This is a genomic window from Micromonospora sp. NPDC048842, from assembly GCF_040649935.1.
Classification (GTDB): Bacteria; Actinomycetota; Actinomycetes; order Mycobacteriales; family Micromonosporaceae; genus Micromonospora; species Micromonospora hortensis.
On sequence record NZ_JBEZGK010000010.1, the window covers coordinates 56,581 to 113,695 of the forward strand.

The following is a 57,115-nucleotide window of genomic DNA, read 5'->3' on the forward strand; positions in this document are numbered from 1 at the left end:
ACCGGGGCGGTGAGCCTGTTGCCCTTCCCGGGGGCGAGCGCCATCGCCGGCAGCGGTGACGTGCTGGTCGCCGACGGTGCGCCGCTGGTCGTGGCCCCGGACGGCACCTCCCACCGACTGCCGGGCCGACCCGAGGTCCGGGCGACCGAGGCGGGCAGGTACACGGCTGAGGGGATCAGCGACGACGGTCTGACGGTGGTCGGGGCCGTCTACGAGAACCAGGCGTATCGGCCGCTGGTGTGGCGGTGCACCCGCTGAGGGTTGAGTGGCTCAGTTCGAAGTCCGTCGTGGGGGCGTGCCGTCCGGACCGTTTCAACCGACCGGGTCCGTGGGTACGCTCCCACCGGCTGATCACCCGATCGACGGAGACTCCCCGTGATTATGGCTCTGCTGCTCGACCTCGCCAACATCGTCGGTGGCTTCCTGCTCGCCGTGGCGGTGCTGCGGCTGCTGCCACGAGTCGGCGACGACCTGGGCCGCCTCGCCGGTCGGGCCACCCCGATCGCGTGGGTGGTCGGCCTCGTGGCGTTGGTAACCGGGGGCTACTACCTGATCGTCCACCTGGTGTCCGGGCCCCGGGTGTTCCACTTCGAGGTGGTGGGGATCGGTGTGGGGCTCGCCCTGCTGTGGGGACGGCTGACCGGGCGGTCGACGCCGCGCGACGAGCAGTCGGACGGCGCCACTGGTGTCCGGCTGTTGCTCGCGATCTTCGGCCTCATCGCGATCGTCGTCGGCGTGCAGGGGCTGTTCACTCCGGACGGCTGACAGCGGGTCACCGGGTCACGTGGTGGACGGTCGCGGCGCCCAGGTGCCCGCGGCGCTGGCGATCAGGAGTGTCACCGCTGGTAGGAACGCGACACCGACGCCCAGCCCGAGCAGCAGACCCCACCCGGTGAGTACGAGCGCGGCCACCAGGTCGGCGACGATGGTCAGCCGCCCGGCCCGTTGCGCGAGGACGGGCAGCAACGCCGCGACAACGGGAACGCCGAGCAGGTAGCCGGCCGCCGCGCCGGAGTCGTCCACGGTGAAGGGAACCAGCACGGCGGCCACCAGCACAGTGACCGCCAGGGCCGACCATCTGAGCACCGAGCGGGCGTCGGCCGGCTTACGGACCAGGACCACGAGACCGACGAGCAGGACACCCACGAGTGCGCCGACGGTCGCCAGACCAGTCATAAATGCCCTCCTCGACAGCAGCGGGTGTCGTTTAATCGAAGACGGCGGATCGTCGCCCCGCGTCTCACGATACGGCTGGTCGCCCAGCCGCACGAGATCCAGCGTCGAGCAAGGAGGTCCTGGCATGCCTCTCCTGCGAATCCACCTCGGCACCGACCGGGGCACCGCCCGCCGGGTGTTGCAACTGCATCAGCAGGGCAGGGCCCATCATGAGTCGCGGGAGGCGGCCCGGGAACAGGTGTGGCGTCAGGGCCGCACCCCGTGCGGTGACCCGGTCTTCGTCGGCGTCACCAACGGCCGCCGCGATGTGCAGCTGCTCTACGACGTCGAGGTCTACTCCGAGGCGACCGGTTGAGCGGACGTCAGCCGGCGTCCAGCACCTCCCGCAGCCGCGCGGCGAACGCCTCGGGCTTGCCCGCGTAGCCGAACTCGCCGCCGAGGAAGCCGCCGTGGTGGCTCGGGAACACCACGGCCTCCTGGCCGAGCAGCGCCGCGAGGCCCAGGGCGGTGCGGGCGGTGTACGTTCCGGCCGACTCCTCGCCGACAGCGACCACGATCCGGGTGGGCGCGGCGGTCAGCACGCTCGCGTCGGGACGGTAGTCGGTGATCGCCCACGAGTTCTGCGACAGCAGCGGATCGTCGCGGCGGCCATCGTCGTCGGCGGCCATGCCGAACATCGCCGGGTCGGGAGCGGGTTGGGCGAAGTAGGCATCGGTGAACTCGCCCTGCCAGGACGTCATGGCGATGAACGCGGCCATCCCCGCACCCGAGCCCTTCGCCTGGTACGCCTCGTAGAAGCCGGCTCGGGCGCGCTCGGCGGCCGTGGCGTCGGGGAGCACGGCGTTGATCGGCGGTTCGTGCGCCACCAGGGTGGCGACGTCGTCGGGGTGGGAGGCCACCAGTTCGAGTGCTGTTACCGCGCCGCCACTGCTGGCGAACACGTCGACCGGACCAACGTCGAGCGCCTGAACGAGGGCGTGCAGGTCGGCGGCCTGCTGCTGCGGCGTGTGGTCGGACCGACCGTCCTTGCGGACGCTGCGGCCCAGACCACGCGGGTCGTAGGTGAGGACGGTGCGGTCCGTGAGGTGCGGGGCGAGCGCGGTGAAGCCTTCCGCCGCCATCGGCTGGCCGATCATGAGCAGCGCACGGTGGGCGCCAGTGGGAGGTAGCGGGCCGCGGACGTCGTAGACCAGGTCGACGCCGGGAATGACCAGTGTGTGCGTCTGGATGTCCTGCATTCGATGAGACTACGGACGGCTGACCTGTCTCGGGGTGCCTTGCGGGCGGCGAGCCGTCGGGTTCTTCGGGACGGCGCTCGCGCGTCGGGTGCTACCGATCGGTGGTACGGCGAATGGCCGCGGCCATCTGCGACGAGTCGTGGCCCGGCTCGACGCCGTCGACGAGAATCACCTCGCCGGTGAGGTGCCTCGTCCGCAGGGGCTTGATCTCCTGGTAGGCGCTGGACTGGTACCAGGAGCGGGCCCGGTTCAGGTCGGGAAACTCGATGACGACCACGTCGCCGGGCCAGTCGCCCTCCAGGACGTCGACGGCGCCGCCGTGGACGATGAACCGGCCCGCGAAGGGCGCGAGGGTGGCGTCGATTCGCTCCAGGTACGTCAGCACCTCGGCGTGGACGGGTGCCTTACGGAGATGTGCGAGCGCGTACGCGGTCATGGTTGTCGGTCCTTCGCGTTGTGTCGTCTCAGGTGGGGGTTGATTTTTCCGGTGTCGTGGTGGGCTGTCGATTACCTCGCAGGTAATGGCTCGGCCGTCGGTGCGGAATTAGGGTTGGTGAGTGAGGATCTCGACCCGGCACGGGCGACCAGTGGGGGAGCTGCTGCGCGACTGGCGCCAGACTCGCGGAATGAGCCAGCTCGACCTGTCGATCGAGGCGGGAGTGTCGGCCCGGCACCTGAGCTTCGTCGAGACCGGGCGGTCCCGCCCGAGCCCCGACCTCATCCTGCGGCTGGCCGAACACCTGGAGATGCCGCTGGCCGAGCGCAACACGATGCTGCTGGCCGGCGGTTACGCGCCCGCCTTCCCGCGCCACGAACTGGGCGACCCCGAGCTGACACCGGTCCGGGCCGCCGTGCGGCGGATCCTCGATGGTCACAGCCCGTACCCCGCGCTGCTCGTCGACCAGCACTGGCACCTCGTCGACGCCAACCCTGCCGTCGCCCTGTTCACCATGGACGCGCAGCCCCACCTGCTCACTCCACCGATCAACGTGCTGCGCCTCAGCCTGCACCCCGACGGTCTGGCACCGCGCATCGTCAACCTGCCCGAGTGGCGCGCCCACCTGCTGAAGCGGCTGCACGAGCAGGCGGCGACAACAAACGACCCGATCCTGTACGACCTGCACGAGGAGCTTCGCGGCTATCCCGGTGGCGACGTCGAGACGACACCGCCAGACGATGCCCTCTCACGTGTTCTCGTCCCGCTGCGCTACCGGCACGGTGACCAGGAGTTGTCCTTCGTCAGCACCACGACCCTCTTCGGTACGCCGCGGGATGTCACAGTCGCCGGGTTGGCCGTCGAGGCGTTCTTTCCCGCTGACTCGGCGACCACGCAGACCCTCCGGGCCCGTGCCGATCATGACTCGGCTGCCCGTCACCCTGCGGGAGCGGGCGGCGGCTGACGGAGCGTGTCGTCGATGATGCCGGGCATCCGCCGGGCCACTCCGGCGAGGAGATCCGCTACCTGTACGCGCGGATCGTCGCGGGAGTCGACCATCACCAGCCCTGCCAGGGGAGACACCCCGTTCGGCAACGCCCCGGCCCGGCCGGCGCCGGCCGCCAACGCGTAGCCGTCGGCCAACACCCGCTGGAGGCGGGTCAGGCGGTCGGCCGTCAGGGCGCTCTGCTCGTCGTGGGTCACCAGCACCTGCCGCTGGCCGCCGCTCCAGGACAGGACCGTCTCCGCCAGCGCCGGCAACAGCGGTTCCAGCGGGGGAGGGACAGTGCGATCGTCGACATCGAGCCTTGCCACCACGGCCCGCACGTGACTCGGGCTGAGCCCGTCCAGGACGGCGTCGGCCACAGTGCCGAGGCCGTGTCGCCGCAGCGCGTCCCGGGCCTGGAAGAACCGCCGCACGGTCTGGTCGACCGGAAGTCGCCGCTTCATCCGGACCAGATCGACGAACGCCGACAGGAAGGCGCCCCAGTCGCCTCCGGTCGCGCGTCCGGCCTCGTGCAGGGCGAGAGCCGCCGGATGGTGCTCGCGAGCCAGGCGGGTGCCCGTCGCATACGACGGCTCGGCCAGCAGGAAGTCCACGATCCGGGTGACGAGGAAGAACTCCTTGTCGATGAGGTGGACGTGCGCGCGACCGGCCAGCGCCGCCAGGAACCACTCCAGTGCCTCCTGCGCACCCGAACCGCGCAGGAACCGGCCGGACTTGAGTTCGTGCGGCGCGAACCGGAACCCGGACCGCAGGGCGGTGATGAGCGCTACCGCCTCGTCGACGGCCAGGTCGACGCTCGCGTGCGTGATCACCGGGGCGGTCGAGTGCAGCAGGTTCGTACCCGAGAATCCCGACTCGTCGCAGGCGATCTCCACGACGGCCCCGACCACCACCGCGCCGCCGGGCGGTAGTCCACCTTGAAGAGGCGATCTCAATCCCGGACTCCCGCCATGCCGCCCATGGTCATCCGTGCGCCGGCAGAGAACAACCCGATTACGTACGGGAGTCGCAGTCCCCAATCCGCGCGCTAGGGGGTTGCCGGTCATCGCGGACGCCCTGTGCGGTCAGGTTCATCGTTCCTCCGAGTGACGCATCGACCGGGATTTCCCACTACACGTCCTTGGGCCCAGCGGGGTTGCGCTGCCGTTTGGCGGCTGGGCGTCGGAGCTGGTGTCCTCCGGGTTCGGCCGCCCGTCTCCGTACATCTGATGTATGTCTGTCGGGGTGGGTGGTCATGGGTGTCCATCTGGCGAATCACCGCGCCGTGCCGCCGCGTTCCGCCGCTGATCACCCGCCCGCTCGTTCTGCTGACCGGCCAGAGGGGCGAGTGTCCACCAATCAATCGACCGTTGCCTATTCTGTGGGCCCGGAGTAACCTTCCCGAAACACATCAGATGTCTGGCTCGCCAAGGCCCGGCGTCGGCCTGCTCAGGCAGGGTCCCGGTTGGCGCCACCAAGCGGATCCCCATGTCGAGTCCCATAGTTGTCACGCTTCGGGGTGGCCGGACTGGTCACCGTTTGGAGGATCGATGTCAGACCTGACCCGACGGCAGGCCCTCAAGGTCGGCGCGGCCGGCGCGGGCGGTGCTCTCCTGCCGGTGCCCTGGACCGCCGTGGCACGAGCGGATTCGGCGGCGCCGCCGCAGGTGTTGGCCGCCGGGGACCTCGCCCTCTGGTACGACGAAGGCGCCGGCACCGACTGGCTGCGGGCGCTGCCGATCGGCAACGGTCGTCTCGGTGCGATGGTCTTCGGCAACGTCGACACCGAGCGACTTCAGCTCAATGAGGACACCGTCTGGGCCGGTGGGCCGCACGATCCCAGCAACCCCAGAGGCGCGGGAGCACTCGCGGAGATCCGGCGGCTGGTGAACGCGAACCAGTGGACCCAGGCCCAGGATCTGATCAACCAGACCATGATGGGCAACCCCGGTGGCCAGCTTGCCTACCAGACCGTCGGCAACCTCCGGCTCGCCTTCGGTTCCGCCAGCGGAGCGTCACAGTACGACCGGACGCTCGACCTCACCACCGCCACCGTCACGACCTCGTACGTGCTGAACGGCGTTCGTCACCAGCGGGAGGTGTTCGCCAGCGCTCCCGACCAGGTCATTGCGATGCGGCTGACCGCCGACCGGACCGGCTCGATCAGCTTCACCGCCACCTTCGACAGCCCGCAGCGCACGACGGTGTCCAGCCCGGACGGCACCACGATCGGCCTCGACGGCGTCTCCGGGAACATGGAGGGCGTCACCGGCGCGGTCCGCTTCCTCGCCTTGGCCAACGCGACAGTCAGCGGTGGCAGCGTGTCCAGCTCCGGCGGCACCCTGCGGGTGACAAACGCCAACAGCGTGGTCCTGCTGATCTCCATCGGCTCCAGCTACGTCAACTACCGCAACGTCGGCGGCGACTATCAGGGCATCGCCCGGCAGCGCCTCACCGCCGCGCGGGCCAGCAGCTACGACCAGTTGCGCAGCCGGCACGTGGCCGACTACCAGGCGTTGTTCGGCCGGGTCACTCTCGATCTGGGCCGCACGTCCGCGGCCGACCAGACGACGGACGTCCGGATCGCCCAGCACAACAGCGTCAACGACCCGCAGTTCTCCACGCTGCTGTTCCAGTACGGCCGCTACCTGCTGATCTCGTCGTCGCGGCCCGGCACCCAGCCGGCCAACCTCCAAGGCATCTGGAACGATTCGCTGGCCCCGGCATGGGACTCGAAATACACGATCAACGCCAACCTGCCGATGAACTACTGGCCGGCCAACACCACAAACCTGGCCGAGTGTCACAACCCGGTCTTCGACATGGTCAGAGACCTCGCCGTCGCCGGAGCGCGGACCGCCCAGGTGCAGTACGGCGCCGCCAGTGGCTGGGTCACCCACCACAACACCGACGCGTGGCGGGCCACCGCGGTGGTGGACGGCGCGTTCTGGGGCATGTGGCAGACCGGCGGCGCCTGGCTGTCCACGTTGATCTGGGACCACTACCTGTTCAACGGCGACATCGAGTTCCTGCGGACGAACTACCCGGCCATGAAGGGCGCGGCGCAGTTCTTCCTCAACACCCTGGTGACCGAGCCGACCCTCGGCTACCTGGTGACCAATCCGTCGAACTCGCCGGAGCTGAGCCACCACTCGAACGCCAGCGTGTGCGCCGGCCCCACGATGGACAACCAGATCCTGCGGGACCTGTTCGACGGCGTCGCCCGGGCCAGCGAGATCCTCAACGTGGACAGCACCTTCCGGGCGCAGGTTCGCGCCACCCGGGACCGGCTGCCGCCCATGAAGGTCGGCTCGCGCGGCAACATCATGGAGTGGCTCTACGACTGGGTGGAGACCGAACCCAACCACCGGCACATCTCGCACCTGTACGGTCTGGCCCCCAGCAACCAGATCACCAAGCGCGGCACCCCGCAGCTGTTCGAGGCGGCCCGGCGGACCCTGGCGCTGCGCGGCGACGACGGCACGGGCTGGTCGTTGGCCTGGAAAATCAACTTCTGGGCTCGGATGGAGGAGGGCAAGCGGGCCCATGACCTGATCCGCTACCTCGCCACCACCGCGCGGCTCGCGCCCAACATGTTCGACCTGCACCCGCCGTTCCAGATCGACGGTAACTTCGGCGCCACCGCCGGCATCGCCGAGATGTTGTTGCAGAGCCACACCGGTGAGCTGCACGTCCTACCCGCGCTGCCGCCGGCCTGGCCGAGCGGGCGGGTGACCGGCCTGCGCGGTCGGGGTGGGCACACGGTCGGCATCACCTGGGCTAGCGGTCTGGCCACCGAGATCCTTCTCCGACCGGACCGGGCCGGCACCGTCCGCCTGCGCTCCCGGATCCTGACCGGCACCGTCACCGTGGTCGACACCGCCGACGGCACGGCGGCCCGGACCACCCGCATCGAGTCCGACCTGATCGAGGTCACAGTGCAGGCCGGACGCACCTACCGGGTCACCAGTTCCGGTGCCACCACGCCGACGCTGGAGCAGAGCTTCAGCAACGTCGGCATCACCAGCGACAGCAACACCAACGTCGGGAACTTCGACGGCGGCGGGGCCTCGCTCTCCGCGCAGGCGCTGGCGCAGGCCGGTGCCAGCCCGGGCGGCACGGTGAGCCGAAACGGGGTCAACTTCCGCTGGCCCAACGTCAGCTCCGGGGCCGCCGACAACGCCATCGCCTCGGGCCAGACCATCGGCGTGACCGGCACCGGCAGCACGCTCGGCTTCCTGCTGACCGGCACCTACGGTGCGGTGTCGGGGACCGGCACCGTGGTCTACGCCGACGGTACCCGCCAGTCGTTCACGTTGAGCACGCCCGACTGGTACGGCGGGCCGCACTCCGGGGGCACCGCGGCCATCGTGTCCGCGTACCAGAACCGGCCCAACAACGGCCGCCAGGCCACCGCCGCCTGCGTCTACTACGTGGGTATCGCGTTGCAAAGCAAGGCGGTGGCCTCGGTCGTGTTGCCCAACATCAGCGCCCGGCCCGCCACGAACGTGCCGACAATGCACATCTTCGCCATCGCGATCGGGGGCTGACGGCAACGATTCCTGCTCGGGGGAGCACGACCGGGCCCGTCCCAACCGGGGACGGGCCCGGTCGCGGCTTCCGGGCCGGTCGCCCTGGTACGGAAGTCGCGGCGTCAGGGCACTATCGCGTAGAGCCGGTCGCTCGGGTCGACGACGACGTTGAGTCGTGTCCCGACCGTCAGGGCGGGGTGGTCCCTGCATCGCGAGGTGGAACCGAACCCCACGCAGGAGACGGTGACCGCGACAGGCCAGAGCCGTCGAGCCGCACGTTGGCCGGGTCCGGCGTGTCACCGGCCCCGGCCAACGGGCGGGCTAGCGGATACGCTCGCCGCGGCTCTCGATCCGGAAGTAGTCGAAGGCGACGTCGAGGTCGGTGGAGGTGCCGGCCCGGTTGAAGGCCAGCAGCCCGGCCTTCGTCGGCTCGACGTTGAGCGTCGTGGAGCCGATGTAGCGGTAGACGCTTCCGTCGGTGGAGTAGTAGGCGCGGTAGCTGTCCCCGATCTTGGTCAGTCGCAGCCAGATGGCGCCGTCGGCCCCGACGATCCGCTGGGCGTCGGCGCCGGTGATCTCCAGGGTGGACGCCGTGCCGTTCTGCTCGCGAAGGAAGACGATCCGGGTCTTGTTGACGGCGGCGGTCGCGTTGCCCATCTCCCAGGCGAGCTTCACGTAGTTGCTGTCGTCCGCGTACGCGAGCACACCGCCCTGCTCGTTGTTCGTGGCGAGTGGGCGGGAGAAGACGACCCGGGAATCGAGCGTCCAGTCGCCGTCGACGTCCTGGAGGGCCAGGTTCCGCGCGGTGTTGGTGTTGCCCTGGAGGTCGCCCTGCTGCGCGCTGACGATCAGGGACCCGTCGGCCAGACGTCGGTTGCTCTCGTCCGGCCGGACCCACTGCCACTGCGAGCCGAGTTGGGTCGAACTGAACTCGTCGCTGCCGGCAAGGGTGGTGTTCAGGTCCACTGTGTAGACCGACGAGGAGCCGCCGTTGGTGACGGTGACCCGAGCCTGACCGGTGGGGCTGGTCGCCTGCTCGACAGCGACAGTGGCGGCGGGGTCGGCGGCGCTGGCGGTGACCGTCGGCACGGTAGTCGTGCCGGCCGGCGCGAGGGCGTTGTAGCGCAGCACCGTCGGCGCGAAGGACGCCAGACGCTTGCCGTTGACGCGCACTGCCGTCAGCGTCGTGTCGGGCACCAGGTTGAAGACGTAGTTCTTCACCAGCGGGCCGAAGAAGCTCTCCGTCGTGACCTTGACGACCGCCTGACCGGGTACGCCGGCCGCCTGGGAGATGATCTCGTAGCGGGCCTTCCGGTCGGCCGTCCGCACCTTCGTGATGGTCGGCGACGCCCCGGCCGGCACCGGAATGGTGTACGAGGTGTCCGACAGGTTGAAGCCGCCGAACCTCTTCCCGTTCACCACGATCGTCGCCGACAGCGGCGCGTCGTCGACCGGGATGTCCCGCCCGCTGAACTCCTTCCAGTAGTTCACCGACGTGTCCCGCCAGTCGGCGGCGTCCGCCTCGTGCACCGCCAGCTTCGCGCGTACCTCGGCGAACCGGCGTGCGTCGATGTCGGGTTGGAGCGCGTCCCAGGTCTCCCGCATCCAGGTCACGTACTGCACGCCCATCTGGTAGCGGTAGACCAACTCGTCCCAGAACGTCCGGCCGCTGTCCATCCGATGGCCCCACGGCACGTGGTGGAACCACATCAGCAGGTTCTCCGGGACCGATTTGATGTTCCCGTAGCGCTGCTGCAACCGGGGGAAGTACTGGGCGGCCAGGTTGCTGCCGGTGGGGGAGCGGTCGAAGCCCAGACCGACGCTGTCGGCCTTGTTGTAGTAGATCGGGCTCCAGTCGTCGCGGCCCGCCCAGTCGGCGGGGTCGGGGCGGTAGTGGACGCCCTCGGCGAACTGGTGGCCGATGCCCAGCGGCGTCTGGTAGCTGACCAGCGACTCCCACGAGCCCATCATCATTTTGTGGATGGTGTCGACGACGCGCCTGTCGTTGCTCCAGGTCATCCGCGTCCAGTCGGTCGCGATGTCCGTCGAGTCGAGCGTCCAGTCCCACGCCTGACGTCCGAAGGCGAACAGGTTCGCCTGGGCGAAGTGGTGCCCGGTCAGGTTGTCCGCGTTACCGAGGTTCGCGACACCCACGATGGCGGTGTCCGGGTGGTGCTGGGCGGTCCCGTCGACGATGTTGCCGACCAGGCGCTTCTTGAGCAGCTTTCCGTTCGCGTCGGTCGCGTACGTGTCGGTCTTGAGGATCTCCTCGTACATCGGGCCGAGGTAGGCGAGCATCCAGTTCTGGCCGGTGTACTCCTGCGTGATCTGGAGTTCCAGGGCCTGGTTGGTGTTCTCCATCCGGCCGAACATCGGGTGGATGGGCTCCCGGGCCTGGAAGTCCAGTGGCCCGTTCTTGGTCTGGAGGAACACGTTGTCGGCGAAGCGTCCCCGGCTGCCGTCCGGCTGGACCTCGTCGTCGATCGGCCCGAACTCCAGGTAGGCCCGCTTGAGCCGGTCGTTGTCGACCTCGGCGTTGTAGACGAACGTCCGCCAGTGCACAGTCATCCCGAGCGGTGCCACAGCGGCGGCGATGGCGTTGGCGCCGTCACCGTGGTCGTACCCGAAGTCCTGTGGCCCCGGCTGGCCCTCGGAGTTGGCCTTGACGGTGAGGCCCATGAAGTCCGGGATCGCGGCCTGGATCTGCTGGGCGCGGCGGTGCCACCAGCCCCGGAAATCCGCGCCGTACGGATCGAGCTGGCTGTTGGTCAGCGTGTCCGGCGCGAACCGACCGTCGGTGGGCGCTGTGTAGCGGATCGACAGGCCCAGCCTGATGCCGTACGGACGCAGCGCGTCGGCCAGGGCGGCCTCCTGTGCGATGCGGGCGCTCGTCAGGTACGCGTTGTCGGCGTTGACGTTGTTGATGGTGATGCCGTTGATGCCCAGCGACGCCAACGCGCGGGCCATGACGAGGTAGCGGTCGAGAATGACGGGCAGGTTCCGGCCGGCGCTGGCACCGGTGGCGGCGAAGTTGAAGATCGCCCCGCTCTCCCCGTTCAGCCCGCCGATTCCGGAGGCGTTGTTGCCCGCGTAGAGACGCTCGGTCTCCCAGTTGTTCAGCAACCGATGCTTGATCTTCGGTGACTCCGCGACGCGGAGGTGGTCGATGGGTTTCTGAGTCTGGAGCAGCCGGAGGAAGGCGAAGGTGCCGTACAGCGCGCCGAGGTCGGTGTTGCCGGCGATGACTGTGAAGCGTGCCCCGCCCCTCGACACCGACCGGACGAGGTAGCCCTCGTCGCCCACTTTGGCCAGGTCGCGGGTCGCGATGGTGCGGCCCACCAGCGGCGAACTCGTCGGCGTGCCCACCACTACCGCGCCGTCGGGGACCGTGCCGCCGTCGACAGTCGCCACTGGTGTCGGTTGGTCGAGCAGCCCGCCCAGACCGCGGACCAGTTCGTCCCGGGCGGCGCCCAGCGTGGTCTCGACGAGCTTCTCGCTGGAATCGGGGGCCATGGCGAGGTCCGTCGTGTGCCGGTGGACGGTCGTGGCGTCGGCGTTCTCGACCACGATCGCCGTGGCCGCGCTGCGGTAGTCACGCAGCAGCTTCGCGTCGTCCACCGGTACGTACCGCAGCCACAGGTCGGAGCCGTTGTAGTCGTCCGGCGACGGGGCCGCGGCGACCGGCGTGGTGGTGGCGACGGTGAGGGTGGCCGCGACGGTGGCCAATGCCGTGCCCAGCACGATGAGGGTTCGCCGTAGCCGGGGCACCGAAGCTCGGTTCATCGCCATCTCCTCGTTCGCTGGGGACGCCGTTTGGCCCGTCCCGCGAGCGCAACGACGTTGCTGGATGGATCCGCGTCGATCCTTCCCGGCGTGGCTCCGCCCCGGCAACGAGTTGTCGTTTCTTGTCGCGGGGCCGCGCGGCCCTCACGGCAGGTGGGCCGCCGGGCCGGGAACGGGCCGCTGCCGTACCCACGCGGGTCGCGCCCGACCGGGGCTCGGGTTGCGGGCGGCCGTCGAGTCGCGGACCACGAGGCGTACCGGCAGGACCATCGGCCGGCCGGTGTGCCCGGGCGCGCCGTCGATCATCGTGAGCAGGTGCCGGGTGGCGGCCGAGCCCTCCGCGTAGAGCGGTGCCGCGACGGTGGTGAGCCCGGGGGTGACGATGTCGGCGGCGAGGATGTTGTCGAAGCCCACGACGCTGACGTCGCCCGGAACGTTGACGCCCATCCGGCTGAGACCGCGGATGATCCCGATGGCCATCTGGTCGTTGAAGGCCAGGACCGCCGTCGCGGGACGCGCGCACAGCTCCTGCGCGGCCCGCTCACCGCCCGCCAGGGTGGGGCTGAACGGCCCGATCTGGCGCACCTTGATCTCCAACTCCATGCCGGCTTCGAGCAGCGAGCGCCAGCGCACACCGTTGGGCCAGGATGCCTGCGGCCCCGCGACGTAGGTGATGTGGTCGTGTCCCAACTCGCCGAGGTGCTCGGCGGCCCGCCGCACGCCGCGCGGGTCGTCAGTGACGACGCACGGCACGTCGGCGAGGGCGCGGTTGAGGACCACCACCGGCCGCTGCTTGGCGACCATCCGGATGGCCGAGTCGGACATTCGGCTGCTGGCCAGCACGATGCCGTCGACTGTCGGCATGGTGCGTTCGACGGCCGCCCGTTCCAGCCGGTCGGACTCCTGGGCGTCGATCAGCACCGTGGTGTATTCGCCGTCGGCGGCCACCTCCTGCGCGCCGCGCACGATCTCGGCGTACACCGGGTTGGTGATGTCGGCGATGACCAGCGCGATCATCTGCGTACGCGACGTGGTGAGGGCGCGAGCGAGGGGGTTGGTCCGGTAGCCCAATCGCTCGGCGACCTGCCGGATCCGTTCGGCGGTCTCGGAGTTGACGCGACTCGGTCGGGAGAAGGCGCGGGACACGGTGGACGGTGAGACGTCCGCCTCGAGGGCGACGTCGTAGATCGTGACTCGCTGTCCCGGCGGCCTGGTGTGGTCGGGCATCTGCATGCTCCTCCCGGCTACGCGCCGTGATCATGGTATGGCGGCCGTGAATACTCGGCAATGCCCCCGCAACAATCCAGCGGTCCGATCACATTCGCGCGAGGCAATACATGGCAACCCGTTGCCGCCGCGGCGCGCCGGCTGCCTCAATCAGCACTGATGACACCTGGCGGAGGGAACGGCTCATGGGTATCTCGCGGCGCGGCGCTCTCCTGGTCACGGCATCGTCGCTCCTGGTGGGCACTGTCGGGTGCGGGGCACCCGAGGCCCCCGGCGACAACACTGGCGACAGCACCGGTGAGGTGCCACAGCGGCCCGGTAAGGCCGTCACGCTCAACGTCCTCGACGTGGCGGGCAACCTCCAGCTGACCCAGGGGATGATTGACGAGTTCGTCTCGAAGAACCCCGACGTGATCTCCCGGGTGACCTATTCGAAGGCGCCGGCGCCCGAGCTGGCCGGGAAGATCAAGGCCCAGCAGGGGGCGGACCGGGTGGACATCGGTCTCGTGCTGACCGGCGTCGACGGCCTGGCCGCCGGGATCGAGCAGGGGCTCTGGATCGACGTGTTGCCGACCTTCCAGGACCGCCTCGGCGGCATGAGCAACTACCTGGAGCCGGCCGCCGCGATGCAGAAGCTCGCCGGCAACGCGGGCGTCACAGTCACCTACTACCCGTCGGGTCCGCTGCTCGAATACCTGCCGTCCCGCCTGGCGACGCCACCCACCAGCGCGGACGCACTGCTCGCCTGGGCCAGGGCCAACCCCCGCAAATTCCAGTACGCCCGGCCGGCCAACTCCGGCCCGGGGCGCACGTTCCTGATGGGTCTGCCCTACATCCTCGGCGACTCGAACCCCAAGGACCCCACAGCGGGCTGGGACAAGACGTGGGCCTTCCTCAAGGAGCTGGGCCAGTACGTCGACTACTACCCGTCCGGCACCACCGAGACGATGAAGAACCTCGCCAATGGCACCGCGCACCTGATCGTCAGCACGACCGGTTGGGACATCAACCCGCGGGTGCTCGGCACGGTGCCCAAGGAGGCCAGGATCACCCCGATCGACGGCTTCCACTGGGTCACCGACGCGCACTACGCGGTCCTGCCCAAGGGCGTGTCGACCGACACCCAGGCCGCCGTGCTGGCCCTGCTGGCGTTCATGCTCACCCCCGAACAGCAGGCGAAGGCGTACGACGAGGGGTACTTCTACCCCGGCCCGGCGATCAAGGAGGTCCAGCTCTCGTCGGCGCCGCAGAAGAGCCAGGACGCGATCCGGGAGTTCGGCCGCCCCGAGTACGACGCGCTGATCGCCGGAAACCCGACCGAGGTTCCGCTCGACGCGAAGAGCCTGGTGGCGGCGTTCAGCCGCTGGGACCGCGAGGTCGGCGGCGGCAAGGTCAAGCAGGGATGAGCGCCTTCACCCAGCTGCGGCTGGACGGGGTGTCCCGCCGGTTCGGCGGCCAGGCCGCCCTCACCGGGCTGGACCTGACGATCGAGGCGGGGGAGTTCATCGCCCTGCTCGGCCCGTCCGGCTGCGGCAAGTCGACGGCGTTGAACTGCCTGGCCGGGCTGCTGCCATTGACGGCGGGGAGCATCTGGCAGGACGAACGCCGCATCGACACGTTGCCACCGGAGCGGCGCGGCTTCGGCATGGTGTTCCAGAGCTACGCCCTCTTCCCGCACCTGACGGTCCGGGCGAACATCGCCTTCGGGCTGCGCATGCGGCGGCTGCCCAAGGAGGAGACGCGCCGGCGTACGGAGGAGGCGGTGCGGCTGGTGCGACTGGAGGACCACGTCGACAAGCTGCCCGGTCAGCTCTCGGGTGGCCAGCAGCAACGCGTCGCCATCGCTCGCGCCGTCGTGTTCGAGCCGTCGCTGGTGTTGATGGACGAGCCGTTGAGCAATCTCGACGCCAAGCTGCGCCTGGAGATGCGGACCGAGATCCGCCGGCTGCACCAGTCGTTGGGGCTCACCACCGTCTACGTGACCCACGACCAGGAGGAGGCGCTGTCCCTGGCCGACCGGCTGGTGGTGCTGCGGGAGGGGCGGGTGCAGCAGATCGGCTCACCGCGTGAGCTGCACACCCGGCCCGCGAACTGGCACGTCGCCGACTTCATGGGCTACCGCAACCTGTGGCGGGGGCGGGTGGAGCAGCTCGACGGGCCCCGCGCCACCGTCGAGTCGTCCGGCCATCGCCTGACCGGCGAGGTGGTGGGGGACCTCCATACCGGGGCGGACGCCGTGGTCGCCGTACGCCCCGAGGACATCCGCGTGGACGGGCCCGGCGAGACCCGCAACGCCATGTCGGCGACCGTCGAGGTGGTGGAGTACCAGGGCCGCGAGTTGGCCGCCGAAGCCCGCACCGACAGCGGGCTGCTGCTGCACCTGCGGACCGAGCAGCGGATCGCGCCGGGCGACCAGGTCAAGCTCGCCGTCGATCCGCAGCGGCTGCTGGTCTATCCCGCCGAGGCGTCGACGCAGCCCGAACGCCTCGCGGACGCTTCGGCGGCGACGCGGTGAGCGGCGCCGGGAGGCCGCTGACGCACTGGCGGCACCGTCTCGCCGAACGGGGCGTCGACCGTCAGCTCTGGTTGCTGGTACCGGCCCTGGTCTTCGTCATCGCCCTGTTCCTCTACCCGTTCTTCTACGGGCTGACGCTCTCGTTCCAGCCGACCAGTGGCGGGCCGTTCAGCGACTACGCCCGGTTCTTCTCCGACTCCTACGAGCGCGGCACGATCTGGATCACGCTGCGGATCGCGTTGCCCGCCGCGCTCCTGAACGTCCTCGCCGCGGTGCCGATCGCCTACCGGATGCGCGGCCGGTTCCGGGGCAAGCGACTGGTCACCACGCTGCTGGTAGTGCCGATCACGCTCGGCACTGTCCTCACCGCACAGGGGTTGCTGAACTTCCTCGGCCCGACCGGTTGGTTCAACCGGATCCTGCTGGCCAGCAACCTCGTCGACGAGCCGGTACGGCTGACCCACAACTACTGGGGCGTGTTCTTCTCGCTGGTGATCACCGGCTTTCCGTTCGCGTTCCTGCTGGTGCTCTCGTACCTGTCCGGCATCGACCCGACCCTGGAACGGGCGGCCGCGACGCTGGGCGCGGACTGGCGTCGGCGGTTCACCCGGATCACCCTGCCGCTGCTGATGCCGGGCCTCGCCACGACCTTCTGCCTGACGTTCGTCCTGGCGTTCAGCGTGTTCCCGTCTGCCGTTCTGGTCGGCAACCCCGCCGGGGAGACCCGGGTCATCTCCCTCGCCGCCTACCAGGCCGCCTACGAGCAGTACGACTACCCGTACGCGTCGGCGATCGCCATGATCATGGGCTTCGTCGAGCTGGTCATCATCGCTGTGGTGCTGGCCGCTCGCAGCCGCTTCTACACCGGCTCCACCGGAGGCAAGGGCTGATGGCAACGACCACCCAGGCCCCACCAGCGCGGCCCTCCGCCACCAGCACCGACCGGCGGCGGCGCATCACCGCGCGCCCGGCCGCCTGGATCGTGTGGGGCGTCGTCATCTTCTTCTTCCTCAACCTGCTCGGCGTCGTGGCGTCCGTGCTGGTCAGCTCGTTCGGCCAGCGCTGGTTCGACACCTGGCTCCCGGACGGCTACACCACAAGCTGGTACGCCCGAGCCTGGGACGAGTTCGCGCTCCTCCAGGTCATCGTCGTGACGCTGGAGGTCTCCGTACTCGTCGTGGGCCTCTCGCTGGTGATCGGCGTGCCGGCCGCCTACGCCCTCGCGCGGCGCTCGTTCCCCGGCAAACGGCTTATCTTCCTCGTGTTCCTGCTGCCCATCCTGATGCCGCCGATCACCTACGGCATCCCGCTGGCGACAGTCCTCTACAAGTTCGGCCTGGCCGGGCACATGTCCGGGGTGGTGCTCGCCAACCTCGTGCCGTCGGTGCCCTTCGTCATCCTGACCATGACCCCGTTCATCGAGCAGATCGACCCGAGGATCGAGAGCGCCGCGCGCATGTGCGGCGCGGGACTGCGCACGGTGTTCCTCCGGGTCCTCACGCCGCTGCTCGTGCCGGGCATCCTCGCCTCCGCGATCCTCGTGCTCGTGCGGACCGTGGGCATGTTCGAGCTCACCTTCCTGACCGCGGGGCCGGACTCGCAGACCCTGGTGGTGGCGCTCTACTACTCGATGTCCGCGTCCGGGATCAGGGCTCAGCAGTCGGTCGACGCCATGGCGGTCATCTACACCTCGATGATGCTCGTCCTGCTCGTCGTCGCGCTGCGCTACGTCAACCCGACGCAACTGGTGGCGCGGGTCAAGGACGAGCCGGAGCACTGAGGCCGACGCCGGCGTCGACCGTTTCGGTCATCCGCGCATGGCGCCGCGGGGCAACGCGTCGGTCCGCCGGTCGATGCCCGGGCCGGCTGCCACCTCGTCGAGGATCTCACCCATCCGGCCCGCGACCGTGATGAGAGCGGGCAGTTTCGTCCGCAGACCGCGGTACGCCGCGGCGAGGGCAGGGTCGACCGCGATCGGCTCGGTGCGGGCACCCTCGGGATCGAGCTGGGCGACGGCCCCGGGCAGATCGGGGGCCAGGCCGATGGCGAAGAGCCCGAGCGCGGCCGCACCGAGGGCGACGTCGTCGGCCGCACCTGACGCCCGCACCGGGCAATCCAGGACCGCGGCCATCACCGCACGCCACAGCGGAGATCGGAACGCGCCACCGCTCAGGCGAACGCTGCTGACCGGTGTCAGCTCGGCCAGGCGGTCACGGACGCCGCCGAGCTGGAGGCAGACACCCTCCACGGCGGCCCGTACCAGGTGACCGCGAGAGTGCTCGCTGCGCAACCCCAGGTACGCGCCCGGCGGGACAGATTCCCCCTCCGGGGTCCGGTCGGCCAGCAGATAGGGCAGCATCACCAGTCCGTCGCTTCCCGGGGCGATCCGTTCGGCGAGAGCCAGGAGCTCGGGCGCGGCGAGCTGGTCATCGAACGCCGGGCGACTGTCGGGTTCGAGGACGCTACCGGCCCACCGTACGACGTTGCCGCCGTTGTTGACCGTCTCGCCGACTACCCAGGCGTCCTCGGTCAGCGCAGCGCAGGAGAAGGTCTCCGTGGGGTCGACGAGCGGAGCCGCGACGACCGTTCGCAGGGCGCCGGTGGCCGCGAGCGTCAGACCGGCGACGGTGCTGTCGATCGCCGCCATGCCCAGGCTGCTCGACGGACCGTCGCCCGCGCCCACGACGACAGGTGTGCCGGACGGCAGGCCGACCGCCTGCCCGGCCGCCGAGGAGAGCCGCAACACGCCCGTCGTGGGCAGGACCGGGGGCAGTTGGCTGCGGGACACCCCGACCAGGTCGAGTACGGCCGGACTCCACACTCGCCGGTGCACGTCGAACAGGCCGGTGCCGGACGCCGACGACAGCTCGGTCACCAACGTCCCTGTCAGCCGATGGACCAGGTAGTCCTTCAGGCCGATCCACCACCGCGTCGTGGCGCAGAGGTACGGCTCGTGGCGGGCGAACCAGATGAGCTTGCACAGCGGGCTTCCTGGGTGCACGGGCGTGCCGGTAACGCGGTGCAGCTCCCGGCTCTGGCCGGAGATCCGCAGTTCGCGGGCCACCTCCGCGGACCGCGTGTCACGCCCGGTCAGCAGCGGCGTCACCGGGCTGAGTGTCGCGTCCAGCCCGATCACGCCGTACCTGGGGGAGCTGATCGCGAGGGCCACGACCTCCGCCCCGGCGGTGTCGGCGACACACGCGGACACCGCCGCCAGGGTGGCCGCCACTAGCACGTCGGGGTCCTGGACGTGCCAGCCGGGCAGCGGTTGGAGCAGCGGGTACGCCAGCGTCCGAACGTGTCGGGCGGAGCCGTCCAGCGCGAACGCGCCCGCCCGCACAAGGGTGGTGCCCACGTCGACCCCGAGGATGACACGACGCTCCGGCCCCATGAGCACATGGTCGAGCGGCGTTCGACGGGTGGGCAAGCGGTTGCGCGCAGTTGTCGTGCCGTGCGGTACGAACACCACACCCGCCCAGCGCCTCGGTTAGGAAATAGCAGTCAGCTGAGCGCGTTCGGCGGGTGTGGCGCGGATCAGGCCGGCAAGGGCTGGGCATCCCACTCGGGATGCTCGTCCCATCGAATCCAAATCTCGTTTGGCTTTGGTGCTCCGAATGCGGGGAGAAGCAGTAGTTCCATGGAGGCTTGTGGGGGCACCTCATCGGCCCGGGTGTCGCCCCTGACCACGCACTTGATGCGAGACTCGTCGATCTCGACGTTGCGGGCTGTGTCAGTACCAATATTCCTTAGCACGTAACAGTTTTTTGACTTGAGCTCGCACCACCAGGCGACGTAGCCCGGGTTGGGGGAGGTCAACGCCTCGAGGGCAGCACTCGTGTCGACGGGGAGACGGGACTCCCCCGCTTCCTCCCTGGCAGCCTCGAACGCGGCTTCGGCTAGCTCTACTTGGCGTTCGGCGGCGGCAGCCTGCCTAACCGCAGCCTGAGCTGAGATCTCAGATGCCGATGCGGAAGTCTTGGCGTGCTTCAACGCTCGCCAAGCAACGCCCGCAGCTCCTAGTGATACTGCGAAAGCAGCCCACGCTGGTCACGGGAGCAAGTATGGGGGAAGTGGCCAGGCGGCGAGCGCTGCGGTCTCACGGCATCGGTACAACAGTGCGAGACTTTCCCCCGCCGGGGGTGCTTCGCGTTCTGGCACGGGCTGACTTCAGTCCGGTGTGTCGTCCTCGGTCGGGCCCGGTTGGCGGTGCTTCTTGATCCACGCTTCGACGTCCTCGGCCAACCAGACCTTCGTGCCCAGTAGCTCCTGGTACGGCTTCGGGAAGGTCGGGTATCGGGCGAGCTGCTGGAACCGCTGCCACGAGACGCCAGGGCACTCGGCGATCTCGTACGGCCCCACGAGCTGCCTGGCCCTCGGTCCATAGCCCGAACATAGAGCGGCCAACCCTTTCCTTTGACAAGTGCCAGTCGACTAATCCGACCGGGGTGGCGACCGTGGATGCATGACCCCACATGTGCCCGATGGCGAATACCTGGCGGCGGTAGCGGTGACCCTGGTTCGCAGGTATCGGCCGGTGTGGTCGTAGATCAAGTGGCGGAACGTCTGCAAGTGCGGCAACGAGCTGCCGTGCGGAGCCAGACAAAGATCCCGAGCCATGCCGGCGCAGGATCGGTAGTTTGCGGCCGGTCTTGCAACGGATCAGCAGGTCCGCGCCGGTCGCGGCCAGGGTGGCGGTTAGGTCGGCGCCTGCGTAGTTGCTATCGACCATCATCAAGATCCCGCGCGGGCGCAAACTACGAGCGAGCTGTCGGGCCTGATCGAGTTCGCCGACACTGACCGGATCGACCACGGCATCGATCACCGATCGGGTGCCGCAGGACCGTAGGGCGATGAGCCGCAGCTGCCGTTGTTGCAGCGTTGTTTGGCATAGCGGCTTCGTGGTGGCCGGCGAATCCGCGACCGTCAGGAAGGTCCCGTCGATCCCGTTCAGCAGCAGCCTCGCGGGCGGGTCTGGGTGGGGCTGGTAGCGGCCGGGCTGCGCAACAAACCGAATAACACCCTCACCGGCTGCGGACCGAGGCGTGGCCGGGCCTGGCGCAACGCACTGCCGCTGGGCGCCACGAGCGGCAGACCGGACAACCCGCTGGTCAGCTTGGACCGAACCTGTAGGTATCCCAGTTCGGCGATCAGGCACCCGGCGAGTAGCAGATGCATCACGACCCGGGCCGATAACAGCCTGCCCCTGGACTCGGTCCGCCTGGTGATGGCCATGACATTGTCGACCATCTCGAACGGCACCAGCCGAGTCAGCGGCTCATTGCACTCGTAGTGCGATCAACTCACCCACCGGAGCATGTCTGGGGCCTAACCACGACGGCACCGACGACGCCAACGCCAAGCCCGAACCTGCCACTACCGACGACACCGCTACCCCTGGTCAACTGCCACTGGCAGCATTAACGCCTTAGTGGGTGGCCGGCGACCCAGGAGCTGTCGCCGGCCACCCACAATGCGTTCACTTCATCGTGACGCTCGTTCAGCAGCCGCTGCCGGTCTTCTCGCAGACCTTGCTGGATGAACGGCAATCGGTGCGGCAGACGTGCCTGTACTTGTGAAGTCTCATGGCAACGCTGGGACCCGGTAGGGCGACCAACCAGCACCCGCAACTGGCGCCCCACCATGAGGTCCCGGGGTCGCAAGCGCATTCGCCTGCCCGGGCTTCGACCTTGGGTACGATCAATGCTAAGACGTGGTCACTGAGTTTCTCGACTGCCCTGATCATTGCACTCCTCACGCTGCTGGCCGGACACCGATCTTCGGGCGCATAGCACCCTCGGGTCTGCTCGTCTCTGAGAGCTCACCGAGAGTTGGGAATACGGCTATGCCAAAAACGAGCAGCCGTATAGTCCTCCGTTGGAGGAAGGTGTCGAAGCCTTCCAGACCTGCACTTGGCTCTGGAGCATAGCCCTTGCGGGGCACCCGCGTTGCCCCTCGATTGCCCTTGCCGCAGGAAGGCCGGGACAGTGCAAAGTCAGTCCGCCGAGTATGCTGCGGCTCGCAGGGCGAATGGGGCGGTCAGCCGACGGTAAAGTCTCCGCCGAAGACGCCGATCACGAGATAGAGGATCGATGGCTCCGATTACTGCGGCGGGCACGGACATCGCATGCCGGCTACCATGAGTGACGACACCACCAGCGAACCGGCAATCGATCTTTCTGGTCGCATCGGTGTCCGCACCGCTGCACGCCACATCACCAGCGCCTTCGCGCTAGCTTGGCAGGCAGCCCCTGTCGCGCTGGTGGTCCGGCTCGCACTAACACCATTCTCCGCAGCAATCCCGATCGCCGTCGCCTGGCTCACAAAGACTGTGTTGGACCAGTTGGCAGCACCCGGCTCTGTTGAGCTGTCGGCGATCCTCGTACCAGGGCTGGTGCTAGCGGGAATTGGGGTAGCCGGCGGGGTCCTGGGTCAAGTCAGCGTGTACATGCAGGGCCAGATGAGCCGCGCTATCGAACTTGCTGCTCGCGAGCGGCTCTACCGGAAGGTAGTAAGTTTCGACAGCCTTGCCCGATTCGAGAATCCGCGCTTTCATGACCGGCTCCAGTTGGCGGGCACGGCTGCGACGATGGGCCCAAATCAACTCTTCGAGCATTCAGTGCACCTGGTGCAGGGGTGCATCGCAGTCGGGGGTTTTATCGGCACGCTGTTACTGCTGAACCCATGGATGGTACTCGTCGTCGCGGTGTCGGCGGTGCCGTCCCTCCGGGCGGAGCTAAAGCTCAGCAGGTTACGCGCCCGGATGGTAAACGAGGTGGGGCAGGCGACTCGCCGCGAGATGTTTTACGCTGACCTGCTGACCAGCGCAACTGCCGCTAAGGAAATTCGGCTCTACGGCCTGAGCGACCTTTTCGGCGCACGAATGGTTGCGGAGTTGCGCCGAATTAATGGCCATCACAAACAGATGGACCGTCGGGAGCTGCTCGTGCAGGGCTTGCTGGGGCTGATGGGGGCGGCTGTTGCCGGCACCGGGTTGGTCTGGGCGATCCTCGCCGCTCGGTCGGGGCAGCTCAGCGTCGGTGACGTGTCGGTCTTCATCGCCGCGGTAGCTGGGGTGCAGGTCGGGCTAATGCAGGTCGTCTCCAGTGTCAGCGGCGTCCACCATTCGGCTTTGATGTTCGGCCACTACCGGTACATCGTCGATTTGGGTCCTGATATGCCGCCGCCCCAGCGGGAACTCCTGACGGTTCCTCAGATGCGGGAATGTATCGAGCTGCGGAACGTATGGTTCCGCTACGGCGACGATCTACCCTGGATTCTCCGCGGAGTGAGCCTGACGCTACCGTCCAAGCAGGCGACCGCTTTCGTCGGCCTCAACGGTGCCGGGAAGAGCACCCTGGTGAAACTGCTTTGCCGATTCTATGACCCTACCAAGGGCTCGGTGCTCTGGGATGGGACTGACATTCGAATGTTTCCGGTGGCAGAGCTGCGTCGGCGAGTGCGGGCCGTGTTCCAAGACTTCATGAGTTACGACCTGACAGCTGGTGAGAATATCGGCCTCGGTGACGTGCTGGCGCTGGAAGACCGTTCCCGTATTGATTTAGCAGCTAGCAAGGCTGACTGCCGCGACCTCATCGAAGCGCTGCCGAGTGGCTATGACACAATGCTGAGTCGGCTATTTTTCGATAATTCCGACAAAGACGACGCGTCGACCGGTGTGGTGCTCTCGGGTGGACAGTGGCAGCGACTGGCGATCGCGCGGGCGTTGATGCGCGATGATCCCGATTTGCTGATCTTGGACGAGCCGAGCGCAGGCCTCGATCCCGAGGCGGAATATCAATTACACCAGCGGCTCCGAAACTTTCGGCGGGGCCAAACCGCTGTTATAATCGGGCACAGACTGGGCGCCATTCGTGACGCGGACAATATTGTCGTGCTAGCCGGTGGGGTTGTGGCCGAGCAGGGGACACATTCCGAGCTCCTTGGCAAGAACGGCGCATACGCTCGTCTCTTCAAGTTGCAGGCGAGCGGTTACAGCGATGAATTGCCGCAGGATCGCGCGTCCGTCGAGATCTGATCAATGAGATGCTGCCGGCCGGAGTGCGACGCCGAGCACCCGATCCATTGGGAAGTACCCGACATGCTTGGAGTCGTAACTCCGCCGCCCGGCGTCCCCCAATACCACCACCTGACCAGGGGGCACGAATTCCTCCGGTACGGTGGTCAGTGCCGGCACCAGCGCGCGGGGCACCGGATCCCCTGGTAAGGCCATCACACGTTTTATCATCCAGATACGATTGAGATCCCTGCGGCCCGGCGGTGTGGAGGACCAACTGCCGCGATCGTCCGGGCATTCAATCACCACAACGTCACCCACCCGGAATCGTTGGTGTGGTAGACGCCGCACTAAAATACGGTCGCCGTCGTGATAAGTCGGCTCCATGGAACTGCCGGTGATGAGGACGTGCGCGTACCGGCCCCTTGCCCCCAGCAGTAGAGTGATCGCCGCAGCGAAGCCGGCCGCTGCAGCCGGCACTAGCCAAACATTGGTGCTAACCACGTGTAGTTGTCAAATGTTCGCGGCCGGCGGGTGTGGGAACAAGGACCTCTTCGGCATCGACTCCCATATCCCGTACCAAGCCGCCCGCGTCCAGCACGACGAATGAGGGAAGCACGGATACCTCGAATGCACTGCTGACCGGCCCAATCGGAGATTCGATCACGACCATGGCATGCGGCTCCAGCTGTGCCCGCATTGATTCAAGGGCTGGTTCCTCGCCACTAAGGACCGCCACGACCATGTCCCGCGTTCCACTGCTCGCGGAAATGCGTTCGATGAATGTTGGGAGCTGCTCAGCGCAGGCCGGGCATGTCGTGGAGAGGAAGGCAACGAGCGTTCCTGGTCGGAGGCCGTCTCGCGTCAGGACCGAGCCGTCGACCGTGGTCGTCGTGAAGTCACCCACTGTGCCGCCGACAGGAACCTTGATCGGCTGAAACGGTTCCGCTGCCGCCGGACGCTTGGACAGCAGTTCGCTGTGGTGTCGCAACCGGCGGATCACTCCGAGGGTGAGCACCAAGTCGAACAGGCAAAGTAGACCCACAATGGTGACAGCGGCCGTTAGCAAGGTCACGACTTCTCCGGGATGCCGAGGGTGATTGAGGCTTGCCGATCGGGTACGCGCGCGGGCGACATCAAGTCAGCGATCTCGCCGAGGTTCATCAGCAGTAAGGCGATTACAGCACCGACGCCAGTAGCGAGAGCTAGCCCACCTACCCCAATGTCGGCCACGTTCGCTGATCCCGCCGTGCCGGCGAGACCCGCGCCCGCGACAGCGATCAGGGCAAGATTACGAATGACGTCGATCCATCCCGGCGGGCGCGTCGACACACCGAAGCAACGACATGGCTCGACCGATCCACGACGGACCATCGACGCGATCGAGAGGGTGAATATCAGCATCAGACCCATGGCGAGCAGGAAGCCCACCATGGCCAGGCCGGGCACCGCCACGATCACGGCGGTCGCCATCTCGGCAACCACCACTAGCCAAGCCACAGACCACGAAAACCGCTTCGGCAAAAAGATCATGCGTGGCAGTGCGTCGCGGAACGCCGCCAAGGCGCCAGCCCGAAGGACCTTGCTGCCCGCTGCGGCCACGAACGTGAATACCATCGCAGCTTGACATGTTACTAATAAGTAACCAATCCACATGCCACAAGGTGCCTTCCCCGTTAGAAGCATCTTGCTGCCGCCTGCCTGGCAGCGTGCAGGTGAGGGTACAACAACTCCGTGCGTGCTTGGGGGCGCCGACGCCGTAGGCACGCAGCAGGTAGGCGGCCGTCCATTGAGGACCGTATCGGGCGTCCTCTATCGAAGCGCCTCGTGTGCGGACCAGTTCCGGGGCAGCCACACAGGAGTGGACGAGCCGGCCGCTGAGGCTCCGACCGGCGAGCAGTGCTTTATCCGAGCACACGGGCGATTCAACGCTCCATGCCGCTGACCAAGATCGACAAGCGTCACCTGACGGTGATTACGCCTGATCACGTCGCACATCTATGGACGATCTCGGCATATCTAACACTGCCGACCTCGACGCAGGAGCGGGTCTTCCGCCAGATCGAGCAGGTCCTGCCCGAGACGGTCGAGCTTTCGACCGACGTCGTCGTGCATCTCGCCCGTCGACGCCCCGAGCAGTAGCGCCCGCTGGCGGTCAGACCAGGAACTCCTCGCGCATCCGCGCGCCCAGGTTGATCCCGCCGACCGCCCGAGGGCTGGCCGGATCGTGCACGGCGACGGTGTTGTTACGACGCATCAGCTCCCGGACCGCGGGCGGCAGCCGCGGCGGGTCGTCCATGGCCGCGAGGACCCGCCCGGCACTGACGATCAGTCGATCGGCCAGGGTGGCGGCGTCGGTGTCCACCCGCACCCGGCCGTACTCCCAGCCGGAGGTGGTCAGGTCGAGCACCTCGAACACGCGGGTCACCAGCGGGTTCGGGTCGGTCACCCGGTCGAGCCGGGGCGCCCGGTTGCCGACCACTGTGACGGCGGCGGCCACCTGCGCGTACGGGTGGAAGCCGCACGGCAACGCGAACAGCGGCCAGCGCAGGGCCGGGCCCGCCTCCTTCCACAGCGGCCGGTAGTTGCGGCGGTGCACCAGCAGCCGCCGGCCGGTCCGTCGGTGGATCTCCTGGGCCTGGGCCTGAAGGTCCACGTGGGCCTCGTCGGCGACCTGACTCACGATCCGGGTCGCCACCACCAGGCCGTCGTCACTGTCGAGCGAACCGGTGAGCGCGTCGACCTGCTCGGTGAACCGGATCCGCGCGTGGGGGCCGTACCGGGAGTGGACGTCGTGCAGCAGCGCCTGCTGGCGTCCCGGGTCGAGCTGGACCTTCCTACCGCCCAGCAATCGACGGAGCCAACGCATGTCGCCTCGATTCAGCAGAGCCGTCGCGGACGGCGGCAATGCTAGTGCGTCGACCGTCCCTCATGTTCCCAAGGGGGGTGATCGACTCCTGCCCCGGAGGCGGCGATCACCGCCGACGCGGCGTGATCAGCCCCGACTCGTACGCCCACACGACCAGCTGCGCCCGGTCGCGGCAGTGCAGCTTCGTCATCGCCCGGTTGACGTGTGTCTTGGCGGTCAGCGGACTGATCACCATGCGCGCGGCGATCTCGTCGTTGGTCAGCCCACGGGCGACCAGCTCGACGATCTCCTGCTCCCGGGCGGTCAGCACGTCGCGCCCGGCCGTCGGCACTGCCGGCGGTGGGCCGGCCACGAACTCACTGATCAGTGTGCGGGTGACGGTCGGCGCGAGCAGCGCGTCGCCGCGCGCGACGATGCTGACGGCGTGCAGCAGGTCGGCGGGGTCGGCGTCCTTGAGGAGAAAACCGCTGGCGCCCGCACGGAGGGCGGCGAACACATAGGAGTCGAGCCCGTAGTTGGTGAGGATGAGAACGCGGATCGCGGCGAGGTCGGGATCAGCGGCGATGCGCCGGGTGGCCTCGATGCCGTCGAGGCCCGGCATCTGCACGTCCATCAGGACGACGTCCGGGCGCAGGCACCGGGACAGGTGGACGGCCGAGGTGCCGTCGGTCGCCTCGCCGACGACCTCCAGGTGGTCCTCGGCGTCGAGCAGTGCCCGGAAGCCGGCTCGCATCAGCGCCTGGTCGTCGGCGATCAGCACCCGGATCATCAAGGCGTCTCCAGGCGGCGGGCGGTCATCGTGGGCCGTCCAGCGGGAAGGTGGCCCGTACTGTGAACCCGTGGTCGTCGTGCGCGGCGGTCCGCAGCGTGCCGCCCAGGGCGCTGACCCGTTCCCGCATGCCGCGGAGGCCCACGCCCGGGGTCAGCGGCTCAGCCGGCGACGCCTGACCGTCGTCGGTGACCGCGACGGTCAGCCCCGCCGGGGCGTACTCCACCTGGATGTGCGCGGTCGCGGGCCCGGCGTGGCGGGCCACGTTGGTGAGCGCTTCCTGGATGACCCGGTATCCGGCCTGGTCGACCTCGTCGGGCAGGGCCCCGCGCTGGCCGGTGACTGTCACCTGCACCGGTACGCCGACCGCCCGGGTCCGCTCGGCGAGCTCGTCCACCCGGGCCAGCCCGACCCGATCGCCGTCGGTCGGTGCGCGGAGGACGTCGAGGGTCGTACGGAGTTCCCGCATCGCGGCGCCGCTGGCCTCCTGGATCGCCAGCAGCGTTGCCGACGGCTCCTCGCCGTGTTTGCGGGCCAGGTGCACGGCGATCCCCGCCTGCACCTTGATCACCGAGATGCTGTGGGTCAGGGAGTCGTGCAGGTCGCGGGCGATGCGCAGCCGCTCCTCCCCGGCGCGCCGCAACGCCATCTCCTCGCGGGTGCGTTCGGCCTCGATGGCCCGCTGCTCGACCTGCTCCAGGTACGCCCGGCGCTGCCGCGCGACGAGCCCGGCGACGTTGGCCGCCACGAACCAGCCGAGCAGCAGGGCCGTCCGCTCGGCGACCAGCTGGCCTGGCCGGCCGGCCGGCGCCATCGAGATGTCGCGGGCCAGGAAGCTACCGAGGAAGGCGAGGCTGGCCACGGCGGCGGCCGACCGGTGTCCCTGCCAGGCGCTGACGTAGACCGCGCAGAGGACGGGGAACGCGGCGGACACCCCGGGGTGCACCCGGACGTGAACGGCCAGCATGGCGACGGTGACCACGCCCAGCGCCACCACCGGGTAGCGCCGGCACGCCGCCAGGGCCACCACAGTGGCCAGGACCAGGGCGACGTCGAGCACCTCGACCGGTGCGGCGTCCGGGGTGAGCACGGCGTTGCCGAGCAGGAGGAGGCCGAGGGCGAGACCGCCGAGGGCGTACGGGAGGTCGCGGCGCATTGTCGCACTGTAGAACGGCAGTCGTCGCTGGAGCATCCCGCGCGCGTGGTACCTGCGGCGTACCACGGACGCGGTATGAGCGGCGGGGCAAGTGTCTGCGGCGGCACGACGCTTTCCCGGCCCGCCGGAACAAGCATCGAGCCCATGACATACCGCTTCTTCACCCCCACGCCGACGAGAGCGGCCACGGGCCGCACCGCGGCCGTCTACCAACAGTTGCGCGACGACTTTCTCGGGCCGTTGCCGACCTTCCAGGCGCTCTCGGCAGTGCCGGAGGTGCTGGCCGCGACCTGGGCGCTGATGCGGGAGGCGCTGCTCGCCGGGGACGCGCCCCGGGTCGACCGCGAGCTCGTCGCGGCTACGGTGTCCCGGGCCAACCACTGTCAGTTCTGCGTCGACGCCCACGTGCTGCTGCTGCACGCGCTGGGCGTACCGAAGCTGGCCGAGGCCGTCGCCCGGGGCGAGACGCCCCCCGAGCCGAGGCACGCCGCGCTCGCCGGCTGGGCGCAGGCGAGCCGCAGCCCCAGAGCCGCCGACTGGACCAGCACCCACGGCCCGGAGATCACCGGCACCCTGCTCGCCTTCCACTTCATCAACCGGGTCGTCTCCGCGTTGCTCGACAGCGATCTGCTCCCCGGCGGCCTGCAACGCTCCCCGCTGGTGCGCTCAGTCGGGGGCCGGCTCTACGCCAGGGCGGCCCGGGAGTCCAAGGAGCCCGGCCGAAGCCTTCCGCTCCTCGACGCCGACCCGACGGCATCACCTCCCGCCTGGGCGGGGGACAGCCCGGTGGGCGTCGCCTACGCGTCGCTGCGGGACGCCGCCGTGCGGGGTGGGGATCTGCTGCTGGGCGACGTGGCGCGCGAGACCGTCACGGCCACCGTGCGCTGGGAGGACGGGCGGTTCCCGGCCCGGCCCGCGGACTGGGCCGTCGATCTGGTCCGGGACGTCCCGGGCAGGGACCGCATCGGGACGCGGATCGCGTTGCTGGCCGCGTTCGCGCCGGCCGCGATCAGCCCGGGCGACGTCGCTCTCTGGCGGCTCTCCCACCCCGCCGACGCCGACCTCGTGCGGGTGGTCGCGTACGGGGCGATCACCGCCACCGATCACGTCGCCCTGGCCCTCGCCTCGGCGCGCCTCTAGGAGGTAACCCATGCGCAAGGCTCTCGTCATCGTCAGCGCCGTGTTGCTCGTCGCGTTCGCCGTGCAGTTCGTCCTCGCCGCAGTGGGCGGGTTCACCAGACCCGCAGGCGAGGACGCGTACGCGCTGCACAGCGTCAACGGCATGGCGGTCATCCCGATTCTCACAGTGCTCACCGCGGTGTTAGCCGCACTGGCGAAGGCGCCGGGAAAGATCATCGGACTGGCGATCCTGCCGATCGGCCTCGTCATCCTCCAGCCGCTCATCGCCATGCTGGCCGAGGCGTCCACCGACGCGTCGGGTGTCAGCACCCCGCTCGGCCTGACCATCGGTGGGTTGCACGCGCTCAACGGAATCATCGCTGTGCACGTCGTGGTCGGCGTCCATCGAGCGGCGCGACAGCTGGCCGCCCCGGCTCCCGTCGCCGCGGCCCGGCTGGCCACCCGGGAAGGAGAGCCGGCGTGACCACCGGATCGCTGCTCGTGGCCGACCTCGTGATCGCGGTTCTCGCTGCCGCCGCCTGGCTGGGCGGTGGCGCCGCGTCCGCCGCCCGCCGCCGCCCGCTCGCACTGGGACTGGCGGCGGTCGCGCTGCTCGCCACGCTCGCCCGCGCGGTCACGATCACCGCTCTCGCCCGCGCCGGCTGGTGGTTCGCCGCGGAGAAGGTCCTCATCGCGGCCCCACTGTCGCTCGCGGCGGTGGGCGTCGCCGGTCCGCGGTTGCTGCGGGCCCTGGGTGACATCCGGGCCGTCGCGGTTCCGCTGCTCTTCGCCGGGTACGCCACGAGCAGCGCCCTGCTCGTGACGATCCTGCACGGCTACCCGGCGTCGGCCGGGGCGGGGCTGCTCGCGGTCGCCGGGGTCGTGACGGCGACGGTGATCTCGGCGCGTGCGCTCGGTGCGCGCCCGTCCCGGACGGCGTCCCGGGTGGCCCTCGTGGTGGCGGTCGCGGCGCTGCTGAGCGGAACCGGGCTGACCGTCGTCCCGGGCACCGCGCCCGCCGTACCGCATGAGCACGCCCATCCGGCGGCCCGGATCGCCGACGAACCCACCCGGCGGTTCACACTGACCGCCGCAACCGCCACTGTGGACGCGGGCGGCCGGGACGTCGACGCGTGGGCGTTCAACGGGCAGGTTCCCGGGCCGGAGCTGACCGCCGCCGTCGGCGACGTCCTGGAGGTGACGCTGCGCAACCGGGACATCGGGCGCGGGGTCACCCTGCACTGGCACGGGTACGACGTGCCGAACGATCAGGACGGGGTTCCCGGGGTGACGCAGGCGCCGGTGCGGCCCGGCCAGGAGTTCGTCTACCGGTTCCGCGCCGACCAGGCCGGAACGTACTGGTACCACACGCACTCGGCCTCGGATGTCGGTGTGCGGATGGGTCTCTACGGGGTGCTGGTGGTGCGACCGGGCCCGGTGACCCGCCTCGACGTCACAGTGCCGGTGCACACCCTGGCGGGCCGTCCGTTGCCCGCGCCGAGAGTGGAGCAGGTCGAGGCCGGCGTGCCGGTGCGGTTGCGGCTGATCAACACCGACAGCACGACGCACCGGTACGCACTGGCCGGGACCGCGTTCCGGGTGGCCGCCATCGACGGCGTCGACCTGCGCGGCCCGACGCCGCTGGTGGACACCGCAGTGCTGGTCCCGGCCGGGGGCCGCTACGACCTGGTCTTCGACGCGCCGGCGACTCCGGTGGCGCTGTTCGTCGACGGGCGGGCGGTCTACTCGACCGGCCCGGTGTCGACGGCGACCGGCGCCTGGCCGGTGCTCGATCCGCTCGGCTACGGCGCTACCGCTCCGGTGCCCTGGCCCCGGTTCGACAAGACGTTCACCCTCGTCCTCGATCGCGGCCTCGACCTGCGCGGACTGCTGCCACGGTACGCCCACACCGTCAACGGCGCGGCCGACCCGGACATCCCACCGCAGGTCGTACGCCTCGGCGACGTCGTACGGTTCACGATCGTCAACCGGTCGCAGATCGTGCACCCGTGGCACCTGCACGGCCACCACGTCCTGGTGCTGGCCCGCGATGGCGAGCCGGGGGCCGGAAGCCCGCTGTGGCTGGACTCGTTCGACGTCCGTCCGGGCGAGGTGTGGGAGGTGGCGTTCCGGGCCGACAACCCCGGGATGTGGGCCAATCACTGCCACAACCTGGCGCACGCCGATGCCGGGATGACGTTGCATCTCATGTACTCGTGATCGCGAAGGCCTGTAGTTTTCTGTCATGACTGAGGACACCTTCCGTTCGGTGGCGATCGAGCGCACCAGCCTGGGCAACTACGTCGTGCGAAACTCCCGTGGCGGGTCGGTGTCGTTGGGCACGGGCGAGGACGGCAGTTTCACGCCGGTGGAGTTGCTGCTGGCTGCCATCGGCGGTTGCACAGCCGTGGACGTGGACCACATCACCAGTCGTCGTGCGGAGCCGACCGGGTTCGCCGTCGCCGTCACCGGCGACAAGATCCGCGACGAGGCCGGCGGAAACCGGATGCGGAACCTGCGGGTCGAGTTCACAGTCACGTTCCCCGAGGGTGCGGAGGGCGACGCGGCCCGTGCGGCGCTGCCCCGGTCGTTGCAGCAGTCGCACGATCGGTTGTGCACTGTCTCCCGTACCGTCGAGCTCGGCACTCCGGTCGCGATCGCCGAGGGCCCCGGGCCCACCGGAGACTGATCGGCGCTGAGCACCGCTACTCAGGCCCCTGCGGTTCGTTCGTGTGAGGGTGACGGTATGCGTCGACTACTGATGCCACTGCTGGTCGTCCTCACCGTGGTGGTGGCCTGTGCCGACCCGAACGCCCAGCCGGGTCGCTCGGACCCGACGGTCGCGCAGGCGGGGCCCACCGAGCTGCTCGCGGACGGCAGCGCGCCCTGGGCCGACCTGAAGATCACCGGCGAGGACCTCAACGGCCGCCCCGCCGCGCCTAGAACGCCGGCCGCCGGCAGTGAACCGTGCCGGGCAGAGCAGCTGACCGGCCGGCTCACCACCTGGACGCGGCCCGGCACCGGCGGTGAGACGCCTCGGGGTTTCGACGCCGCCATCGGCAAGCTCATCGGCGAGGTGGACGTGCGGAACTCGTCGACGGAAGAGTGCACCCTTCAGGGCGAGGTGCCCACGACAATGCTCGCCGACGGCCGTGAGATCCCGATGCTCTACACCCACGACATCGACGAGGAGGGCCGCACCCGGGTGGTCGCCGTGCCCGCCGGCGGCAGCGCCAGCCTGCGCCTGGACTGGTCCGGGCCGTTCTGTCAGCCCGTGAAGGGGTCGTTGGAGCTCGCGATCGAGTTGCCGCACGACGGCGGCAGGTTGCGCGCACCGGTCACGGTCGACAAGCGTCCAGGCTGTCCGCAGGGGGAGGGGGTCCACCCCCGCGCGAGGGGGACGCTGTCCGCGAGCGGGTTCACCGAGCCGGTGACGGTGTCGAAGCCCCCGTCCTCGCCGCTCGATAAGCTCACCGTCGCTGTTCAGGGGCCGACGACCGCCGCCGCCGGGTCGCGGCTCTCCTTCCGGGTGACGCTGGGCAACCCGACCGGCGGCCCCCTCGAGCTGGACCCTTGCCCGGGCTACCTGATGGAACGGTTCTCTCTCGGCGACGCGACGAACGACGCCGTGAACTCGGCCCAGTTGTACCGGCTGAACTGCCGCGCGCTCACGCAGATCCCCGCCGGCGGCAGTGCCGTGTTCGAAATGGTCGCCGAGGTGCCGGCCTCGATGCGGGCCGGGCGCGAGCTGAGCGTGACGTGGAAGCTCTATCTGCCGCACTACGTGCAGCGGAGCAACCAGTTCGGTGTCCTCACCGTCACCATCGCCTGAGGAAGATCGCTGCCGTCCAGCCGCACCGGCAAAGTCGACGTAGGTGAGAACGAGGGATAGATGCTGTTGAGGGTATGGGAGCGCTCCCGTAACATACCTGACGCGGCCTGTTAACGCTCACAATCGGTCACCACGCAGCGACCGCCATCAATGTATAGGCCGCCGTCCCGCGAGGAGGGTGCTATATGACCAGATCCAGAGCCACCAATGTCGGTCTGGTTGCGGCCGGCGTCGGCTTACTGGTGTCGTCGACAGTTGTCGCGGCGCTGCCGGCCGGTGCCGCGGCCGAGGGTTGTTCGGTGAACTACGCCGTGTCGTCGCAGTGGCAGGGCGGCTTCGGCGCCAACGTGGCGATCACGAACCTCGGTGACCCGTTGAGCAGTTGGACGCTGACCTGGTCGTACGGCGCCGGGCAGACGGTGACGCAGGCCTGGAACACGTCGCTGACGCAGAGCGGGTCGGCGGTGACGGCGAAGAACGTGAGCTACAACGCCGCGGTTCCGACCAGCGGCACTGTGTCGTTCGGGTTCAACGGGTCGTGGACGAGCAGCAATCCAGCACCGACGAGCTTCGCCCTGAACGGTGTCACCTGCACCGGTGGCACGACGCCGACCGACCCGCCGACCGACCCGCCGACCGACCCGCCGACCGACCCGCCGACCGATCCACCGACCGACCCGCCGACCGACCCGCCGACCGACCCGCCGACGTGCAACCTTCCGTCGACGTACCGGTGGTCCTCGACGGGAGCGCTGGCGCAGCCGAAGTCCGGCTGGGTGTCGCTCAAGGACTTCACCGTCGCCCCGTACAACGGCCAGCAACTCGTCTACGCCACCACCCACGACAACGGCACCCGGTGGGGCTCGATGAACTTCGGCCTCTTCACGAACTACTCGCAGATGGCCTCGGCCAGCCAGAACGCGATGAACAACGCGACAGTCGCGCCGTCGCTGTTCTACTTCGCGCCGAAGAACATCTGGGTGCTCGCCTACCAGTGGGGTGGACCCGCGTTCTCGTACCGGACCTCGACCAACCCGACCAACCCGAACGGCTGGTCGGCGGCGCAGACGCTGTTCAGCGGAAGCATCACCGGTTCGGGCACCGGCCCGATCGACCAGGCGGTCATCGGTGACGACCAGAACATGTACCTGTTCTTCGCCGGTGACAACGGCAAGATCTACCGGGCCAGCATGCCGATCGGCAACTTCCCGGGCAGCTTCGGCTCCAACTACACGACCATCATGAGCGACACCACCAACAACCTCTTCGAGGCCGTTCAGGTCTACAAGCTCAAGGGTCAGACCCGTTATCTCATGATCGTCGAGGCGATCGGTTCGCAGGGTCGCTACTTCCGCTCGTTCACTGCCACCAGCCTGGGCGGCTCCTGGACGCCGCAGGCCACCAGCGAGAGCAACCCGTTCGCCGGCAAGGCCAACAGCGGTGCCACCTGGACCAACGACATCAGCCACGGCGAGCTGCTGCGCACCAACGCCGACCAGACCATGACCGTCGACCCCTGCAACCTGCAACTGCTCTACCAGGGTCGTTCCCCCAGCTCCGGCGGCGACTACGGCCTTCTGCCGTACCGGCCGGGTCTGCTGACCCTGCAACGCCCGGTCTGATCACGCTCCACCGACCCGCGACGGGCGGGCTCGGCGTCACGCCGAGCCCGCCCGCACCACGGAGAGCCCAGCCGACAAAAGACGGGTACGACATACAGCGGCGGGACGGGTCTGTGGCGGTCGAGTTTGGGATGATGCGCCGGTCGATCCACCGACATCACCCAACTCGAAGGGGCCTCCGCGATGGCAAAAGTCATCTCCACGCTGTTCATCTCGGCCGACGGTGTGGCCGAGATCGACCCGGACTGGCACTTCCCGTACTTCGACGAGAACATGGGCCGCGCCGTCACCGAGGACTATGACGCCGCCGATGTGCTGCTCATCGGCCGGGAGACGTACGACAGCTTCGCCGGGGCCTGGCCCGGCCGGGAGGCCGCCGGTGGCGAGGACGCGCCGTTCGCCAAGCAGCTCGGCGACATGCGTAAGGTCGTCGTCTCGCGTCAGCCGTTGGAGTTTTCCTGGCGCAACTCGGAGGTGATCGACGGGAACCTCCTCGACGCCGTCACCGCGCTCAAGGCCGATGCCGGTGTCCGGGGGATCCTCATCCCCGGGTCGATCTCCGTGGTGCAGCAACTGCTCGCCGCGGGTCTGGTCGACGAGCTGCGCCTGCTGGTGCACCCGGTGGCCGCGCGTCATGGCCGCAAGCTGTTCGACGAGGGCGATGCGGCGTACCACCTGCGACTTGTGGCTTCGGAGGCGTTCCCGACGGGTGTCCTTCGCGTGATCTACGCGCCGGGCACTGCGCCGGCGCCGGTCGGCTACGACGAGATCACCGACCAGGTGCCGGCCGGAAACTAGGTTGGGTTCGGGGGCGTAAGCACGGCATGCGGGTGGAGTGGAACGCAGGCAGTCCCGGCGGATCCGGGTCACCGGCGCCCAGCGGTACGCGCGGCTGGATTGACCGCCACCGATTCATCCCACACTTCGGGCCGGCGTTTAGTGAGGGCTATCGATATTGACGGTTGGCGTCGGCGGCGAAAGGATCTCGGGCACCACCACCCTGATCCCCCTCCTGGGAGGCGCCATGACCCGTCCCCGCCTGCCCCGCCTGCGGGCAGCCACCCGGTTGGCCGCACTCGCCCTCGCCGCCGCCGGCGTGCTGCTCACCGTCGCCACCCCCGCCAGCGCCGCCGTGCCCACCGGCCGTTACGTCGCGCTGGGCGACTCGTACACCGCAGGTCCGCTGATCCCCACCCAGGTCGACCTCAACTGCCTGCGGTCCAACCGCAACTATCCGTCGCTGGTGGCGGCGTCCGCCGGCTCGTCGTCCTTCGCCGACGTGAGCTGCTCCGGCGCCACCACTGACGACATCCTCTACGGCGGTAGCGGCCAACTGGGCATCACGTTGCCGCCGCAGCTCAACGCTGTCACGTCGAACACGTCGCTGGTGACGGTGCAGATCGGCGGCAACGACATCGGCTTCTCCGGCATCATCGGCGACTGCGCGGAGGCGAGCGTCAGCAGCCCGCTCGGATCTCCGTGCAAGAACCGGTACACCGCCGGAGGGGTCGACCAGTTGCAGGCGCGGATCGTCGCCGCCACACCGAAGATCACCGCCGTGCTCCAGGCGGTCCGGCAGGCCGCACCGGGGGCGCGGGTCGTGGTGCTCGGCTATCCGGCGATCCTGCCGGACAGCGGCTACGGCTGCTGGCCGGTCGTTCCGATCGCCTACCAGGACGTGCCGTACCTGCGTGGCGTCGAGAAGTCGCTCAACGCGATGCTGGCCAGCGTCGCGAGCGCCAACGGCGCCACCTACGCCGATGTCTACACCCCGTCGATCGGCCGTGACGCGTGCAAGGGCAGCGGCACCCGGTGGATCGAGGGTCTGGTGCCGCAGAACTCGGCCGCGCCGTTCCACCCCAACGCCCGAGGTGAGCAGGGCATGGCCACCGCCCTGATCGCCAGGTTGAACAGCTGACCGGGCCGTAGGCGGCCGAGCCCGCCCCGCCGGCAGCGGCGGGGCGGGCTTCTCCTGCGGTGCGCCGACGCGGCGCGGTACCAGCCTCGTTGTGCTTGAGATCGGGGAGTCCGGGGTACCGAAAGCTATGCCGAATGTGGGGCAAGTCGTCGGAGACCGTTACCGCCTGGTCGAAAGCATCGCCAGTGGCGGAATGGGTGACGTGTGGCGGGCGGTCGACGAGACCCTCGACCGCTGCGTGGCGGTCAAGATGCTGCAACCACGGTTGGTTGCCGACGGCGGCTTCAGTGAGCGGTTCCGGCGCGAGGCGCGGGCGATGGCGGCCCTGCGTCACCCTGGTGTCGCCCAGGTCTACGACTACGGTGAGGTGTCCCGATCCGGAGCGCTGGCCCTCGCCTACATCGTGATGGAATGCGTGCAGGGGCAGCCCCTGTCGGAGCGGATCACCGAGGTCGGCCGACTGGACGTGGCCGAGACGATGTCGATCGCCGCGCAGACCGCCAGTGCCTTGCAGGCCGCGCATGACGCCGGTGTCGTGCATCGTGACGTCAAACCCAGCAATCTGATCATCGAGCCGGACGGGCACGTCGTACTCGTCGATTTCGGGGTTGCGGTGACCCAGGAAGCGGCGAGCCTGACCGGAGCGAACCAGATCGTCGGCACCGCTTTGTACATGGCACCTGAGCAGGTCGCGAAGAACGAGATCACACCGGCGATCGACATCTACGCGCTGGGGGCTGTCGTCTACCACTGCCTTGCCGGTCGGCCGCCGCACGAGGGCGAGAATGCCGTCGCGGTGGCGCTGCGGCATCTCGAAGAGGAACCGTCGCCGCTGCCCGAGGACGTTCCGGCTGAGGTCCGGCGTGTGGTCGCCACCGCGATGGCCAAGGATCCCGCCCACCGCTTTCCGACGGCAGCGGACATGGCCACTGCGGCGCAGACGCTCGCGGACCCGTCTGACCACCTGCCGGCCACCGCGACCGGAGCGACCGAGGTCGGGGTGCGGACCGAGGTCACGGCTGCCCGGCGGTCGGCCCTCGGCGGCACGGTGGGCCGGGCCGTCACTCCCGGGCCCAGAGCGCTCGCGGTGCTTCTCGGATCGCTGGCCGCCGCGGCTGCCGTCCTGGTGCTCGCCGATCCCATCGGGATCATGCCCGGTCCGACCGGGCGCCCGTCGACGCCTCCCGCGGTGCCGCCCGCGGTGTCGCCAACGGTGCCGCCCGAGCGGGAACCGGGCCCCGGCCTCGGCGGCGGTGAACCGGCCACCCGCAGTTCTGCCGGCCTGCCGGTCCGGGCGCCAGGCTCTCCGACTCCGACGCCCACCCGGGGCGAGCAAACGGTGGATCCGTCGACTCCGTCCGGTGGGAGCACTACTGACGCGCCGGGTCCCACCGCTTCCGAGAGCGCTCCTGCGGAGCCGACGAAAGCCCCCACGCCAGCCCCGACGGGCGGAACGACAGCGCCGCCGACTTCGGGGACGACGGAGAACCCAGCGTCGGACCCGACCTCGCAACCGTCGGCGGAGGAATCGACTGCCGGAGGAGAGACCGCGGCGCCGCAGGTGTAGCGGACGGCGGCAACAACCGGAGGTGCCGCACCGGCAACCCCGGGGCCGTCATGGACACCGAGGCGGACGGGGGTTGCCTGCGCAACGCAGTCTGGCGTGGCGACCGAGGCCGCCACGCCAGTGATGCGATGTGTCAGGAACCTATCGGGGTCAACTGGTGCGACAGCTGATCGTCGGCCAGTTCCAGTTGCCGTTGGCCATGATCGTTAGGCCGAAGTTGTTGCCGTTGCCGTTCGGCGTCGCGGTGACGGTGCCACTGTTGCCGTTGACGGCGGCGTTCCAGCTGTTCTGAACGCTCTGGCCGCCGCCGAGGCCGAGGCTGACGACCCAGTTGTTGGTGCCGCTGACCGCGACATTGAGGTTGAACCGGTCACCCCACTGCTGGCCGGCGGAGATCGTCGCGTTGCAGTTGCCGGTCCCCGGGTTGCCGGTGGGGGGCGGGGTGGTCGGGTTGCCGCCGCCGCCGCTGCCCTCCCGGACCGTGATGTCGGAGCTTCCGCTGCTCTGGTAACCCTCGGTGGCCATGACCTGGTAGCTGTGGTTGGTGCCGAGGTTCAGGCCGGCCCGGGCCCAGGCGTCGAAGTGGTTGGCGGTGGTGATGGTGCCACTGGAGCGCTTCTGCTGGCGGACGCTCCAGAACTGGTAGAACGTCTGGTTGCCGTCGATCGACGGGGCGTTGACCCGCTGGCTGCGGAGGATGTCGTAGGTGCCGCCGTCGGTGGTGACGGTGCCCATCCGCTGCGCGCCGCTGCTCGGGTTGTAGGTGCCGAAGTTCTCCACCACGTAGTACTCGATGAGCGGGCTACGCGTCCATCCGTACAGGGCGAGGTAGGTGTTGTTGTTGCCCGGGTTGTAGCTGCCCGAGTAGGTGACCGTCCGTCGGTTGCCGGTGGCCCAACCCTTGCCGCCGACCCAGTTGTTGGTGCTCCTGTCCCAGCTGCTGGTGTACCGGCCGTCGGCGCGCAGCGTCATGCTGGCGTTGCCGCTGTCCTTCCAGAACGAGAAGTAGTACCCGTTGTGCGTGCCGGTGAGGTTCGACGTGAGGGTCCGGTCGGCCTCGGCGTACGCGTTGGTGGCCGTCATCGTGCCGGCGACGGCCATGACGGCGGCGCATGCGGCGCCCAGGAGCAGCCGCATGCGGCCGCGGCCTCTCGGTTTGGTGTGGCTGGTGTCGGTCATGGAACTGTTGCCTCCTCTGACGGCTGGCGGGGGCCAGCGGCGCGGTACGCCTCGGCAGGCTGCCGGTGGTCGGGTAACGGCCACGGCGTCGTACCGCTCGGTGGTGGTGGGCCGGTCGTCCTGCACGGCGACCGGAGGAGTGGGTCGTGGTGGCTGGTGCTGACGACAATCGAGCGCCGTCGATGGCGACCGTATTAACCCAGCCGTCCACTTGTCAACAATTTTCGGAAACAGGGTGGCAACACCGCTGTCGTCGCCGGAGCGGTATCCATCCAGGTCAGTAGTCGATCAGAGTCCAGGTCGGTCACCGCGTCGTCGGAACAGCCGAACGTCGGCCGGGGTGGGGTCTGCCGAAAGTTCCGGAGACTTTCCGGACCAGGTCCCCGGCCGTGGCCAGCGGCACGGCAGGCGCTCCCGTTGCGCGAGGGTCAGCGACGCGGCAGGGCGTTGAGCCGAGCGGCCTGGCGGGTCAGGTGGTCGCGTTCGGCGAGGTTGGGGGCCTGCTGGGCGGCCTCGGCGTACAGCCGTGCCGCCGTTGTCAGATCGCCGTCGCGCTCGTGCAGGTACGCCGCCACCGCCGTGTACCGGGGCAGTGCGTCGTCCACCGCCGCGAGTGCCTTCAGCCCGGCCCGGGGGCCGTCGGCCTCACCGACCGCCACCGCGCGGTTGAGTCGGACGACCGGGTTCCCGGTCAGGAGCGCGAGTTCGTCGTACCACTCCACGATCTGCACCCAGTCGGTCTCGGCGGCGGTCGGCGCGTCCGCGTGCAGCGCGGCGATGGCGGCCTGGGCCTGGAACTCGCCCAGTTGGTCGCGGGCCAGGGCCACCTGCAGGATCTCGACACCCTCGGCGATCGACCGGGTGTCCCAGCGTCTGCGGTCCTGCTCGGCGAGCGGGACCAGGCTGCCGTCGGGCGCGGTCCGGGCGGCGCGCCGGGCGTGGTGCAACAGCATGAGGGCGAGCAGTCCCGCCACCTCTGGGTGGTCGATCGCGGCCGAGAGCTGCCGGGTGAGCCGGATGGCCTCGGCGGCGAGGTCCACGTCACCGGAGTAGCCCTCGTTGAACACCAGGTAGAGGACGCGCAGCACGGTGGCGACGTCACCGGGTCGGTCGAGCCGCAGCCCGGACACGGTGCGCTTGGCCCGGCTGATGCGCTGCGCCATGGTCGCCTCGGGCACCAGGTAGGCGTGGGCGATCTGCCGGGTGGTCAGCCCGCCGACGGCGCGCAGCGTGAGCGCGACAGCGGACGACGGCGTCAGCGACGGGTGGGCGCACAGGAAGTAGAGCTGGAGCGTGTCGTCAACGATGGGGGCGGGCCCTGGCGCCGGCTCCTCGTCGACGAGATCCTCCCGCCGACGGCGAGCGGTGTCGGCTCGGGCCGCGTCGAGGAACCGTCGCCACGCCACAGTGGTCAGCCAGCCCAACGGGTCGCGCGGCGGGTCGGCCGGCCAGACCCGGACCGCCTCGACCAAAGCGTCCTGCACGGCGTCCTCGGCCGCCGCGAAGTCGATTCCGCGGCGGACGAGGATCCCGAGGACGCTCGGCGTGAGGCTGCGCAGCAGCGTCTCGTCCATCGGAGCCGTCACTCAGTGATGGTGGGGGGCTCGCTCAGGAACGGGCGCAGCTCCAGCCACTCGTGGATCGGCTTCCCGCCCGCCCCGGGAGCTGCCGACAGCTCCCCGGCCAGCTCGACGGCCCGGTCGTGACTGTCGACGTCGATCACCATCCAGCCGGCGATGAGATCCTTGGTCTCGGCGAACGGGCCGTCGGTGACCGGCGGGCGGCCCTCGCCGTCGTACCGGACGAACGTCCCCTCCGGGGCGAGGGCCTGGGCGTCGACGAACTCCCCGGTGCCCTCGAGTCGGGCCGCGAAGTCGCGCATGTACTGCACGTGGTCCGAGATCTCCGCCGGCGTCCACTGGTCCATCGGCACGTCGTTCACCGTGGCCGGGGTGCCCCGGTAGTGCTTGAGCAGCAGGTACTTCGCCATCGTGGTGCTCCTCGGTGCTGGCTGCGACCCATTGTGGTCGCGTTCACTGCGGGGACGAAGCCGGTAGGCGCTTCTCGACATCGCTGTCCGGTTTTTTTCCTTCCGCAGGTTAATCTCGGGTGAATCGTCCGCCGTTGGGGTACCTCGGGGGCCGCAAAACTTGATTCGTTCCAAAATAGTGAGCTAGTGTTCGTACCCGTGATGTCCGACTTCGAGGCGCAGCTGCGGGCCGTCTCGTTGCGCGTGACCCGGCCCCGGTTGGCGGTGCTCGCGGCGCTGCGCGACCACCCGCACGTCGGCACCGACGCGGTGATCGCGCTGGTCCGCGCGGAGCAGCCCACTGTCTCCCACCAGGCGGTGTACGACGTGCTGCGCGTGCTCACCGACGCCGGCCTGGTGCGGCGTATCCAGCCGGCCGGGGCGACGGCCCGCTACGAGTCCCGGATCGCGGACAACCACCACCATGTCGTGTGCCGCTCCTGCGGCGCCATCGCCGACGTCGACTGCGCCGTCGGTCACGCCCCCTGTCTCACCGCCTCGGGCGACCACGGTTTCACGGTCGACGAGGCGGAGGTCGTCTACTGGGGCACCTGCCCCGACTGCGCGACCGACCGCACGCCCCAGAGATCCGCAAGCTCGGAAGGAAGTACATGAGCGACACCCAGGACAACGGCCCCGTCAGTGCGCAGGGCGTGGACCAGAAGGCAGCGGCCGGCTGCCCGGTCGCGCACGACTCGGTGACCGCGCACGGCAGCGAGAGCGAGAACCCGGCGATCGACTCGCCGACCCCGAAGACCGGTGGTCGCCCGCGCACCAACCGGGACTGGTGGCCCAACCAGCTCGACCTGTCGGTGCTGCACGCCCACTCGTCCAAGGGCAACCCGCTGGGCGAGAACTTCAGCTACGCCAAGGAGTTCGCGAAGCTCGACGTCGAGGCCCTCAAGCGCGACATCGTCGAGGTCCTCACCACCTCGCAGGACTGGTGGCCGGCCGACTTCGGCCACTACGGCGGCCTGATGATCCGGATGAGCTGGCACGCCGCCGGCACGTACCGCATCGAGGACGGCCGCGGCGGCGCCGGCGACGGTGGGCAGCGGTTCGCCCCGCTCAACAGCTGGCCGGACAACGCCAACCTGGACAAGGCCCGCCGGCTGCTCTGGCCGGTCAAGCAGAAGTACGGCCAGCAGATCTCCTGGGCCGACCTGCTCGTGCTCGCCGGCAACGTCGCCCTGGAGTCGATGGGCTTCAAGACCTTCGGCTTCGGCTTCGGTCGCGAGGACGTCTGGGAGCCCGAGGAGATCTTCTGGGGTCCGGAGGACACCTGGCTGGGCGACGAGCGCTACGCCTCCGAGAAGGAGATGGCGGCCGGCGTCGGCTCGACCGAGATGGGGCTCATCTACGTCAACCCGGAGGGCCCGCGCGGTAACGCGGACCCGGCCGCGGCGGCGCACTTCATCCGCGAGACCTTCGGCCGGATGGCGATGAACGACGAGGAGACCGTCGCCCTCATCGCCGGTGGTCACACCTTCGGTAAGACCCACGGTGCCGGCGTCGCCGACAACCACGTGGGCCCGGAGCCCGAGGGCGCTGCGCTGGAGGCGCAGGGCCTGGGTTGGCTGAGCACCCACGGCAGCGGCAAGGGCGCCGACACGATCACCAGTGGTCTCGAGGTGACGTGGACCGACGTGCCGACGCAGTGGAGCAACCGCTTCTTCGAGATCCTCTTCGGCTACGAGTGGGAGCTCACCACCAGCCCTGGCGGTGCGAAGCAGTGGGTCGCCAAGGACGCCGAAGCGATCATCCCGGACGCTTTCGACGCGGCGAAGAAGCACCGGCCGACGATGCTCACGACCGACCTGTCGCTGCGCGTCGACCCGGCGTACGAGAAGATCTCCCGCCGCTTCCTGGAGAACCCAGACCAGTTCGCGCTGGCCTTCGCCAAGGCGTGGTACAAGCTGTTGCACCGCGACATGGGCCCGATCGAGCGCTTCCTCGGGCCGTGGGTGGCCGAGCCGCAGCTCTGGCAGGACCCGGTGCCGGCCGTCGACCACGAGCTGGTGGGCGACGCCGACGTCGCCGCGCTCAAGGCGAAGGTCCTGGAGTCCGGTCTCACGATCGACCAGCTGGTCTCCACCGCCTGGGCCTCTGCCGCGAGCTTCCGGCACACCGACAAGCGGGGCGGCGCCAACGGCGCGCGCATTCGCCTCGAGCCGCAGCGCAGCTGGGAGGTCAACCAGCCCGAGCAGCTGGCCACCGTCCTCACCACCCTTGAGGGCATCCAGCAGGAGTTCAACTCCGCCGGCGGGGCGAGCATCTCGCTGGCCGACCTGATCGTGCTGGCCGGTTCGGCCGCGGTGGAGAAGGCGGCGCGGGACGCCGGCGTCGAGGTGACTGTTCCGTTCCGGCCGGGCCGCACCGACGCGACCCAGGAGCAGACCGACACCGATTCCTTCCGGGTGATGGAGCCGCGCGCCGACGGTTTCCGCAACTACCTGCGCGCCGGCGAGAAGACCCAGCCGGAGGTGCTGCTCATCGACCGTGCCTACATGCTCAACCTGACCGCGCCCGAGATGACCGTCCTCATCGGCGGCCTGCGCTCCCTCGGCGCCAACGTCGGCGGCAGTCAGCACGGCGTGCTCACCGACCGGCCGGGCGTGCTCACCAACGACTTCTTCGCCAACCTGCTCTCCCCGGGCACCCGGTGGAGCGCGTCGAAGTCCGACGAGCACGTGTACGAGATCCGCGACCTGGCCACCGATGAGGTGAAGTGGACCGCCAGCGCGGTCGACCTCATCTTCGGGTCCAACTCGCAGCTGCGCGCCCTCGCCGAGGTCTACGCCAGCCAGGACGCCCGCGACAAGTTCGTTGCCGACTTCGTGGCCGCCTGGACCAAGGTCATGGAGCTCGACCGGTTCGATCTCGCCTGACAGGTACCACCGACGAGCCCCGGCCGATCCGCACGTGATCGACCGGGGCTCGTCGCCCTTTGCGTGCCGTTCGACGCGGCACCGGCGCCGTCCACCTCGATGTCACCCCGGTGCCATTCCCTTCGCGACGAATCCCATGGATGATTTTCCTGTCTCATTGATCAGCTGGCGGACGGGCCCATCCATGGCAAGGTGTTGACCCTGCCCGGGCGGCGGGCGCGGACCTAGTCACGCAGGGAGTCAACGTGGCCCATCCCGACCTGCAGGCCGAGGACGTGGACCAGCACGCCGAAAGCCCTGCGATACCCCGGCAGCGGGTGGTCCCCGCCCGGCGGTCCCGAGCGGGCGTCGCCGACACCGACACCGTCTGGCGGCCGCTGCGGATCGCGATGATCGGCCAGAAGGGGATACCGGCGACCTACGGCGGGATCGAACGGCACGTGGAGGAGATGGCCAGCCGGCTCGCCAGCTACGGCCACGAGGTCACCGTCTACTGCCGCCGGAGCTACGGCGAGACACCCGCCGACGGCTACCGGGGCGTACGGCTGCGCCAGACCCACACGATCTCGAGTAAACACCTCGACGCCATCGTGCACGCGGCGACCTCGACCATGGCGGCGGTGGCCGCGCGGCCCGACATCGTGCACTACCACGGGCTCGGGCCGGCCCTGGTCGCCCCACTTCCGCGTGCCCTGTCCCGGGCGCGCGTGGTGCTGACAGTGCACGGGCTGGACAACCAGCGGAGCAAGTGGGGGCTCGCCGCGCGGGCGGTGTTGGGCAGCGCCCACTGGTTCAGCGGGTACGTCCCGCACCAGCGGGTGGCGGTTTCCCAGGGGCTCGCCGCCCACTACGGCGTCCGGTTCGGCCGCCCGACGGCCTACATCCCGAACGGCGTGAACCCGGCCCGACCGGCGCGGACCCGTCAGATCCAGGACCGGTTCGGGCTGACCTCCGGCGGCTACCTGCTGCTGGTTGGTCGGCTGGTGCCGGAGAAGGCGGCCGACCTGCTGATCCGGGCCTTCCGCCGGACCGAGACCCCGATGCGCCTGGCGATCGTCGGCGGGTCGTCGTTCACCGACGACTTCGTGGACCGGCTGCGCCGGGAAGCCGGGACGGACGACCGGATCGTCTTCACCGGGTTCGCCTACGGCGACCTGCTCGCCGAGCTGTACGCCGGTGCCGCCGGCTTCGTGCAACCGTCCCGGTTGGAGGGACTGCCATTGACGTTGCTGGAGGCGGCCGCGTACGGGTTGCCGGTGGTCGCCAGTGACATCGCGCCGCACGTCGAGGTGCTCACGTCCGACACCGCCGGCGGGCGGTTGTTCCGTGACGGCGACGAGGACGACCTGGTCCGGGTGTTGACGTCGCTGCTCGCCGACCTGCCGGGTGAACGGGCCGGTGCGCTGGCGCTGGGCGAGCGGATCACCAGCAAATACAGCTGGGACACCGCCGCCCGCGAGTTGGAGCAGCTCTATCTCCGGCTGGCCCCGGAGCCGGGCCGCCGGGCCAGGGCACGACCCACGGGGGTCGCCGACTGACCGGACGGCGTCAGCCGGTGGGGTGTCGGATCAGCCCCCCGGGGGACGGGGCAGTCGGTGCAACGGCCCCTTCTGCCGTCGAGGTGACAGGACTAGATTGAACCGATCTTGTGCCGGGAGGACATCGGTTGGCCGCGCCCGGCAGCGGCCGGGCAGCGCCGATTCAGTTCAGTGGGATCAGTGGAACAACACACGCAGCAGGTCACTCCGCTCATGACCAAGCGGTTCGACCCGACCCGCCTGCTCACCGGCGGCGCGGCGCTGGCCGCCGCGGTCGTGGCGGTGGTCGCGGGCGTCTCGATGGCGGCCGGTGACCGCAGGGGCATGGTGCTACCACTCGCCGCGGTAGCGGGGATCGCTGTGGCCGTCCTCGCGCTGACCCGGTTCGCCGGGTACGTGCTGCTGATGCTCGCGGTGCGCTCCTGCGTCGACCTGTTCAAGCTGACCGGCCCGAGCGCAGGCCAGGCCGACTCCGCCGGAACGGCCCGGGCGGTGGACCCCTCCACGCTGCTCGCGGTGCTGTTCCTCCTCGCCGCCGGGCTCTGGCTGGCCGCACAGCTCAGCCGCCACGGGAGGCTACGCGGATCCCCGCTCAGCTGGGCCATGCTGCTCGTCGGCGCCAGCAGCGTGGTCAGCGCCCTCGGTGCCAGCCGGCCGGCGAACAGCCTGTTGGAGGCGCTGCGGATCCTCACCGTGGTGGTGATGTTCGTGGTGCTGGAACAGCTCATGCCGGACACCGCGGCGATCCGCCGGGTCCTGCTCGCCTGCTACGCCTCCCTGGTGCTGGCGCTGGGCTACACCGTCGTGCTGTCGCTGCTCGGCAATCCGCCGGCCGAGGTGAAGGGTGACTTCACCCGGATCAGCGGCACGTTCAGCCAGTCGACCACGTTCGGCCGCTACCTGATGTTCATGGTGATCTTCGGGTTCGCGGTGTACCGCTTCCTGGATCGTCGACTGCGGGTGTCCCTCGCGGTGCTGCTCGCCCTCTCACTGCTGTTCCTGCTGCTCACCAACACCCGCAGCGCCCTGCTCGGCGCGGCGATCGGCCTGGTGGTGGTCGCGGCGCTGCATCGCAGCAAGCGGATGCTGGTCACCCTCTGCGTGGTGGCGGTTGCCGGGGTGGCACTGGTGCCCGCCGTCGGCGAACGCTTCGCCCAACTCGGTACGTCCCGCGCGGTCGGCGGAGACCCGACCGGAAACACCCTGGCCTGGCGGATCGGCTACTGGACCGAGATCGTCACGCTCGCCGACCGGAACCCGGTGACCGGCATCGGACCCAACATGACCCAGCGTGAGACCGACGAGGCGAAGAAGCCGCACAACGACTTCCTGCGGGCGTACGTGGAGACCGGGCTGCTCGGTCTCGGGGCGTACCTGCTGATGCTGTTCGCCTTCCTGCACACCGCCCGGACCGCGCTGCGGCGCGCGCCTCCGGGCAGCTTCGAGCGCGGCGTCGCGGTCGGGTTCACCGGCTGCGCCGCCGCGTTCGTGGCGGTCAGCGCCGCCTCCAACGTCATTTCCAACGTGGTCACCCTCTGGTACTTCGTCGCGTTCGCCGCGGCGGCCAGCGTGATCGCCCGCCAACCGGCTCCGAACCTGACCGGCGAGCAGCCACGAGGCACGTCCGTCCCGGTTTGACTGAACGACAGCATTGGGGAAAAAGTGGAGATCGTCGACTACCTGCGGGTCGCCCGGCGGCGCCTCTGGGTACTCGTGGGTGTGCCGGTGCTCGCCACCGGCGCCGCGGCCGCCATCGTCCTGCTCGCGCCACAGCAGTTCAGCGGGACCGCGTACGTGGCGGCGCCGGCGCTGGTGGGCGGCGCGGCCGGGACGCAGTACACCGGTACTCAGGCGGCGAACCAGTTCGTCGCGGCGTTCGGCGCGGCGGTCACCTCGCCCCGCGTTCTCGCCGACGTGGCCGCTGACACCGGGGTGCCGCCGGAGCGGTTGCGCGACGGGCTCGCCATCACCCAGGTCGGCGCGAGCAGCCAGTTGGAGGTGACGTACACCGCTGGTGACCGGGCGACCGTCGCGCCGGTGCTGACCGCTACCACCACCCGGGCGCTGGCCTTCCTCTTCTCCTCCCAGGTCGGCATCGCCACCGGTGAGGTCGAGGCGGCCAACGCCGACGTCACGGCGGCGACCAAGGCGATCGGCGAGTGGGAGAAGGCGAACAAGGTCTCCCAGCCGGACCGGATCTACCAGGCCACGCTGGGCGAGCTGACCAGCCTGCGCCAACAGCAGCTCTCCATGCAGGCGGTCGGCAACGGCCGAGGCGTCGACGCGGCGACCGCCGCGATCACCGCCGCCCAGAAGAAGCTCGACGAGCTGGGGCCGAAGCTCCCCGACTACCAGGCCCTGCTCGCCCAGCGGGACGCGGCGACCAACGCCCTGTCCCAGGCGCGGGAAGGGTTGCAGGCGGCGCGGGCCCAGGCCCAGGCGGCCGATCCGAAGCAGGTGACAAGCATCGGCGAGGCGCACGAGGTGAGCCGGATGACGGAGCTGGTGCGCACCGCCCTGCCGGTGGGCGGTGCGGGTCTGCTGCTCGGGGTGCTGCTGGTGGGCGTACTCGAACTGCTCTCCCGAGGTCGTGCCGCCGCCCGGCCGGTGGCCCCGGCGGCGACCACCGCGGCCCCCTCGGCGCCGGCGGAGACCGTGACCGCGGCACGGCCGTGACCGTCGGCGAACGGGCCGCCGGGTGCGCGAGGTGACCGGGCGGTCGCCGGCCGCGCCGGAGGCCGGCGACCGGCAGGTACGCGGCATGGCCCGCGGCGGTGTGCTGAACCTGGGCGGCGCCGTGCTCAGCCAGGTGGCGCTCTTCCTGGTCATGCTGCTGCTGGCCCGGGTCCTGGGTGTACGCGAACTCGGCCGGTACGCCCAGGTCTACGCCGTGCTGTCGCTGCTGGGGCTGCTCTCGCTCTCCGGTTTCCGGGCCGGGCTGACCCGCTTCGTGGCGGTGCACCTCGCCGACGACGAGCCGGCCGCCCTCCGGGGCGCGATCCGGCTCGGGCTCGGCATCTCGGCAGTGGCGTCCACAGTGATCGCCCTCGCTCTGGCGGTCGGCGCGCCGTGGCTCGCCGACGCGCTGCACGACCCGCAGCTCACCACCGGGCTGCGGTTGGCGGCGCTCTGCCTGCCTGCCACCACCGTCTGCGAGGCCGCGCTCGCGGCCACCCGGGGGTGGCGCACGCAACGGGCCTACGCGCTCATCGGCCAGGTCTACGAGCCGGCCGCCCGGCTGGTGCTCACCGCGCTGGCGCTCGCCCTCGGAGCGGGCCTGACCGGCGCGTTCTGGGCGCTGGTGGCGGCGAGCTGGAGCGCGGCCGGGCTCGCCCTGGTGGCGCTCGCCCGGATGGTGCGCCGGGTGCCCGCCGCCCGGCCCGCGTACCGGCCGGGCGAGCTGTTCCGGTTCTCCACTGTCAGCTGGGTCTCCTCGCTGTCGTCCACCGGGCTGATCTGGGTGGACGCGCTGCTGCTCGGCTTCTTCGACTACGGCCCCGACGCGATCGGCGTCTACCACGTGGCGACCCGGCTGGTCACCATCGCGGTGTTCGTGCTGGCGCCGGTGAACGCCTCGTTCGGTCCGCACCTGGCGCACCTCTACCACCAGGGTCGACTGGACGAGGTCCGCCGGATCTACCGGGTCGCCACCGGTTGGGTGCTCCGGCTGTCGTTGCCGGCCTTCGTGGCGTTGCTGGTCTTCCCGGAGCAGTTGCTGCGCCTGGTCGGCGGGCCGGGCCTGGCCGGCGGTGCGGCGGTGACTGTGGTGCTGGCGCTCGGCCAACTCGTCAACGCCGCCACCGGGCCCTGCGGGACGCTGCTGAACATGTCCGGCCGGGTCTCGGTCAACATGCTGGACAACCTCGCGGCCCTGCTGCTCAACGTCCTGCTCAACCTGTGGCTCATCCCGGCGTACGGCATTCTCGGCGCGGCGGTGGCCTGGGCGGTGTCGTTGGCGGCGGTGAACGTCGCCCGGGTCTGGCAGGTGCGCGCGCAGGTGCACACCGTGCCGGTGACGGCGGGCATGGTGAAGGGCCTGATCGCCGCGCTGGCCGCGATGGGCGTCGGGTTCGGTGTGCGGTGGTTGGTCGGAGGCGGGACCGCGCAGCTCGCTGTGGGTCTGGCCGCGATCGTGGCGGCGTACCTCGCCGTGGTGCTCGCCCTCGGGCTCAGTCGGGAGGACGTCATGGTGTTGCGCTCGGTGACCCGCCGAGGCGGTCGACGTGCCGCCGCCGACCCCGGCCCCGCGGTCGAGGTCGGCTCGTGACCGGCGTCGTGCGGCGTCAGGTCACCGACCGGCTGCGCCGGGGGGTACGCGGGGCGCGGGCGTGGGGACGCGCGGCCCGGCCGGGACAGCCCGGTCCGTTGCCCGACTACCTGGTGATCGGCGCACAGCGCTGTGGCACCACGTCGCTGTACCACCACCTCGCCGCGCATCCCCAGGTCCGGGTGGCCAGCGGCAAGGAGTTGCAGTACTTCAGCGTCCACCACGGTCGGGGGGTGCGGTGGTACCGGGGGCACTTCCCGCGCCTCGCCCCGGGTGAGCGCACGTTCGAGGCGAGCCCCTACTACCTGTTCCACCCGAGCGTGCCGGCCCGGGTCGCGGCGACACTGCCGCAGGCCCGATTCGTCGCACTGCTGCGCGATCCGGTGCAGCGGGCCTACTCGCACTACCTGCACACCCGCTCGTACGGCATCGAGCCGCTGTCCTTCGCCGACGCGCTCGACGCGGAGGAGGAGCGGCTGGCCCGGGCAACACGCGGCGGCCCGGACAGCGCCGCCGCGCACCGGGCGTTGCGAAACTATTCGTACGCGGCCCGGGGTCGCTACGCCGAGCAGTTGGAGCGGTGGTTCGCGCAGGTCCCGCGAGAGCGGATCCACGTCGCCCGGACCGAAGACCTGCACACCGACCCGGCCGGCACGTACGGTGACATGCTGCGCTTCCTCGGCCTGCCGGCCTTCACTCCCGAGGCGTTCACCCGGCACACCCGTCGCGTCGACAACGGCGCCTCCCAGCTGACCCCGGCTCTGCGCGAGCGACTCGACGCGTACTTCGCGCCGCACAACGCCCGCCTGACCGCCCTGCTCGACTGGCCCGAAACCTGGCCGGCCCGTTAGCGGACGGTGGCGAGGATCCGGTCCACCGGCTGGTCGGCGCGGAGCAGGACGGGGACGTCGGTCACTGTGGTGCCGTCACCGGCCGCGCCCAGCGGGGAACCCACCACCCCGGTCCTTCCGCCCGGTGTCGCCGGCACTGTCACCGGCGTTTTCGACGCCGACCAGAGCACCAGCGTGCTCGACCCGCCCCGGACGAACGCGACCCCGTGCAGCCTGCCGGCCACCGGGGCGGGCAGCGGGGTGACTGTGGCGTCCCGGGCCGCGTCGGCCAGGGCGGCCAGCATCCGGCCGGCGTCCCGTTCGGCGCCGTCCGGTTCGAGCAGGCCGTAGCGGACCTCGCTGCCGGCGGCGTTGTTCGGGTTGTACGCCAACGGCAGCCAACTGACCTCACCGATCCCGCCCGCGACCAGCAGGGTGACCGTCTTGACCATCTCCGCCGCCCGGCTGGCCGGGTCACCATCGCCGTCGCGCCAGAACTGCCCGACCTCCCACGCCTGGATCGGCATACCCGGCGGTGTGGTGGCGCGCAGGTAGTCCAGCAGCGGGGCCACCCCGCTGAAGTGCTCGTAGAAGTGCACCTGCCGGACATCGACGGTGCGGTCGGTCAGCAGCGACTCGGTCACCGCCAGGAAGCGCAGGCTGCGGCTGTTGGTCTCGGTGCCGAGCGCCCGGCGCAGTTGCGCCTCCCCGGTCACCGCCGGGATCTGCTGCCCCCGGGTGCCGACCCGACGCTGGAAGTACGCCTGGTAGGCGGCGATGGCCTCGGGCATCCGACCGGCGCGCACCAGCCGGTCGGCGACACCCATGCCGTACGCGACGCTGCTGATGCCGGAGTCGACCACCAGCGCCTTCGGGTCGGTCGCGCGGATCGTCTCGGCGGCGGCCCGGACCAGCCGCGCGTACTCCTCGGGACTGCCGGCCCAGTAGCTCGGCGCGTTCACCTCGTTCTCGATGGCGTACTCCCGCACCCCGTACGGGCCGTAGCGCTGCACCACCGAGCGGACGAACCGCTGGTACGCGCCGAGGTCGGTGGGCATCGCCGACTCGGTCTTCTTCGCCGCGCCCCGGGTGTAGCGGGCGGTGCCACCGGTCGCCCAGCACACGCCAGTGCGGATCTTCAGGTGCAGTGTGATGCCCAGCTCCCGGCTGCGCGAGGCGATCTCGTCAAGCCCGGCCCAGTCGGCCTGCCCCGAGGTCCGTTCGATCTCGCACCAGGAGATCTCCTCGTACGTGGCGGAACCGGCGAGCCGGCGCAGGTACGGCCCGAACTGCTGGTACCGCGACCAGTCCCAGTGCGCGCCGAACGGGTTGCTCACCCCGCCGACGGTGCTGGTGGCCTCGGGTGCCGCCGTCGTGGAGGGGGTGGCGGCCGGCGGCGGATCGTCGCCGCCGGCGGTGCAGCCGGCGGTGAGCAGGAGCGTGACGGCGACGGCGGTGGCGACCGCGCGCAGCCGGCCGGGGCGGGTCACCGGTAGCCCAGCGCGCGCAGGGTCGGACCGGAGAACACCCAGACCAGCAGGCGGAGGAACGGGTCGAGTTCGCGACGGTAGCTGCCCACCCGGGAGCCGTAGATCGAGGCGGTGTCGTCCACCGCCGCGCGTCGTCGCTCCGCCTCGGTGGTGTACTTCTGGGCCACGTCGTGCTGCTTGCTGTCGTAGTCGAGGATGCCGTCCTCCCAGGGCTCGCCGAGGAACTCGAAGAGACCCCGCATCGTCTTCTCCGGTTCGCTGACCGCCTGCTCGTACCGCAGCTCGTAGTAGCGGTCCGCCGGCAGGGTCGCGCCGACGGCCCGCGCGGCGCGGATGTAGCGCGGCCACTTCACCACGCACTTGACAGCGGACCAGTAGCCGAACCGTTTGCGGTGCGAAACCACCACGTCGCGTCCGTCCCGGATGAGGTGCACGATCTGGGCGTCCGGGAAGACCTCGGTGACGAAGTCGAGCGACATCGCGTACAGCGGGGTCTTGTCGGCCCACCGGGTCTTGCCCCGCGCGGCGGCGTAGTCGGCGTGCACACCGCCGAAGAAGTCCCGGATCCGGCGCAGCCAGTCCTCGCGCGGAAAACCGAAGCGGGCCAGTCGTTCCCAGTCCCGGCCGACGATCCGTCGCAGGTCCGGCAGGAACCGGGTCTCCGGGCCGCAGCTGATCCGCGAGTGCGAGTCCAGGACGAGGCGCACCATCGTGGTGCCCGACCGCTGGCAGCCGACCAGGAAGATCGGCGCGGTACTGGTTCGGCTCTCAGCCACTGTCGACCGCCTTCGTCGTCTCGGATCGGGCGCCGGCCGCGGCGCTGTCGAGCCGGTCGGTCAGCTCGTCGCAGCGGGCCCGGACGCCGCTGTCGATCGGTAGCCGTCGGTGGCCCGCCGCGCCGTGCGACGCGCGTGGGGCGATGTGCGCGTGCAACCGGGGATGGTAGGGAAAGTCGAGGAAGGCGCAGAGCCGTCGGAGCTGCGCGGCAGGCTCCGCGACCAGGCTTTCGTAGCGGCAGAGCAGCACGTCGGCCCGCCGGCCCAGGCCGAGCTGGAAGAACAGCGAGTTGCGGACGTACCAGAACAGGGCCGCGCCGCTGTGCGGATCCAACCGTTGCGGGTCGTGGGCCCGGATCAGCTCGACGGTGTCGGCGTCGAGGCGCTGCCCCTGCCACCGGCGGCCGATGCTGCCGTCGGCGATCGCGCGCAGGGCCCGAAGGTTCGCGTCACCGAACTTGGCGACCTCGGAGCGGGCCCGGTCGTCGACGTCGCGGTAGACCCAGAGCGCCCGCCCGGGTGTCAGCCCCGGCAGGGCCAGCAGCTCGTCCACGCGGTGGCTCTCGCAGAGCGGTTTGACCAGGACGTACGCGTGTCGGCTGCGGTGGAGGGTGGCCGTCAGCACCGGGTCGGGGCGCAGTTGGAAGCGGTGGAAGACGGTGCTGTCGTTCTCGTTGCGGACCTCGACCTCGGGCGCGGCGTCCAGGCCACGGACCAGCATGTTCGTGCCGGAGCGTTGCAGCCCGACCAGGTAGACAGGCATCGCCGAGCCGGGGGTCCTGCCGGCCCGCCGCCGCCAGCGTCGCTTCGCCAGGGCGGTGCCGATCCGGTCGACCGGGTTGAGGCGGTCCTCCTCGATCAGCCGTCCGATCCCCTCGGTACGCGCCCAGCGCAGATGCCGCCGGACCCGCCGCGCGGTGTACGCGAGCGCGGAGACCTCGTCGTCGGCTGCCACGGTCCTCCTCGTCGGACACCGGCCCGGCCCTACATCTGAGCGGGTGCGACCGGCGGCAGCCAGGCTATCTGGAGATCACGGCGGGAGGCCAGGCCGCGGACCGCACGGGCAGACGAAGATCACCCGTTCAGCCACATGGCAAACGTGAACTGGACTCGCCGACCAGCCCTGCATACCGTGGGCCCTGGCCGGGGCGGGCAGACCCCGGTCATCACCTCCGGGCCCGGTTCGCCCGATCGACGTGAGCAGGGCGAGTCGATGCGCGTGCTGCATGTGAACAAGTTCCTCTACCGCCGTGGCGGCGCGGAGGGGTATCTGCTCGATCTCGCCGACCTGCAACGGGTTGCCGGCGACACTGTCGCCTACTTCGGCATGAGCCACCCGGAGAACGAGTCACCCCTGCCGTACGCGGCGCGGTTCCCGTCCGAAGTGGAGTTGGAGCCGGCGCCGAGCGGGATGCGGCCCCGCGCGGTGGCAGTCGGCCGGATGCTGTGGTCACCGACGAGCCGCCGCGGGCTGGCCCGGGTGATCGACGAGTTTCGGCCGGACGTGCTGCACCTGCACAACATCTACCACCAGCTCTCCCCGTCGGTGCTCGCCGCGGCCCGCGCCGCCGGTGTGCCGTGCGTGCTGACGATGCACGACTACAAGCTCGCCTGCCCGAGCTACCAACTGCTGGACCGTGGTCGCCCCTGCCAGGCGTGCGTCACCGGTGGCCCGTTGCAGGCGGCTCGTCGCCGCTGCAAGGACGGATCGCTGTCGCGCAGTGGCCTGCTCGCCGTCGAGTCCTGGCTGCACAGGCAGTTCGACGCGTACGACCCGGTGCAGCTCTTCGTGAGCCCGAGCGGGTTCCTGGCCGACGTGATGCGCCGCGCTGGCGTCTACCCGGACCGGCTGCGGGTGGTCAATCACTTCGTCGACCTGACCGGCGTCGCGGCCAAGCAGACACCCGGCGGCGGCGTCGTCTTCGCCGGCCGGCTGGCACCGGAGAAGGGCGTCGACGTGCTGATCGAGGCGGCCGCCGCGCTGCCGGACGGGGTCAGCGTGGACATCGCCGGAGACGGCCCGGCCCGCCCGGAGTTGGAGGCGCTCGCCGCGCGGCGGGTGCCCGGCCGGGTCCGGTTCCACGGCCGTCTCGACAAGCCGCGCCTGCACGAGCTGATCCGGTCGGCGGCGGTGGTCGCCGTCCCGTCCCGGTGGCACGAGAACCAACCGATGGCGGTGCTGGAGGCGTTCGCCTGTGGTGTGCCGGTGGTCGCCACCGACCTGGGCGGTCTTCCCGAACTGGTCGAGCCCGAGGTGGATGGCCGCGTCGTCGTCGCCGATGCGCCGACGGCCCTCGGCGACGCGCTCAACGACCTCCTGGCCGACCCGGAGCGGGCGTACCGGATGGGCCGGGCGGGCCGGGCGAAGATTGCCGCCCAGTTCGCTCCGGACCGGCACCTGGACCGGATCCGTGGGCTGTACGCGGAGGCCGCCGAGGCGTTGCCCTCGCGGCAGCGGGCCGGCCGGGCCGCCGCCGGTGGGGGAGCGGCCCGGTGAGCCCGGTACGAGTGCTCTACCTCGCCGGCAGTGGTCGCAGTGGCAGCACTCTGGTGACCACGGTCCTGGGACAGTTGCCGGGCTTCTTCGCGGCGGGCGAGCTGCGCTACCTGTGGCGGCGCGGCATCCTGGAGAACCGGCAGTGCGGCTGCGGTTCCCCGGTGGCCGACTGCCCGCTCTGGTCCCGCGTGCGCGCCGACCTGACCGACGCCGACCCGGCCGGGATCGCCGCCCGGTTGGCCCAGCGGCTGCGGCTGCGCGGACTGCCCGCACTGCTGCGCCGCGAGCGTCGGGGGCAGCCGCCGGTCGCGGGCCACCCCGACGACACCCAGCTGGCCCGGCTCTACGCCTCGATCGCCGAGCACGCCCTGGGCGGCCGGCCGGACGGCGTCATCGTCGACTCGTCCAAGCTGCCGCCGTACGGGGCCCTGCTCGGCAGCCTGCCCGGCATCGACCTGTACGTCCTGCACGTGGTGCGCGACCCGCGCGCCACCGCGTACTCCTGGCGTCGCCGACGCCCGCTGGACGGGCGCGCCGACGATGAGCTGATGAGCCGGCCACCGGTCGGCAAGGCCGCGCTGCTCTGGCTGGTCTGGAACACCGCCACCGTTCGACTGTGGGGCGGCCGTCGCCGTGCGCCGGGCCGCTACCTGCGGGTGCGGTACGAGGACTTCGTGGCCGATCCGGCCGGCGCCACCGCCCGGATCGCCGGCTTCGTCGGCGCGACCCCCGACGAGCTTCCGTTTCCGACACCGGCCACGGTGCGGCTCGCCCCCACCCACTCGGTGGCCGGCAATCCGTCGCGGCACCGCACCGGACTGGTCGACGTGGTCGCCGACACCGAGTGGCTGACCGGGCTGCCC

The 57,115-nt window shown here is 70.0% G+C and carries 50 protein-coding genes and 3 pseudogenes (2 of these 53 running past the window's edge); 31 read left to right on the plus strand and 22 right to left on the minus strand.

Annotated elements, in window-relative coordinates; genetic code table 11:
* Positions 1-258: the 3' end of a hypothetical protein gene (locus tag AB0C19_RS16370; protein ID WP_357185465.1), read on the plus strand. 912 nt of this gene lie to the left of the window's left edge; only the last 258 of its 1,170 coding nucleotides appear in the window; its start codon lies off the left edge, out of view; its stop codon occupies positions 256-258.
* A gap of 123 nt (positions 259-381) precedes the next feature.
* Positions 382-765, plus strand: coding sequence for a hypothetical protein (locus AB0C19_RS16375; RefSeq protein WP_357185943.1), 384 nt, complete (start codon positions 382-384; stop codon positions 763-765).
* 15 nt (positions 766-780) lie between these two features.
* On the opposite strand, the gene AB0C19_RS16380 is transcribed toward AB0C19_RS16375, so the two are convergent.
* Positions 781-1,176 (minus strand): hypothetical protein, encoded by a 396-nt coding sequence (locus AB0C19_RS16380; protein ID WP_357185468.1) that lies wholly within the window; start codon positions 1,174-1,176, stop codon positions 781-783.
* Between the two features lie 124 nt (positions 1,177-1,300).
* Between AB0C19_RS16380 and AB0C19_RS16385 the strand changes: the two genes are divergently transcribed.
* Complete coding sequence (locus tag AB0C19_RS16385; RefSeq protein ID WP_357185471.1) at positions 1,301-1,531, plus strand: hypothetical protein; 231 nt, start codon at positions 1,301-1,303, stop codon at positions 1,529-1,531.
* A 7-nt stretch (positions 1,532-1,538) separates the two neighbouring features.
* Here the strand turns inward: AB0C19_RS16385 and AB0C19_RS16390 are convergent, their stop codons facing one another.
* Both AB0C19_RS16390 and AB0C19_RS16395 read right to left on the minus strand, forming a co-directional pair.
* A complete protein-coding gene (locus AB0C19_RS16390; protein ID WP_357185474.1) occupies positions 1,539-2,414 on the minus strand; it encodes an alpha/beta hydrolase in 876 nt (291 codons plus the stop codon).
* 91 nt (positions 2,415-2,505) lie between these two features.
* Positions 2,506-2,850 carry a DUF1330 domain-containing protein gene (locus tag AB0C19_RS16395; RefSeq protein ID WP_357185476.1) on the minus strand — a complete coding sequence of 115 codons (345 nt, stop codon included), beginning with the start codon at positions 2,848-2,850 and terminating at the stop codon, positions 2,506-2,508.
* A gap of 121 nt (positions 2,851-2,971) precedes the next feature.
* Here AB0C19_RS16395 and AB0C19_RS16400 point away from each other — a divergent pair, with 121 nt between their 5' ends.
* Positions 2,972-3,814, plus strand: coding sequence for a helix-turn-helix transcriptional regulator (locus AB0C19_RS16400; protein ID WP_357185479.1), 843 nt, complete (start codon positions 2,972-2,974; stop codon positions 3,812-3,814).
* On the opposite strand, the gene AB0C19_RS16405 is transcribed toward AB0C19_RS16400, so the two are convergent.
* Positions 3,787-4,791 carry a hypothetical protein gene (locus AB0C19_RS16405; RefSeq protein ID WP_357185482.1) on the minus strand — a complete coding sequence of 335 codons (1,005 nt, stop codon included), beginning with the start codon at positions 4,789-4,791 and terminating at the stop codon, positions 3,787-3,789. The genes AB0C19_RS16400 and AB0C19_RS16405 overlap by 28 nt on opposite strands.
* A 594-nt stretch (positions 4,792-5,385) precedes the next feature.
* On the opposite strand from AB0C19_RS16405, the gene AB0C19_RS16410 reads away from it, so the two are divergent.
* Positions 5,386-8,385, plus strand: a complete 3,000-nt coding sequence (locus AB0C19_RS16410; protein ID WP_357185485.1) for a glycoside hydrolase family 95 protein — start codon at positions 5,386-5,388, stop codon at positions 8,383-8,385.
* Positions 8,386-8,688: 303 nt separating this feature from the next.
* On the opposite strand, the gene AB0C19_RS16415 is transcribed toward AB0C19_RS16410, so the two are convergent.
* Complete coding sequence (locus AB0C19_RS16415; protein ID WP_357185488.1) at positions 8,689-12,150, minus strand: alpha-glucuronidase family glycosyl hydrolase; 3,462 nt, start codon at positions 12,148-12,150, stop codon at positions 8,689-8,691.
* 144 nt (positions 12,151-12,294) lie between these two features.
* On the minus strand, positions 12,295-13,377 hold the full coding sequence (locus AB0C19_RS16420; RefSeq protein ID WP_357185492.1) for a LacI family DNA-binding transcriptional regulator: 1,083 nt from the start codon (positions 13,375-13,377) through the stop codon (positions 12,295-12,297).
* 185 nt (positions 13,378-13,562) lie between these two features.
* Between AB0C19_RS16420 and AB0C19_RS16425 the strand changes: the two genes are divergently transcribed.
* The 4 genes from AB0C19_RS16425 to AB0C19_RS16440 are packed head-to-tail and all read left to right on the plus strand — an operon-like array spanning position 13,563 to position 17,672.
* A complete protein-coding gene (locus AB0C19_RS16425; RefSeq protein WP_357185495.1) occupies positions 13,563-14,783 on the plus strand; it encodes an extracellular solute-binding protein in 1,221 nt (406 codons plus the stop codon).
* Entirely contained in the window at positions 14,780-15,892 is a 1,113-nt protein-coding gene (locus tag AB0C19_RS16430) for an ABC transporter ATP-binding protein (protein ID WP_357185498.1), read from the plus strand. The genes AB0C19_RS16425 and AB0C19_RS16430 overlap by 4 nt, the downstream gene beginning before the upstream one ends.
* The gene (locus AB0C19_RS16435; protein ID WP_357185501.1) at positions 15,889-16,782 is read left to right on the plus strand and encodes an ABC transporter permease; all 894 of its coding nucleotides are present in this window, start codon (positions 15,889-15,891) and stop codon (positions 16,780-16,782) included. Before AB0C19_RS16430 ends, AB0C19_RS16435 begins: the two co-directional genes overlap by 4 nt.
* Positions 16,782-17,672, plus strand: coding sequence for an ABC transporter permease (locus AB0C19_RS16440; RefSeq protein WP_357185504.1), 891 nt, complete (start codon positions 16,782-16,784; stop codon positions 17,670-17,672). The genes AB0C19_RS16435 and AB0C19_RS16440 overlap by 1 nt, the downstream gene beginning before the upstream one ends.
* A gap of 27 nt (positions 17,673-17,699) precedes the next feature.
* Here the strand turns inward: AB0C19_RS16440 and AB0C19_RS16445 are convergent, their stop codons facing one another.
* From AB0C19_RS16445 to AB0C19_RS16460, 4 genes and pseudogenes are all read right to left on the minus strand, one after another.
* Positions 17,700-19,283 carry a gluconokinase gene (locus AB0C19_RS16445; protein ID WP_357185507.1) on the minus strand — a complete coding sequence of 528 codons (1,584 nt, stop codon included), beginning with the start codon at positions 19,281-19,283 and terminating at the stop codon, positions 17,700-17,702.
* Between the two features lie 776 nt (positions 19,284-20,059).
* Complete coding sequence (locus AB0C19_RS16450; protein ID WP_357185510.1) at positions 20,060-20,251, minus strand: hypothetical protein; 192 nt, start codon at positions 20,249-20,251, stop codon at positions 20,060-20,062.
* Positions 20,252-20,498: 247 nt separating this feature from the next.
* Positions 20,499-20,906, minus strand: a pseudogene (locus AB0C19_RS16455) (transposase); the annotation flags it as partial.
* Positions 20,840-21,139 (minus strand): transposase domain-containing protein, encoded by a 300-nt coding sequence (locus AB0C19_RS16460; RefSeq protein ID WP_357185947.1) that lies wholly within the window; start codon positions 21,137-21,139, stop codon positions 20,840-20,842. The gene AB0C19_RS16460 and the pseudogene AB0C19_RS16455, both read right to left, overlap by 67 nt.
* 889 nt (positions 21,140-22,028) lie before the next feature.
* Between AB0C19_RS16460 and AB0C19_RS16465 the strand changes: the two genes are divergently transcribed.
* Positions 22,029-23,927 carry an ABC transporter ATP-binding protein gene (locus AB0C19_RS16465; RefSeq protein ID WP_357185513.1) on the plus strand — a complete coding sequence of 633 codons (1,899 nt, stop codon included), beginning with the start codon at positions 22,029-22,031 and terminating at the stop codon, positions 23,925-23,927.
* Here AB0C19_RS16465 and lepB read toward each other — a convergent pair whose 3' ends face one another.
* Genes lepB through AB0C19_RS16480 form a run of 3 tightly spaced genes read right to left on the minus strand, consistent with a single transcriptional unit; the run spans position 23,928 to position 25,592 of the window.
* Positions 23,928-24,410, minus strand: a complete 483-nt coding sequence (lepB, locus tag AB0C19_RS16470) for a signal peptidase I (RefSeq protein ID WP_357185516.1) — start codon at positions 24,408-24,410, stop codon at positions 23,928-23,930.
* Positions 24,403-24,981 carry a redoxin family protein gene (locus tag AB0C19_RS16475; RefSeq protein WP_357185519.1) on the minus strand — a complete coding sequence of 193 codons (579 nt, stop codon included), beginning with the start codon at positions 24,979-24,981 and terminating at the stop codon, positions 24,403-24,405. Before AB0C19_RS16475 ends, lepB begins: the two co-directional genes overlap by 8 nt.
* Complete coding sequence (locus AB0C19_RS16480; protein ID WP_357185522.1) at positions 24,978-25,592, minus strand: MauE/DoxX family redox-associated membrane protein; 615 nt, start codon at positions 25,590-25,592, stop codon at positions 24,978-24,980. Before AB0C19_RS16480 ends, AB0C19_RS16475 begins: the two co-directional genes overlap by 4 nt.
* Before the next feature lie 249 nt (positions 25,593-25,841).
* Between AB0C19_RS16480 and AB0C19_RS16485 the strand changes: the two genes are divergently transcribed.
* Positions 25,842-26,048 (plus strand): hypothetical protein, encoded by a 207-nt coding sequence (locus AB0C19_RS16485; RefSeq protein ID WP_357185525.1) that lies wholly within the window; start codon positions 25,842-25,844, stop codon positions 26,046-26,048.
* Between the two features lie 13 nt (positions 26,049-26,061).
* On the opposite strand, the gene AB0C19_RS16490 is transcribed toward AB0C19_RS16485, so the two are convergent.
* The 3 genes from AB0C19_RS16490 to AB0C19_RS16500 form a co-directional block, all read right to left on the minus strand.
* Entirely contained in the window at positions 26,062-26,775 is a 714-nt protein-coding gene (locus tag AB0C19_RS16490; protein ID WP_357185528.1) for a hypothetical protein, read from the minus strand.
* A gap of 106 nt (positions 26,776-26,881) precedes the next feature.
* Entirely contained in the window at positions 26,882-27,544 is a 663-nt protein-coding gene (locus tag AB0C19_RS16495) for a response regulator transcription factor (protein WP_357185531.1), read from the minus strand.
* Positions 27,545-27,569: 25 nt separating this feature from the next.
* Positions 27,570-28,700, minus strand: a complete 1,131-nt coding sequence (locus AB0C19_RS16500; RefSeq protein WP_357185534.1) for a sensor histidine kinase — start codon at positions 28,698-28,700, stop codon at positions 27,570-27,572.
* A gap of 144 nt (positions 28,701-28,844) precedes the next feature.
* On the opposite strand from AB0C19_RS16500, the gene AB0C19_RS16505 reads away from it, so the two are divergent.
* The 11 genes and pseudogenes from AB0C19_RS16505 (at position 28,845) to AB0C19_RS16555 (ending at position 38,758) form a co-directional block, all read left to right on the plus strand.
* Positions 28,845-29,840, plus strand: coding sequence for a carboxymuconolactone decarboxylase family protein (locus AB0C19_RS16505; RefSeq protein WP_357185537.1), 996 nt, complete (start codon positions 28,845-28,847; stop codon positions 29,838-29,840).
* 10 nt (positions 29,841-29,850) lie between these two features.
* Positions 29,851-30,303 carry a DUF6220 domain-containing protein gene (locus tag AB0C19_RS16510; RefSeq protein WP_357185540.1) on the plus strand — a complete coding sequence of 151 codons (453 nt, stop codon included), beginning with the start codon at positions 29,851-29,853 and terminating at the stop codon, positions 30,301-30,303.
* Positions 30,300-32,039, plus strand: coding sequence for a multicopper oxidase family protein (locus AB0C19_RS16515; protein ID WP_357185543.1), 1,740 nt, complete (start codon positions 30,300-30,302; stop codon positions 32,037-32,039). Before AB0C19_RS16510 ends, AB0C19_RS16515 begins: the two co-directional genes overlap by 4 nt.
* Before the next feature lie 25 nt (positions 32,040-32,064).
* Positions 32,065-32,508 (plus strand): OsmC family protein, encoded by a 444-nt coding sequence (locus tag AB0C19_RS16520; protein ID WP_210781189.1) that lies wholly within the window; start codon positions 32,065-32,067, stop codon positions 32,506-32,508.
* A gap of 57 nt (positions 32,509-32,565) precedes the next feature.
* Positions 32,566-33,651: a hypothetical protein gene (locus tag AB0C19_RS16525; RefSeq protein ID WP_357185547.1), complete on the plus strand. Its 1,086-nt coding sequence runs from the start codon at positions 32,566-32,568 to the stop codon at positions 33,649-33,651.
* Positions 33,652-33,836: 185 nt separating this feature from the next.
* Positions 33,837-34,184 (plus strand): annotated as a pseudogene (locus AB0C19_RS16530) (cellulose binding domain-containing protein); the annotation flags it as partial.
* 64 nt (positions 34,185-34,248) lie between these two features.
* The gene (locus AB0C19_RS16535; RefSeq protein WP_357185949.1) at positions 34,249-34,521 is read left to right on the plus strand and encodes a PT domain-containing protein; all 273 of its coding nucleotides are present in this window, start codon (positions 34,249-34,251) and stop codon (positions 34,519-34,521) included.
* Positions 34,422-35,273, plus strand: a pseudogene (locus AB0C19_RS16540) (non-reducing end alpha-L-arabinofuranosidase family hydrolase); the annotation flags it as partial. The gene AB0C19_RS16535 and the pseudogene AB0C19_RS16540, both read left to right, overlap by 100 nt.
* Before the next feature lie 183 nt (positions 35,274-35,456).
* A complete protein-coding gene (locus AB0C19_RS16545; protein ID WP_357185550.1) occupies positions 35,457-36,071 on the plus strand; it encodes a dihydrofolate reductase family protein in 615 nt (204 codons plus the stop codon).
* Between the two features lie 226 nt (positions 36,072-36,297).
* A complete protein-coding gene (locus AB0C19_RS16550) occupies positions 36,298-37,191 on the plus strand; it encodes an SGNH/GDSL hydrolase family protein (RefSeq protein WP_357185553.1) in 894 nt (297 codons plus the stop codon).
* 127 nt (positions 37,192-37,318) lie between these two features.
* The gene (locus AB0C19_RS16555; protein ID WP_357185556.1) at positions 37,319-38,758 is read left to right on the plus strand and encodes a protein kinase; all 1,440 of its coding nucleotides are present in this window, start codon (positions 37,319-37,321) and stop codon (positions 38,756-38,758) included.
* Positions 38,759-38,908: 150 nt separating this feature from the next.
* Here the strand turns inward: AB0C19_RS16555 and AB0C19_RS16560 are convergent, their stop codons facing one another.
* The 3 genes from AB0C19_RS16560 to AB0C19_RS16570 all read right to left on the minus strand — a co-directional run bounded on the left by AB0C19_RS16560 (position 38,909) and on the right by AB0C19_RS16570 (position 41,927).
* Positions 38,909-39,937: a glycoside hydrolase family 11 protein gene (locus tag AB0C19_RS16560; RefSeq protein WP_357185559.1), complete on the minus strand. Its 1,029-nt coding sequence runs from the start codon at positions 39,935-39,937 to the stop codon at positions 38,909-38,911.
* A gap of 428 nt (positions 39,938-40,365) precedes the next feature.
* Positions 40,366-41,511, minus strand: a complete 1,146-nt coding sequence (locus AB0C19_RS16565; protein ID WP_357185952.1) for a DUF6596 domain-containing protein — start codon at positions 41,509-41,511, stop codon at positions 40,366-40,368.
* A gap of 8 nt (positions 41,512-41,519) precedes the next feature.
* Positions 41,520-41,927, minus strand: coding sequence for a YciI family protein (locus AB0C19_RS16570; RefSeq protein ID WP_238685009.1), 408 nt, complete (start codon positions 41,925-41,927; stop codon positions 41,520-41,522).
* A gap of 198 nt (positions 41,928-42,125) precedes the next feature.
* Between AB0C19_RS16570 and AB0C19_RS16575 the strand changes: the two genes are divergently transcribed.
* From AB0C19_RS16575 to AB0C19_RS16605, 7 genes are all read left to right on the plus strand, one after another.
* Positions 42,126-42,581, plus strand: a complete 456-nt coding sequence (locus tag AB0C19_RS16575) for a Fur family transcriptional regulator (RefSeq protein WP_308193682.1) — start codon at positions 42,126-42,128, stop codon at positions 42,579-42,581.
* Positions 42,578-44,854: a catalase/peroxidase HPI gene (gene katG / locus AB0C19_RS16580; RefSeq protein ID WP_357185563.1), complete on the plus strand. Its 2,277-nt coding sequence runs from the start codon at positions 42,578-42,580 to the stop codon at positions 44,852-44,854. Before AB0C19_RS16575 ends, katG begins: the two co-directional genes overlap by 4 nt.
* 245 nt (positions 44,855-45,099) lie before the next feature.
* A complete protein-coding gene (locus AB0C19_RS16585; protein ID WP_357185566.1) occupies positions 45,100-46,392 on the plus strand; it encodes a glycosyltransferase family 4 protein in 1,293 nt (430 codons plus the stop codon).
* Positions 46,393-46,572: 180 nt separating this feature from the next.
* Positions 46,573-48,030 carry an O-antigen ligase family protein gene (locus tag AB0C19_RS16590; protein ID WP_357185569.1) on the plus strand — a complete coding sequence of 486 codons (1,458 nt, stop codon included), beginning with the start codon at positions 46,573-46,575 and terminating at the stop codon, positions 48,028-48,030.
* Positions 48,031-48,054: 24 nt separating this feature from the next.
* A complete protein-coding gene (locus AB0C19_RS16595; protein ID WP_357185572.1) occupies positions 48,055-49,068 on the plus strand; it encodes a Wzz/FepE/Etk N-terminal domain-containing protein in 1,014 nt (337 codons plus the stop codon).
* Positions 49,069-49,099: 31 nt separating this feature from the next.
* Complete coding sequence (locus AB0C19_RS16600) at positions 49,100-50,659, plus strand: oligosaccharide flippase family protein (RefSeq protein WP_357185575.1); 1,560 nt, start codon at positions 49,100-49,102, stop codon at positions 50,657-50,659.
* Positions 50,656-51,510: a sulfotransferase gene (locus tag AB0C19_RS16605; RefSeq protein WP_357185578.1), complete on the plus strand. Its 855-nt coding sequence runs from the start codon at positions 50,656-50,658 to the stop codon at positions 51,508-51,510. Before AB0C19_RS16600 ends, AB0C19_RS16605 begins: the two co-directional genes overlap by 4 nt.
* Here AB0C19_RS16605 and AB0C19_RS16610 read toward each other — a convergent pair.
* Genes AB0C19_RS16610 through AB0C19_RS16620 form a run of 3 tightly spaced genes read right to left on the minus strand, consistent with a single transcriptional unit; the run spans position 51,507 to position 54,710 of the window.
* Positions 51,507-52,979 carry a hypothetical protein gene (locus AB0C19_RS16610; protein ID WP_357185581.1) on the minus strand — a complete coding sequence of 491 codons (1,473 nt, stop codon included), beginning with the start codon at positions 52,977-52,979 and terminating at the stop codon, positions 51,507-51,509. The two genes, AB0C19_RS16605 and AB0C19_RS16610, sit on opposite strands and share 4 nt — an antisense overlap.
* A complete protein-coding gene (locus tag AB0C19_RS16615) occupies positions 52,976-53,755 on the minus strand; it encodes a sulfotransferase (protein WP_357185584.1) in 780 nt (259 codons plus the stop codon). Before AB0C19_RS16615 ends, AB0C19_RS16610 begins: the two co-directional genes overlap by 4 nt.
* The gene (locus AB0C19_RS16620; protein WP_357185587.1) at positions 53,748-54,710 is read right to left on the minus strand and encodes a hypothetical protein; all 963 of its coding nucleotides are present in this window, start codon (positions 54,708-54,710) and stop codon (positions 53,748-53,750) included. Before AB0C19_RS16620 ends, AB0C19_RS16615 begins: the two co-directional genes overlap by 8 nt.
* Positions 54,711-54,968: 258 nt before the next feature.
* Between AB0C19_RS16620 and AB0C19_RS16625 the strand changes: the two genes are divergently transcribed.
* Both AB0C19_RS16625 and AB0C19_RS16630 read left to right on the plus strand, forming a co-directional pair.
* Positions 54,969-56,252, plus strand: coding sequence for a glycosyltransferase family 4 protein (locus tag AB0C19_RS16625; RefSeq protein WP_357185590.1), 1,284 nt, complete (start codon positions 54,969-54,971; stop codon positions 56,250-56,252).
* Positions 56,249-57,115, plus strand: partial view of a sulfotransferase gene (locus tag AB0C19_RS16630; RefSeq protein ID WP_357185593.1) — the 5' portion only. It continues 150 nt past the right edge of the window; the window shows 867 of its 1,017 coding nt (coding positions 1-867); its start codon is at positions 56,249-56,251; its stop codon lies beyond the right edge, outside the window. Before AB0C19_RS16625 ends, AB0C19_RS16630 begins: the two co-directional genes overlap by 4 nt.

Bases quoted from the DNA above. Each gene is read 5' to 3' on its own strand.
- AB0C19_RS16375 (WP_357185943.1), top strand. From the start codon at position 382: ATGGCTCTGCTGCTCGACCTCGCCAACATCGTCGGTGGCTTCCTGCTC.
- AB0C19_RS16380 (WP_357185468.1), bottom strand. From the start codon at position 1,176: ATGACTGGTCTGGCGACCGTCGGCGCACTCGTGGGTGTCCTGCTCGTC.
- AB0C19_RS16385 (WP_357185471.1), top strand. From the start codon at position 1,301: ATGCCTCTCCTGCGAATCCACCTCGGCACCGACCGGGGCACCGCCCGC.
- AB0C19_RS16390 (WP_357185474.1), bottom strand. From the start codon at position 2,414: ATGCAGGACATCCAGACGCACACACTGGTCATTCCCGGCGTCGACCTG.
- AB0C19_RS16395 (WP_357185476.1), bottom strand. From the start codon at position 2,850: ATGACCGCGTACGCGCTCGCACATCTCCGTAAGGCACCCGTCCACGCC.
- AB0C19_RS16410 (WP_357185485.1), top strand. From the start codon at position 5,386: ATGTCAGACCTGACCCGACGGCAGGCCCTCAAGGTCGGCGCGGCCGGC.
- AB0C19_RS16415 (WP_357185488.1), bottom strand. From the start codon at position 12,150: ATGAACCGAGCTTCGGTGCCCCGGCTACGGCGAACCCTCATCGTGCTG.
- AB0C19_RS16420 (WP_357185492.1), bottom strand. From the start codon at position 13,377: ATGCCCGACCACACCAGGCCGCCGGGACAGCGAGTCACGATCTACGAC.
- AB0C19_RS16425 (WP_357185495.1), top strand. From the start codon at position 13,563: ATGGGTATCTCGCGGCGCGGCGCTCTCCTGGTCACGGCATCGTCGCTC.
- AB0C19_RS16430 (WP_357185498.1), top strand. From the start codon at position 14,780: ATGAGCGCCTTCACCCAGCTGCGGCTGGACGGGGTGTCCCGCCGGTTC.
- AB0C19_RS16440 (WP_357185504.1), top strand. From the start codon at position 16,782: ATGGCAACGACCACCCAGGCCCCACCAGCGCGGCCCTCCGCCACCAGC.
- AB0C19_RS16445 (WP_357185507.1), bottom strand. From the start codon at position 19,283: ATGGGGCCGGAGCGTCGTGTCATCCTCGGGGTCGACGTGGGCACCACC.
- AB0C19_RS16460 (WP_357185947.1), bottom strand. From the start codon at position 21,139: ATGGTCGACAATGTCATGGCCATCACCAGGCGGACCGAGTCCAGGGGC.
- AB0C19_RS16465 (WP_357185513.1), top strand. From the start codon at position 22,029: ATGAGTGACGACACCACCAGCGAACCGGCAATCGATCTTTCTGGTCGC.
- AB0C19_RS16480 (WP_357185522.1), bottom strand. From the start codon at position 25,592: ATGCTTCTAACGGGGAAGGCACCTTGTGGCATGTGGATTGGTTACTTA.
- AB0C19_RS16485 (WP_357185525.1), top strand. From the start codon at position 25,842: ATGCCGCTGACCAAGATCGACAAGCGTCACCTGACGGTGATTACGCCT.
- AB0C19_RS16490 (WP_357185528.1), bottom strand. From the start codon at position 26,775: ATGCGTTGGCTCCGTCGATTGCTGGGCGGTAGGAAGGTCCAGCTCGAC.
- AB0C19_RS16495 (WP_357185531.1), bottom strand. From the start codon at position 27,544: ATGATCCGGGTGCTGATCGCCGACGACCAGGCGCTGATGCGAGCCGGC.
- AB0C19_RS16500 (WP_357185534.1), bottom strand. From the start codon at position 28,700: ATGCGCCGCGACCTCCCGTACGCCCTCGGCGGTCTCGCCCTCGGCCTC.
- AB0C19_RS16505 (WP_357185537.1), top strand. From the start codon at position 28,845: ATGACATACCGCTTCTTCACCCCCACGCCGACGAGAGCGGCCACGGGC.
- AB0C19_RS16510 (WP_357185540.1), top strand. From the start codon at position 29,851: ATGCGCAAGGCTCTCGTCATCGTCAGCGCCGTGTTGCTCGTCGCGTTC.
- AB0C19_RS16520 (WP_210781189.1), top strand. From the start codon at position 32,065: ATGACTGAGGACACCTTCCGTTCGGTGGCGATCGAGCGCACCAGCCTG.
- AB0C19_RS16525 (WP_357185547.1), top strand. From the start codon at position 32,566: ATGCGTCGACTACTGATGCCACTGCTGGTCGTCCTCACCGTGGTGGTG.
- AB0C19_RS16545 (WP_357185550.1), top strand. From the start codon at position 35,457: ATGGCAAAAGTCATCTCCACGCTGTTCATCTCGGCCGACGGTGTGGCC.
- AB0C19_RS16550 (WP_357185553.1), top strand. From the start codon at position 36,298: ATGACCCGTCCCCGCCTGCCCCGCCTGCGGGCAGCCACCCGGTTGGCC.
- AB0C19_RS16555 (WP_357185556.1), top strand. From the start codon at position 37,319: ATGCCGAATGTGGGGCAAGTCGTCGGAGACCGTTACCGCCTGGTCGAA.
- AB0C19_RS16560 (WP_357185559.1), bottom strand. From the start codon at position 39,937: ATGACCGACACCAGCCACACCAAACCGAGAGGCCGCGGCCGCATGCGG.
- AB0C19_RS16565 (WP_357185952.1), bottom strand. From the start codon at position 41,511: ATGGACGAGACGCTGCTGCGCAGCCTCACGCCGAGCGTCCTCGGGATC.
- AB0C19_RS16570 (WP_238685009.1), bottom strand. From the start codon at position 41,927: ATGGCGAAGTACCTGCTGCTCAAGCACTACCGGGGCACCCCGGCCACG.
- katG (WP_357185563.1), top strand. From the start codon at position 42,578: ATGAGCGACACCCAGGACAACGGCCCCGTCAGTGCGCAGGGCGTGGAC.
- AB0C19_RS16625 (WP_357185590.1), top strand. From the start codon at position 54,969: ATGCGCGTGCTGCATGTGAACAAGTTCCTCTACCGCCGTGGCGGCGCG.